At 47.5% G+C, this 57,671-nt stretch carries 34 protein-coding genes, 1 pseudogene and 1 riboswitch (1 of these 36 running past the window's edge); of the genes and pseudogenes, 18 read left to right on the top strand and 17 right to left on the bottom strand.

From position 1 onward, the window contains the following. Positions 1-413 precede the first annotated feature (413 nt). On the top strand, positions 414-1,421 hold the full coding sequence (locus ACJJIO_RS00920; protein WP_444890587.1) for a zinc-dependent alcohol dehydrogenase family protein: 1,008 nt from the start codon (positions 414-416) through the stop codon (positions 1,419-1,421). 238 nt (positions 1,422-1,659) lie between these two features. Here the strand turns inward: ACJJIO_RS00920 and ACJJIO_RS00915 are convergent, their stop codons facing one another. Both ACJJIO_RS00915 and ACJJIO_RS00910 read right to left on the bottom strand, forming a co-directional pair. After that, positions 1,660-2,487: a hypothetical protein gene (locus ACJJIO_RS00915; RefSeq protein ID WP_444909855.1), complete on the bottom strand. Its 828-nt coding sequence runs from the start codon at positions 2,485-2,487 to the stop codon at positions 1,660-1,662. A gap of 2 nt (positions 2,488-2,489) precedes the next feature. Beyond that, positions 2,490-3,620 (bottom strand): hypothetical protein, encoded by a 1,131-nt coding sequence (locus ACJJIO_RS00910; protein WP_444909854.1) that lies wholly within the window; start codon positions 3,618-3,620, stop codon positions 2,490-2,492. Between the two features lie 938 nt (positions 3,621-4,558). Between ACJJIO_RS00910 and ACJJIO_RS00905 the strand changes: the two genes are divergently transcribed. Next, positions 4,559-5,851, top strand: coding sequence for a phosphoinositide-specific phospholipase C-related protein (locus ACJJIO_RS00905; RefSeq protein ID WP_444909853.1), 1,293 nt, complete (start codon positions 4,559-4,561; stop codon positions 5,849-5,851). A gap of 102 nt (positions 5,852-5,953) precedes the next feature. On the opposite strand, the gene ACJJIO_RS00900 is transcribed toward ACJJIO_RS00905, so the two are convergent. The 7 genes from ACJJIO_RS00900 to ACJJIO_RS00870 all read right to left on the bottom strand — a co-directional run bounded on the left by ACJJIO_RS00900 (position 5,954) and on the right by ACJJIO_RS00870 (position 12,442). Further along, entirely contained in the window at positions 5,954-6,616 is a 663-nt protein-coding gene (locus tag ACJJIO_RS00900; RefSeq protein WP_444909852.1) for a class I SAM-dependent methyltransferase, read from the bottom strand. Positions 6,617-7,009: 393 nt separating this feature from the next. Next, positions 7,010-7,453 (bottom strand): YtoQ family protein, encoded by a 444-nt coding sequence (locus ACJJIO_RS00895; protein ID WP_444909851.1) that lies wholly within the window; start codon positions 7,451-7,453, stop codon positions 7,010-7,012. A gap of 158 nt (positions 7,454-7,611) precedes the next feature. Continuing rightward, on the bottom strand, positions 7,612-8,073 hold the full coding sequence (locus ACJJIO_RS00890) for a nuclear transport factor 2 family protein (RefSeq protein ID WP_444888773.1): 462 nt from the start codon (positions 8,071-8,073) through the stop codon (positions 7,612-7,614). Positions 8,074-8,306: 233 nt separating this feature from the next. After that, on the bottom strand, positions 8,307-9,179 hold the full coding sequence (locus ACJJIO_RS00885; protein WP_444909850.1) for a phosphotransferase: 873 nt from the start codon (positions 9,177-9,179) through the stop codon (positions 8,307-8,309). A 22-nt stretch (positions 9,180-9,201) separates the two neighbouring features. Further along, positions 9,202-9,864 (bottom strand): nicotinamide riboside transporter PnuC, encoded by a 663-nt coding sequence (gene pnuC / locus ACJJIO_RS00880; RefSeq protein ID WP_444909849.1) that lies wholly within the window; start codon positions 9,862-9,864, stop codon positions 9,202-9,204. Beyond that, complete coding sequence (locus ACJJIO_RS00875) at positions 9,857-10,120, bottom strand: hypothetical protein (protein ID WP_444888776.1); 264 nt, start codon at positions 10,118-10,120, stop codon at positions 9,857-9,859. The genes pnuC and ACJJIO_RS00875 overlap by 8 nt, the downstream gene beginning before the upstream one ends. A gap of 153 nt (positions 10,121-10,273) precedes the next feature. Next, positions 10,274-12,442 carry a TonB-dependent receptor gene (locus tag ACJJIO_RS00870; RefSeq protein WP_444909848.1) on the bottom strand — a complete coding sequence of 723 codons (2,169 nt, stop codon included), beginning with the start codon at positions 12,440-12,442 and terminating at the stop codon, positions 10,274-10,276. 57 nt (positions 12,443-12,499) lie between these two features. Beyond that, positions 12,500-12,616: riboswitch (TPP riboswitch) on the bottom strand. A 617-nt stretch (positions 12,617-13,233) separates the two neighbouring features. On the opposite strand from ACJJIO_RS00870, the gene ACJJIO_RS00865 reads away from it, so the two are divergent. Further along, on the top strand, positions 13,234-14,034 hold the full coding sequence (locus tag ACJJIO_RS00865) for a nucleotidyltransferase domain-containing protein (protein WP_444909847.1): 801 nt from the start codon (positions 13,234-13,236) through the stop codon (positions 14,032-14,034). 545 nt (positions 14,035-14,579) lie between these two features. After that, complete coding sequence (locus ACJJIO_RS00860) at positions 14,580-15,188, top strand: IQM protein middle domain-containing protein (RefSeq protein ID WP_252085585.1); 609 nt, start codon at positions 14,580-14,582, stop codon at positions 15,186-15,188. Positions 15,189-15,377: 189 nt separating this feature from the next. On the opposite strand, the gene ACJJIO_RS00855 is transcribed toward ACJJIO_RS00860, so the two are convergent. Continuing rightward, the gene (locus ACJJIO_RS00855; protein WP_444888780.1) at positions 15,378-15,926 is read right to left on the bottom strand and encodes a DUF934 domain-containing protein; all 549 of its coding nucleotides are present in this window, start codon (positions 15,924-15,926) and stop codon (positions 15,378-15,380) included. Then, positions 15,910-17,571 carry a nitrite/sulfite reductase gene (locus ACJJIO_RS00850; protein WP_444909846.1) on the bottom strand — a complete coding sequence of 554 codons (1,662 nt, stop codon included), beginning with the start codon at positions 17,569-17,571 and terminating at the stop codon, positions 15,910-15,912. Before ACJJIO_RS00850 ends, ACJJIO_RS00855 begins: the two co-directional genes overlap by 17 nt. 1,886 nt (positions 17,572-19,457) lie before the next feature. Here ACJJIO_RS00850 and ACJJIO_RS00845 point away from each other — a divergent pair. Together ACJJIO_RS00845 and ACJJIO_RS00840 are read left to right on the top strand one after the other, a co-directional pair. Continuing rightward, positions 19,458-26,894: an RHS repeat-associated core domain-containing protein gene (locus ACJJIO_RS00845; RefSeq protein WP_444909845.1), complete on the top strand. Its 7,437-nt coding sequence runs from the start codon at positions 19,458-19,460 to the stop codon at positions 26,892-26,894. Between the two features lie 20 nt (positions 26,895-26,914). Then, positions 26,915-27,349: a hypothetical protein gene (locus ACJJIO_RS00840; RefSeq protein ID WP_444909844.1), complete on the top strand. Its 435-nt coding sequence runs from the start codon at positions 26,915-26,917 to the stop codon at positions 27,347-27,349. A gap of 729 nt (positions 27,350-28,078) precedes the next feature. On the opposite strand, the gene ACJJIO_RS00835 is transcribed toward ACJJIO_RS00840, so the two are convergent. After that, positions 28,079-28,237, bottom strand: coding sequence for a hypothetical protein (locus tag ACJJIO_RS00835; protein ID WP_444909843.1), 159 nt, complete (start codon positions 28,235-28,237; stop codon positions 28,079-28,081). Positions 28,238-28,922: 685 nt separating this feature from the next. Between ACJJIO_RS00835 and ACJJIO_RS00830 the strand changes: the two genes are divergently transcribed. The 4 genes and pseudogenes from ACJJIO_RS00830 to tnpA all read left to right on the top strand — a co-directional run bounded on the left by ACJJIO_RS00830 (position 28,923) and on the right by tnpA (position 40,081). Beyond that, positions 28,923-29,423, top strand: a complete 501-nt coding sequence (locus ACJJIO_RS00830) for a hypothetical protein (protein WP_444888788.1) — start codon at positions 28,923-28,925, stop codon at positions 29,421-29,423. A gap of 2,780 nt (positions 29,424-32,203) precedes the next feature. After that, the gene (locus ACJJIO_RS00825) at positions 32,204-39,139 is read left to right on the top strand and encodes an RHS repeat-associated core domain-containing protein (protein ID WP_444909842.1); all 6,936 of its coding nucleotides are present in this window, start codon (positions 32,204-32,206) and stop codon (positions 39,137-39,139) included. A 12-nt stretch (positions 39,140-39,151) separates the two neighbouring features. After that, positions 39,152-39,472 (top strand): hypothetical protein, encoded by a 321-nt coding sequence (locus ACJJIO_RS00820; RefSeq protein WP_444909841.1) that lies wholly within the window; start codon positions 39,152-39,154, stop codon positions 39,470-39,472. A 280-nt stretch (positions 39,473-39,752) separates the two neighbouring features. Further along, positions 39,753-40,081 (top strand): annotated as a pseudogene (gene tnpA / locus ACJJIO_RS00815) (IS200/IS605 family transposase). A gap of 992 nt (positions 40,082-41,073) precedes the next feature. Here tnpA and ACJJIO_RS00810 read toward each other — a convergent pair. Both ACJJIO_RS00810 and metH read right to left on the bottom strand, forming a co-directional pair. Next, a complete protein-coding gene (locus ACJJIO_RS00810) occupies positions 41,074-41,295 on the bottom strand; it encodes a DUF2970 domain-containing protein (RefSeq protein ID WP_252085595.1) in 222 nt (73 codons plus the stop codon). 10 nt (positions 41,296-41,305) lie between these two features. Further along, positions 41,306-45,001 (bottom strand): methionine synthase, encoded by a 3,696-nt coding sequence (gene metH, locus ACJJIO_RS00805; RefSeq protein ID WP_444909840.1) that lies wholly within the window; start codon positions 44,999-45,001, stop codon positions 41,306-41,308. Between the two features lie 257 nt (positions 45,002-45,258). Here metH and curA point away from each other — a divergent pair, with 257 nt between their 5' ends. The 8 genes from curA (at position 45,259) to ACJJIO_RS00765 (ending at position 52,324) form a co-directional block, all read left to right on the top strand. Then, positions 45,259-46,281, top strand: a complete 1,023-nt coding sequence (gene curA, locus ACJJIO_RS00800) for an NADPH-dependent curcumin/dihydrocurcumin reductase (protein ID WP_252085986.1) — start codon at positions 45,259-45,261, stop codon at positions 46,279-46,281. A 41-nt stretch (positions 46,282-46,322) separates the two neighbouring features. After that, complete coding sequence (locus ACJJIO_RS00795) at positions 46,323-47,003, top strand: type 1 glutamine amidotransferase domain-containing protein (RefSeq protein WP_444888791.1); 681 nt, start codon at positions 46,323-46,325, stop codon at positions 47,001-47,003. A 117-nt stretch (positions 47,004-47,120) separates the two neighbouring features. Next, positions 47,121-47,711, top strand: a complete 591-nt coding sequence (gene nfuA / locus ACJJIO_RS00790) for a Fe-S biogenesis protein NfuA (protein ID WP_252085598.1) — start codon at positions 47,121-47,123, stop codon at positions 47,709-47,711. 304 nt (positions 47,712-48,015) lie between these two features. Continuing rightward, positions 48,016-48,876 (top strand): patatin-like phospholipase family protein, encoded by an 861-nt coding sequence (locus ACJJIO_RS00785; RefSeq protein ID WP_444890567.1) that lies wholly within the window; start codon positions 48,016-48,018, stop codon positions 48,874-48,876. Between the two features lie 35 nt (positions 48,877-48,911). Beyond that, positions 48,912-49,790: a patatin-like phospholipase family protein gene (locus ACJJIO_RS00780; RefSeq protein ID WP_252085600.1), complete on the top strand. Its 879-nt coding sequence runs from the start codon at positions 48,912-48,914 to the stop codon at positions 49,788-49,790. 127 nt (positions 49,791-49,917) lie between these two features. Then, positions 49,918-50,796: a patatin-like phospholipase family protein gene (locus ACJJIO_RS00775; RefSeq protein ID WP_444909839.1), complete on the top strand. Its 879-nt coding sequence runs from the start codon at positions 49,918-49,920 to the stop codon at positions 50,794-50,796. Between the two features lie 234 nt (positions 50,797-51,030). Then, a complete protein-coding gene (locus tag ACJJIO_RS00770; RefSeq protein ID WP_444909838.1) occupies positions 51,031-51,906 on the top strand; it encodes a patatin-like phospholipase family protein in 876 nt (291 codons plus the stop codon). Continuing rightward, positions 51,890-52,324 carry a nuclear transport factor 2 family protein gene (locus ACJJIO_RS00765; protein ID WP_252085603.1) on the top strand — a complete coding sequence of 145 codons (435 nt, stop codon included), beginning with the start codon at positions 51,890-51,892 and terminating at the stop codon, positions 52,322-52,324. The genes ACJJIO_RS00770 and ACJJIO_RS00765 overlap by 17 nt, the downstream gene beginning before the upstream one ends. A 68-nt stretch (positions 52,325-52,392) precedes the next feature. Here ACJJIO_RS00765 and ACJJIO_RS00760 read toward each other — a convergent pair whose 3' ends face one another. The 3 genes from ACJJIO_RS00760 to ACJJIO_RS00750 all read right to left on the bottom strand — a co-directional run. Then, positions 52,393-53,394, bottom strand: coding sequence for an endo alpha-1,4 polygalactosaminidase (locus tag ACJJIO_RS00760; protein WP_444909837.1), 1,002 nt, complete (start codon positions 53,392-53,394; stop codon positions 52,393-52,395). A 177-nt stretch (positions 53,395-53,571) separates the two neighbouring features. After that, positions 53,572-56,148 (bottom strand): ATP-dependent helicase HrpB, encoded by a 2,577-nt coding sequence (gene hrpB, locus ACJJIO_RS00755; RefSeq protein WP_444909836.1) that lies wholly within the window; start codon positions 56,146-56,148, stop codon positions 53,572-53,574. Positions 56,149-56,263: 115 nt separating this feature from the next. Next, positions 56,264-57,671, bottom strand: partial view of an MFS transporter gene (locus ACJJIO_RS00750; protein WP_444909835.1) — the 3' portion only. The gene runs 146 nt beyond the window's last position; only the last 1,408 of its 1,554 coding nucleotides appear in the window; its start codon lies beyond the right edge, outside the window; the stop codon is at positions 56,264-56,266.

Below are 57,671 nucleotides of genomic sequence, written 5' to 3'. Positions count from 1 at the left end.
CTCTAAGGCTTACCTCTATTTCTTTTTAATCTTGGAGTGTTTGTTGCGTTGCTGATGCAGGATAGTGTGAGAGTCTGAGGAGATAAGGAGTAAAGAGGTAACAGGCTTTTATTAAGTTTGAAAAAAATCAACCGAGTAGATGCTGGGTGTCAAAGATATTTGTTTGAGTGACCAGTGAGCTTTTGTAAAGCAACTTGCTTTCAATAGATACTTTGACTTTACGATTCAGTCCTGTTTCTATCGCACGATTACAGTTAGCCTACATCTGTTTGGTGGATATTCTTGAACTCTCTCTCATGGTGAGTAGACTGAACAATTCGAAATGGCCGGTAAATACGAGTTTTACTCGAGAGGCAGTGAGAGAAATTGTTTACGGCTTAGTGAAAGCTATTTTTCTTAAAGGATATGTCGATATGCTAAAGGCAGAGTATCGTGAGCGCGGCCCTGTGCCGCAGGATGTGATTGAGGCGGTTCCGTTTAATGAGCCGGAACTGGAAGAGGGGCAGGTATTACTGGAAATGCTGGCTACACCTATCAACCCCTCAGATGTACTCACGCTGACCGGTGAATATGGCATGTTACCGCCTCTGCCTGCCATTGGCGGGAACGAAGGTGTTGCCAAGGTAGTTAAGCAGGGTCCGAATGTGTCAGGCCTTGATATTGGCCAAACTGTTCTGTTGCCCGTTGGCAGTGGCACCTGGGCCACGCACATGGTGGCAAATGCTAAGGGACTTATTCCTCTGCCAAATGAGGTAGATCCCATACAGCTATCCATGATTACCATTAATCCCCCAACGGCCTACCTCCTGCTCAGTGAGTTCGTCGATCTGAAAGAGGGAGACTGGGTGATTCAAAACGCAGCAAACTCTGCGGTAGGAACTTATCTGACAAGTTTGGCAAAAATTCGTGGTCTGAAGGTAGTCAATGTAGTTCGCAGATCCTCGCTGATTGAGCCAATGCTAGAAGCCGGTGCCGATGTGGTGCTGGTAGATGGTGATCAGGAAGGGGAGAGCCTAGCCAAGAGGGTTAAAGCTGCAACCGCAGGTGCTGAGATTCGCTTGGGTATAGATGCCGTTGGGGGAATGGCTACTGCTAGACTGGGTGAAGCCCTTAGCGAGGGTGCCACACTAGTCAACTATGGTGCCCTGAGCGGTGAGCCATGTCTGCTCGCTCCAGGGGTGATTATCTTTAAGGATATTACTGTACGCGGATTCTGGCTGGCCAAGTGGTTTGCTAATGCTTCACCTGAGCGGCAGCAGGAAGTTTTTGGAACCATTACGAGCCTCGTTGCCCAGGGTAAGCTTTCTGCACCGATTCATGCAACTTATCCCCTTAGCGAAGTGAAGGAAGCCGTTAAAGTTGCTGCGGCAGGTGAGCGTAACGGTAAGGTTCTTCTAATTGGTGAGTCGCTACACGTTTAACTTACAAGACATCTTCTGGTAAGAATAACGTCACACTGACTTATAGGTGCCCTTTTAGGGCACTCTATAGTAGGAGTTGCGGGGTAGCTTATTAACTTCAGGCTATCCTTATTTTACACTCTAATCAGCTAGTTAATTTTTTTACCGGAGAAAATAAGAATCTGTATTTTATAGTTTTCGCAAATAATAATGTGTAAATATGTAATCTGTTCTAGGTAAGCCCGCTAATTAAAATACTTTACCAGCCGCTCAGATCTTCTGTATCTTCTCCCCAGGAGCTTGTAGTCACTCGCTCTACAGTGCCGGTAACAACCTGGCTGCCTTCTTCCATTTTGGTAAGCTCCAGGTTATCCATAAAGTCCCACAAAGGAGATTTGCTAATGCGCAAGGCTTTTTCACTGGGAATATGATGTGGAGGCCAGAATTGGCTAGGGGTGTATGCAATATGTAGAAGATGCTTGTCTGATATGTGGGTATATAGGTTGAAACACCAATTTAGACTTTGGTTACCGTCAATAATTTCGTACCAGTTTCTGCCCTTGAATTTGTATTCTTTAATTTCTTCTATGCTCCAGGCGCTAAAAGCGTAATTGAATCCAGAATCAAGGAAATGGCCCAGATTATCTTTATGCTTATTAAATATAAATTGCTTTAACTGGTTGTGATCAGAGAGGTCGAAGACTCCAGATTTGGATGGTTCCCGTATCTGGATCACTCGAATCTCAAAGCAAGCAGTGCCAATAATCCAGGCATCTTCTGATCCCACATCTACACTGCAGCCGACATTGATTGAATGCAATTCAAACCAAATGTAGGGGCTCTTATTGCCCCAAAGTGGCTGTCCACCATAAAATCTTGGATAGCTATCTTCTTTGTTGATTGGCGTAGTGTATGGGGCATAATGATTGCCTCCATAAATATGCTTTACTAACTTTCCTGTAAAAGACAGGTGCCAGCCGCCTAAGTCGTAGTGGTGTACGGGTAGCGCATTGAAGGGCAACCAGTAAATATCATTGAGTTGCTCAATAATAGGGTGGCCTAGATCCAGTGAGTCTACCTTAGCCATACTTAACCCCATCCATCTTTGAAGTTTCTTACAAATCTTATAGCCGCGTCTGAGAAAGTACGATTATTGTCAATGCTATTCATATATTTATTTTGATAATAATTGCTGCCCCCCTGTATCATTTTGTCGAACTCAGACCAGGGCGCATCCATTTTCTGGAGGCCAATCACCGCGTTATCTCCATCCTTTACTTGGTGCACCTTACTGGCTATATCATCCAGGCTATGCCTGTAACTGGTCTTTTTCGTTTGTGCACCTACGGCTTCAACTTCCCGCATCAAAAGCCCAATATTTTCTCGTGGGTTAACAAAATAAAAACAATGCTGTTGTAGCTTTTTCCCTCCGGCTATCTGGATAAACTCCTTCAAAGTACGGTGAAGCATCTTGGCACCCTCTCCGAAAACATACCAATGATGCTTTAAAGTTTGATCTCTCTCATCCCAAGGTAGCGATTTATATAACAGGCGGGCAAGCTCTCGAGGTCCGGCGTCTGGCCCAGAGAGTTTCTGAGTCGCCGTTTTCCAGACTCCAAGCTCATCGACGAGATAGCTTGGAGCATAGTAGAGTGAAAAACAGTCGTTTAGTTGCTTTTGGTTTGCATTTCCTGTGGTCTTTAAGTAGGCACCATATTCTTTTGCGGTAGATAACGCATCATATTTAGTACCATCAAAGAAAGCGCCAATTGCGCCAATTACGGTGGGAATAGTGTCATCTTCAATGGATTCAACTCCCCATCCTCCCCTTCCTAATTTCGAGAGATAAAATCCTGCTGGCAGAGACTCCCCTCCGGAAATTCCGTTGGCTCGCTTGAGCTCTGTGATATAAACACCAGGACCTCTATTATGACTATTGCCCTCTTGATACACGGTATAGCTAACCTGTACAGCCCCTATATTTTCGCGGTGTTGAAAGCCATTAGTTTGGTTACTTTCGGAGGTGATTCCAGCAGCGGTACTGCTGAGCTGATTCATTTGGTTTGCTGTTTTTCTGCCCGCCTCCGAGTTGATATCGATCAAATCAATAAACCGAGGAAGCAGTTTTGGATCAATAAAGACAGGCTTTCCATTTTGCCCTTTAGTGGTTTCGTGGAAAAAGATAAAGCCTGTGTAGTCAATATTGTGAGGGTTAGTCATATACTCTCATCCCTGATAATCATTCACCATAGCGCTAAGGCGCTAAATCCATTGCGCGATCATATCATGGAGTGACTTGAAATCTGCCAGTCTTGACTACTGCCGATAAGGGTTTTTGTGTGATTTATTTCACATAGAGAAAATGTGGTACGTGTGTAATATTTTGGGGTTGTGGGTGATGAGTTGAGAGCCTTGCTTAGGTGTAATTGGCTGTAATTTTTTGTGCTGAGAATAACCTTGACACAGTCGCCTGAGACGAGGCTGGGCGTGTCCTTTTTGGTTATGGCTGTTGTTGGATCACTTGATTTTCTGCTGTCTTAGCGATTTTTTTGTGTTTTGCTATACGTATTATTGCGATCCATAAATGATTTTCTAGTGTTTTCTTTCAGAGAAAATTTTCTGTAAGTCCTATTCTTTTCTCGCTTTATAGCGGTTGGGAGGGAGCAACTGAGGCGATGCTCTTCAGTGAAGTTGTTGATCTGAATTTTGTGGTTGGCTCTTAAATCCAATTGTTTGAGTTCATTCTTGGGGTAAGAAATATAGCCCTCTTTTGTATGGTTTTATTTCGCCTTTTGGTTGGTGGTTTCAGTAAAAAAATATAAATTATTTTAGCTGTGTTGAGTGAGGGGCTTGGCCTGCTTTCCAGATGCGATTATAAGTATGGGTTTATATTCGGGTCAGTTGTATGCTGTATATGGGTTGGCACTATTAGCATGAACGTGGCGTATTTAAAGTCTAATTAATTTTCTTTTGAGGGGCTTTCCTGTCAGGTAAAAATAGAAGCTTTTGTCCCTTATATGCCTATCCAGTCAATCAGATTTGGTTTCATTCTATGATTTGATTATTTGTTTGATTAATATCTAGAGGTTCCGACTTGGAATGTATGCCTTTCGCAAGGCAAGATAACAATAAAGTTACTATAGTGACACAGGTATATCATGACAATAAAAAAACAAATGATCAAATTATCCCTTTATGGGCGGCTAGTAATTCTTATGGTGGGCCTTTTTCTGGTTCCGGGCGTCAAGTCGACAACAGCTCAGGGTGTTATACAACTGTCCCTGCAAGAACAGTTAGATAAAGATGTGCCTTTCAACCATTCGCAATGGGTGGGTACTCACAACTCTTATAATGCGCGGGAGTGGGACAGTGCCTACTGGGCGGATCCCAATCAGGATATTTCAATCTATGATCAGTTAAACTCTGGTGTGCGTGAGCTTACTTTAGATGTCGGCAATTACGGAACATTTTTTGGGGAGAATCAGCTGCGGTTATGTCATGGTGTCTGCTTTGGTGGTGAAAAAAAGTTTCGCCGTGGGCTGGAAAGTATTGTTCGTTGGTTGGAAGAGGGGAATGTTCAGTCAGTCATATTGTTGAAACTTGAAATAAATTCTGATCATTATGGCCAGATAGCCAGTCAGTTACGTGCTGAGTTAGGAAGCTATCTTTATGAGGCGAGTTTATCTGGAGGGGGATCTAATCGTTGTGCCGGTCTGCCGGTGGATTCCTTGAGTAAGCAGAATGTGTTGGATTCTGGAAAAAATATAGTCGTTGTAAATACGGATTTAATCTGTCCACAATCAGGGAGCTTTAGGTCTGTGGTACATCTCGGTCTGCAATATCAGGGGTTCTACAAAGACAAATTTAGTAAACCTACAGATCCCAATACTTGTGAGTTAATGACAACCTCGGCAAGTAAGAAAATGACGCGGTTACACGATCCAAGCACTCTTTATGGCATTGGTAGTGGTGGTAAAGGGCCGCAAGACAAGGAAATCACTGAGTCTAATGTAAAAAGCTATCTTTCCTGTGGGCTCAATATATTTGAAATGTTCTGGTTCAATGGTGATGGTAGTGCGGGGCATCTTGAGCCCGAAGACCTACTCTGGTCTTGGGAAAGTACGGAGCCGAACAACTGGAATGGCAATGAGCATTGCGCTATTTCAAAGGCGAACGGTCGTTTTAATGATGTAGCGTGCTCCAAAAGCTATCGCTTTGCTTGCCGTGATGAAGGTGACTGGAAGATTACTGCTGCTGATGCGGACTGGTCTCAAGGAGAAGTGGCTTGTAAATATGAGTATCCGGGGTCAGTTTTTGATGTTCCATTCAATGGCTATGACAATGCACGCCTTATGAGTGCCAAGATCGGAGCTGGGGCTTCCACAGTTTGGCTAGCGTATCACGATCTAAATCAGGAAGGCCTTTGGCAAAAGGGTGTGAACAAACAATAGAATAATACTGCTGCTTCACATAGGAGGAAATCAAGGAGAGAGGTGGCCTTAATGATGAAGTAATATTTACCAAGTATTCTCGCAATTGTTGGGGGGCTGGGTTTATCGCTTGTTCTTTGCTGAGAAAAGTGCAACACAGCCCCGAATTTCTATTGAATATTCTGAGAATCTACTTTGCAGGAAATTCTCCAGATCTTTCTGGCTGTCTAGGGTGTTAGAAAATATTCCTTTCTTGTTGTAGAAGGTCATTAATCGTTTGGCGATTGCACTTTTGTAAACACCTTCATGTAAAATTGTAGAGCCAAAGATAGTGCCATGATCTGAGAGTAGTTTATTAAGATAATCTATGGCAATAAGCTTTTCTGATAGTCTCCCCGGTAAGCAATGGAATAAATAATTAACAGAAATGGAATCAAATGGCTCTATATCATTAGTCATTTCACCCAGTACGTTTGTGTGAAATAGAATAGGTTTGTATCTTGCAACACGCTTTGCTGAGATATTCAAGCAGTTCTGGTTTAAATCCATAAGTGCCAATCTGATATGAGGTGAGGGAAAATGACATTTATCCATAAAATAGCCAGTGCCGACACCCACGTCCAAGTGGTTGACGCTTACATTTTCATCAAATTGCTGAAGAATTATTGGTGTAGGGCAGCGCCAAATAAAGCGATTTGATAAAAATAACACCCAAAAATCATATAGCCATAACAGTGTCTTGGAATATGCGGCTTGGCCCTTCCAGACTTCTTTACTTATTCTCATGATACTCTCCAAGCTACTGGGGTGGCCGATAGCTGATAAGGTTGCTCCTGATTGAGGATGTAAGCGTTTATCGTGGGAAACCCGCCAGAACCTTTTGATTGATCTCCTGAGTTTAATTATATGAATCGTACATTTGTGGCCTTTAAGGTCAGTATCCTTGCCTCGGTTTATGTCTGCGCCATCTATTGATGGATTGGTTGAACACAGTGGGATATAGCAAAACATGAAGATGTTGGTATGAAATGCTAATGGATTAATAGGTCATATCAAGGGAAAACCGATCAGTTACTCCAGGCGTAAGTGGCTACAGATTAAAAAGAGTAGGGAAAATGAAGGTGAGCGATTATATGACAAACCACGCCGGTTATTGGCCGGCGGTGGTGACATATGGCGTTAAGCCTGGGTAGTGAGGTATTTTAGAATATCGATAACTTGTGCAGGGCTCTGGGCCCAGGCTTGGGCTGAACCATCGACTTCTTTCAAGGCGTGAACCAGGGATTCATCGTGTAGGGTGATATAAGGCTTTCCCAGAGCTGCGCAGTAACCGGCATCGAATGCGGCGTTCCACTGCTTATATTTTTCTCCAAAGCGAATGATGGCCAGGTCGCAGTTCTCAATAGAGTGTTTGATTCGGATGGCATTGACCTTGGCCGATTTATGATCACGCCAAAAAGAGTTGGACTCTTCACCAAGGCCATCACCCGCCGCATCACTGGCATCGTGATCAGTCACTGCGGATGAAAAGCTGATATCTAACCCTAGATTTTTGCAACCCTCTATAATTTGGGTTCTCCAGTTAGAATGAATTTCACCGGAAAGGTACACTTTTAGCTTCATGGGGCCGCCTCTTGGGATAATAAGCACTATGTATCGTATAGTTGTGGCTTATTTTACATGATGCTGCAGTGGATAGGAAAAGACACGGTATGGGCTGCAGCCTCTACAGTGAATGTAGGGCTGGCCCTAAGGCCAGCACATTGAGCTTAACTTTAAAGTTAGAGTTTTTGCTTGATAAAGGTTACTTTATCTGGCGTTTTACCAGCTGGTAGCCGGGTAGAATGCATTTGGCGGAGTAACCAGTTCCCATCTACCTTGGCTAGGACGGCACTCTCCAGCCAGATAACATCCTCGCTTTTGTTTTTCTGGGTAAAGTTGGCTTTGTTCCAATAATTGACAGTCAGTAATTCGCCTTGCTGCTCGTAGTTGATGATGCTGAAGTAATTCGTTCGGGTGTAACCAGCGGGCTTAACTACATTAACAAGATCCTCTATGGTCCAGATCTCCCCATGTTCTAAAAGGATGAATGAATCAGTAACCGTACTTCTCATTGCCTGATGATCAAAATTTGACATGGCGGCAAAAAGTTTGTCGATGGTGTTAAAAGCTTCAGGCCTCTTGTCGGCATAGCAGCTGGCGGTGACGAAGAGGAGTAGCAAGCCGAAGAAAGTTCTGGTCATAATGTGTATCTCCCTATACTCGTGCATTTTGATGTAAACCTGTGCAGGTCTGCAGTGATTATATCTTTGCAAAGCAATGGCCGGTCAATACTGATCTTATGTGGTTGGTATCTTGAGCTGTATTGTTTAGGAAGGCTTCACCCATATAGGATCCCCTTTAATTCCTGTTATGTTCATTTGGGGGCTCGGCAGGGCTTTCGTCGGGTTGATGAGGTGGGTTTACTAAGGGGCTACTAAGCCGGCCGGGATACCGCTAACTCCAATATCGCCTGGCATTGAGATTCGATGGTACTTGAGTCACCGGGGATTTTTTTTGCACTCCATTGCAGTGCATGCCAAAGTACACATAGATATTTATAGATTAGCCGCCAATGGTAAAGGCGCTGTCTGTCATCTCCATTTGGTGGGCGATGGAGATAATTGACCAGTAGCTGTTGTTGCTCAGAAGGGGAAAATTGGTGCTCCTCAACCAAAGCGGCAAGGTCATAAAACTGATCTCCCATGGAAGCATATTCCCAGTCGATTGCGATTAGCTCCCCGCTGGTACTTTCGATCAGGTTTTCTTTGGTTAGGTCATTATGACAGAGACCGGGAGTATCACTTACAGCCTTTAAAGCGCTAATACTGCTGGATAGTTCACGGTGTAATTGTTTAAGAAGTGGGTAGAAATCAGCTTGAGTATTAATCGATGACCAATAGCGGTCTATTTTCTGATCAATATCCAGGTGGTTCTTAACCGGCGGGAGAGAGTGAATGCTATTAAGTCGTTTGGCAAGCCGCTTCAAAGCGCTGGGGCCCTCTTTGTGCCAGGGCTGGCCTTGAATAAACCTTGTTACCAAATAGTGATATTGAGGGTCACAATAGACAAGGGGAGCACAGAGCCCGGCGCGAGTGGCCTGGTTGAGGACTTGGGCCTCTGTTGCCCGGTCGAGATCCAGCGCTTGGCTAAGTGGGGAGTTATGGCGAATAACCAGGAGCTCTTCCCCTGATGAAACTAAATAGGTTCGATTGGTCTGCCCACCTGCCAAGGTCTGTATAAACCTAGGTCTGGACTGGCTCCACTGATGCCAGTCGCAGGGAATGATGTCGCTTGGGCTTTGGCGCATAGGTATAGATAGGGCGATATTGCTACTGCAAAGCGGCGGAAGCTTGTCTTCCCGTTAAAGAGGTTAGTCCGGGCTGATTTTGCTTATTGTAGATGGATTTCCACTGGAAAAAGCCAATAACAACCAATACCACGTAGAGCAAAAAGAGGAGCGCAGTCAGGTACAACCCTCTATCCAGGTAAAGGTAGATGGAGGCCCCATCCACTACAATCCAGTAGATCCAGTTCTCCAAAACTTTGCGGGTCACCATATAGGTGGTGACCACAGCTCCCAAAGTGGTGAAAGAATCGAGATAGGGTAGGGCGGCACTGGTAAAGTTATCTAGCAGATAACCGAATACTAGGGTTAGCAGGAAAACACCACTAATCACCATCAAGTGGGTTTGCAGTGGCCAGCGATGAATTCTTAAATCTTTGTTTTTATCCTCGTGATGACGCCATTGCCACCAGCCAAAAATCGCCATGCCCAGGTAGAACACTTGCAGTGCTGATTCCATTAGCAGGCTGACATCCCAAAATAAAACTAAATAGATTGCCGTGCTGATAAAGGCAGCATACCAGCAGCTGATTTTCTCGCGCATCGCCAATAACAGGTAAGCAAGGGCGAGAACAACAGCTGCCACTTCCCAAAGAGACATGGCTGCAATTGAGGTGCGCAGAATTTCTAGGAACTCTGAGTTAAGCATGGGGTTTTGCCGGGGCTAGGTCGCCATCAATAAATTTACAAACAAAAATAGCGCGTCCAAACTGCTCATAGGATTTGCGCATTTCTATTTTGAGAACATCCATTAGCAAATCATATTCGCCAAATACCTGAGTGCTCATAGTGTTAGTGATTACTCTCAGGCCTGAATGGCTATTCAGGCGTTCAATAAAGGCTCGAATACTGGGTATGTACTCATCTTTGAGAGGGTACATGCTGATTTCTGCGGAGAGCTGCATAGCTTTTCTCATTATTCGCCGAGAGCCAGGGGGTAACTATCCTTGGCTCCTATCTATCCAACCCGATTAAGTTCGTGAATTATCAGATAGCTATGTATCTGATGATTCACGGGCGTTAACCATTGGCTATTTGCTAAATTACAAGGTGTCCTATTAGAAAGTATAAGTACCGGTTATCCCGGCAATACGTGGTTCACCCTGTTGATAATAAGCTTCTGAGGTATAGCCATTAACTGGGTTATTTCCGAAATAAAAGCCTCTGGTATAGTAATCCTCACCTGTCAGGTTTCTACCCCATAGAGAGACTTCCCAGTTATCAAGCCGATAGGTGAGGCGGGCGTTAACCAATTCGTAGGCCGTGGATTTTTCATTGTGGCTATTAGAGAAGTAAAACTCATCCTTGCCTTCCAATTCAAGACGCAGTACCCAGTGGGTAGTGAGATCAATCTCGGTGCCAGTGAAGAACTGATAGCTTGGCGCATGAGCGACATCACGTCCATCCAGATTTACCGGAGATAGTACCGTACCGGTTTCTTCATCCTTCTCTGTATCTACGTGGGTACTGCTTATAAAGTTTTCAAACTCGGCGTTTAGCCAGCCTGCAGAAGCGAAGAGGCGCACAGTATCCGTGGCTTGGAAATTTATTTCCGCCTCAAAGCCGTAAGTTTCACCACCTGCTGCATTACCCAGGTATTCCCTAAACTTTTTACTTTCTGGATTAAAGAGTGATTGTTTGGCTTGAACATCGCTGCGGTCTTGGTAGAAAGCTGCTAGCTGCGCCTGTAGGCGGTTATCCAGCCAGTTGCCTTTGGCGCCGAGTTCGTAGTTAAGCAAATGCTCTGTATCAAACTCGAACATCTCCCTGTAAGTTTCTTCATTACCCGCGAACTCTGCGATGATCGCACCGTTCACACCCCCTGCCTTATAGCCGCGTGAAACGGTGGCGTACAGTAGCGTGTCTTCAGAATAATGATATTCCAGGGTTATATTTCCACCCCACAAATCCTCATTGCTATCTGCCTTAGTGGAATAGGAATCAGAATAATCCGCGCTGCGTTTTTCCAGGCGAAGCCCGGTAATCAGGTTGAGAGCGTCGGTTAGTGTGGTGCTCAGCTGTCCGTAAACAGCGCTGTTTTTGGTATCAAACTCACTGCTAAAAAAACTGTATTCCGTGATTGTGCCTTTAGTTTTTCCTGAAGTCTGCAGGAGGTCTTCTTGCTCATTACGATGATAAACCCCCAGTACCCAGCTAGTGCGCCCCGCAAAGAGTTTGGAGCTTTCAGTGGAGAGCAGGCGTAAATCCAAGCTGGTGTTGTCTTTGTCCCGCTGGTAATTGTCAGTTTGGCTGTATTCCCAAGGGTGAAATCCGATATAGCTCCAGTCCTCATCGTATCCGTATTCGGTATCGGAATTGGCATGGCTTAGGGTGGCTTCAAGAGTGAAATTCTCGTTACCAGACCACTGCCCAGTTAAAGCGCCAGCCCAGCTTTCCTGCTGGTCCCGACCGGGCTTGTCGGAGAGGGTCTTGCGGGTATTGTATAGAGAAAAGGCATCGTAGCCGTTATCGGCGTCAAGGTAGAAAAGGGTGAGGCCGAGTTTTAAATCGTCACTGGGAGAATAGGCCAGCTTACCGCGCAGTACGGATTCATCAATATTGTTGGTGTCATCACGGCCCAGGTACTGATTTTCCATATAGCCGTCGGACTTTCGCTCGCTGGCGGCTATACGGTAGCCAAGCTGCTCAGTCAGGCTGCCGCTGCCAATGGCGGTAAGGCTACGACCACCGTATTCACTCAACTCGGCGGAGACTTTGCCCGTTGTTTCTGAAGTGGGCGCGGCACTGCGCATATTGACCAGGCCTGCTAGGGCATTGGCGCCATACAAGGTGCCTTGCGGGCCTCGTAGAATCTCGACTTGTTCTATGTCCAGGGTGTTGGCGGCCAGGCCAAGGCCTGTGAAGTCGATACCATCAATAACCAAGCCGACTGAAGGGTTTACTGGGTCGATAAATTGGCTGCGTTCACCGATACCGCGAACCTGGATAAAGCGCCCCCGTGAGGCGCCCGTAGAAAAATTGACATTAGGTGCCATGTTCAGGAGTTGGTCCAGGTTGCCAGCTCCGCGCGCCTCAATACTGCTGGTGCTGATTACACTGACACTGCCGGGTAGATCTAGCAGGTTGGTATCACGTAATTGAGCTGTCACTACCACTTCCTCAAGCCCGCCCTCCATGGGCTTAGCGGCCATTGCTAGCCCAGCGGACAGGCCAGCCACAAGGCCGATAGATTGAGCAATCGGGCGGATTGTGAACAGTTTTTTCATGGTTCTCTCTCGAATCAACACTAATGAAAGAGACCCGGAGAGCGACGAGGGGAGGGCTTTGGCACGCCTACCTATTCCTACGCCGGTATTAACCGGATCAGGTTCAAGGGTTTGCTTAAGGTGATCTTCTTGATCCCTTTGCATCTCAGGCCTTGGCCACCCCTTAGGTTTTTGCGGGCGCGATGATAGCAGATGTTTCGCCTTTTATGGGCAGGAAGGCGTTTTTGATTGAGATTAGGCCGCCTGGCTATGGGGGGCAGAAGTATTGGTATTAAAGAATATCCAATATAATTTTAGTTTTCGGTTGCCAGGCTGTGGCTAGATTTAGGGTTGGAGTAACAGTGAAAAATTGTCCAGGTTGTAATGAGAAGCCTATCTCTCTGATTGGCTGGTGTAGTGGTCTCAACTCGATAAAATGTGTCTGTAAAAGCTGCGGTTTGAATTTGTCAGCAAATTTTGTCACTTGGCTTGTACTGTTTGTCATTGTTGTAATGATGGGTGCAGTTGCTTATACCGCATTAGTTCACTTCGATGTACATTTTAAGCAGGACCGGTGGTTGCTGATTGGTTTGATCTCTATCCCTGTGCTTATCGGATCGTTGCTGGGGTATTTGGTTGGTGGCTACAAGGTGCAGAAAAGGGGCGGTAGGTAGAGTAGGGTATATGCAAGTATTCATCGTGTGGTGACTTCCTACGTTGAAGGGGCTAATAGTGGCATTTCAAAGGCAGTGTCACTCTCTTGAATAGTAACTTTTGTCCATTGCCCATGGTAGATTGGTAGAGAGAAATTGATGGAATTGGTAGTACAAGAAAAATTAAAAGCACTTGAAGCTAAGAAAGGTATAGAAATTTTATATGCCTGTGAGTCTGGTAGTCGGGCGTGGGGCTTTGAGTCGCCGGATAGTGATTGGGATGTACGTTTTATTTACAAGCGAGATCTTAACCACTATTTGACACTTGGGACTCCTAGAGATGTTGTAGAAGTGCCTTTCGATAAGACCTTGGGGGATGAGCTTGACCTTGTTGGCTGGGATATCAATAAAACCCTAGGACTGTTAAGGGGCAGCAATCCGACATTAATCGAGTGGCTGTTTTCACCAAAAGTGTATTTCAAACGGCAAGAGGTTTTGGATGAACTTCGGAGCCTGGCGCTCAAGTGTTGGCGGCCGCGGGCCTTAGCGCATCACTATATCAGCATGGGGTTTAACTGTTATACAAAATTTGTGCAAGAAAAGGACGCTGGTGTTAAGGAAATTAAGGTTAAAAAGCTGTTATATGTAATACGCTCAATTCTGAATGCGCTTTATATAAAAAGATTTCTATCGATCCCTCCAGTCAACTTTATGCAAATGTGCGAAGAATTACTAGAGGATGATCAAGAGGAATGGCTATTCAAGCTGATAGTCAGTTTGATTGAGCAGAAAAAGGGGTTGGATGAAGGCAGTTTTGTGATTCTAGATGGTCAACTTGATGATTGGATTAATGCCAAGCTGGATCGCGGAGTGGCTAACTCAATTGAAGAACGACCTAAATTAGATTTACAAAGTTTTGATAAGGTTTTTCATTGGGTGCTTGGTGTAAATCTTAAGTAATATTTCTTTAAAGCTTGGGGCCTGGCTGATTCAGCTTGGGTAGTGGATATTTTATTCTCGGCTTCTCAATTTTATTTTTTGCGAGCTTAAGTTAGTTCATTTTTCAAAAAATCAACAAAGACTTTTGTTTTGGCTGGCATAGCTCTACCGCTTGGAATTAGGGCGCTTACCGGTGGTCCTGGCACTACTTTTTCAGGGAGCAGTTGAACAATTTTACCATTCCGGATGGATGTAAATGGATTGGTTAAACCTCCTGTAGTTTTCTCAGTAGATATTGCTTGTATTGTAAATGCAACTCAAGCATCAAGTTTTCTTCTTTCTATTTCACGGGAGGCGAGCTTTTATCATGACTCTCTTTTAAATAATGGTTTAGAAATTTCTGGGTACCATTACATGGTCTTACAGGTGAAGGGTAATTTTCACCTTGAGGCATTTTTAAAGCCATAGTATTCATTAGATGTTCATGCTGCTTTCGATATTCTTTCAGTGAACTTTAGGGAGATCCCCTGTTTCAACTTTATTCACCGGATGGAAGGAAGCATCTTATGACTGAGGCAGAGAAAAGGCAGAGAGCAAGAAGTCGCTGGAGACATTTGCGTTCTACATTGAAAACGCTGGGGCTTTTAGGTCGCTCAAGGGGGGCAAAAATGGTAGCCACTCCTTATTGGCCGGAAGTTCATCATCCCAACCACCAGGCGACCCATGGCCGTAATGGCAATGTCCGCTATCTCTCCGACCGGGATAGGCAGAAACATCTGGCCACATTTACAGGAAACATGCTGGTTATTCCTCCGCAAAGAAGGTTTGAGCTGGGTATCCTGCAAAACACTGCGGGCAACATAATTTATGTTGTGGATTCACAGCGTAATTTCTATGTCGGAAGAAAAAACTTAGGTCATTTCCATCATTCCTCATTTCTGGCTGGTGGGTCGGTGTTGGGTGCAGGAACCATTGTGCTGGGTGCTGGTTATCAAATACTTGAGGTCAATAACCACAGTGGTCACTACAGGCCAGGTGCCCGGGAATTGAAGCGGGTGGCGCTTGCTATTAGTACGCTCGGTGGGGATTTGAATCAGATACCATTTCGTGTATCGGGGGCTGGGCCCGATGTTGTTTATGGTAATGGGTTAGCACTTCTCGACGCGGCGATCTAGTTGGTTTGGTTGGTGCTTAATAGGGGGAAGCTGGAAAGGGCTTGGGTCGCCCTCGGTTTTCTGTATATGAGATTTGTGAGGGGGTTCAGGCAAGGTATAAAATTGGGGAAATAGAAGAGGACAATGCCGGGGTAGAAGCAGTGTGCCCTTGCCAATGTGGACAGGGGCACACTCAGTCGAGTATCGACCTTAGAAGCGTCTGCGGAACATTGGCAGAGGTTGATCTACACCGGACTGATAGCTGTCCCCAAAATCCTGTAGGGATTCTTTCAGGCTGGTGAGGGATTGGTTGCCTTCAAAGGCGTAGGCGTTAAAGCCACAGCGCTGCAGGTAAGTGAGCTGGTCGCGCATAAAGCCACCCACCGCACGCAGCTCCCCTTTAAAGCCAAAGCGCTCGCGCAGCATGCGGCCGGCGGTAAAGCCGCGGCCATCGGCAAATGCCGGGAAGTTAACTGCGATCAACGGAAAATTATTCGCCTCGTTGCCGATAAGCTCAGCACCTTCGTCGCTGTCTATCCAGACCCCCACTTCTGCACTGCGTTCTGCCAGGGCCTCCCGATGGGCTAACCACTGGCGCAGCGGTAGGATCAGCTTGCCGGAGGGCAGGGTATTTGGATCAATGGTTTCCTCTTCCTCCAGTTGAGGTAGTAGCTGCCAATCATTGGCGCTGACCTCACCATTGAGAATTAGCTCGGAGGGGTTGCCCGGCTGTGGGCCCAGCTTAACTGGCTTTGGCATAGACTCTCTCCTTGAAGGGCTGCAGGCCGATGCGGTTATAGGTGTCGATAAAGGGCTCTTCTGTCTGGCGCTGTTCGATGTAGAGATCGAGGATCTTGCCGATCACCCCGGTAACTTCTGCGCGAGAGAAGCTGGGGCCCAGTACCTTGGCCAGACTGGCTTCGTTGGAAGCACTGCCGCCTAGTTGTATCTGGTAGAACTCCTCGCCTTTCTTGTCCACACCGAGGATGCCGATATGGCCCACATGGTGGTGACCACAGGCATTCATGCAGCCGGAAATGTTCAGATTCAGATCGCCCAGGTCGTAGAGGTAATCCATATCGTCGAATTGGCGCTGAATGGCTTCGGCGACTGGGATCGACTTGGCGTTGGCCAGGGAGCAGTAGTCGCCGCCGGGACAGCAAATCATATCGGTGAGAGTGCCAATATTGGGTGTGGCAAAGCCGTGTTTGCGCGCCTGTTGCCACAGCTCGTACAGTTGGTCCTGTTCCACATCGGCCAATACCACGTTTTGGTCGTGGGTGGCACGGGCTTCGCCGAAACTGTAAGCATCGGCCAGATCGGCGATGGCCTCAAGCTGGCGGTCGGTGACATCACCAGGGGGCACACCCGTTGGCTTGGTGGAGAGCTTGATAGCGCGGTAACCCGGTACTCGGTGAGGGTAAGTATTGCGCTCCAGCCAGCGCGCAAAAGCCTTGTCGCTATCAGCCTGCTGCTGCAGGGTCGCCTCGCTGGCTGCACCATCAAAGCTCTTGTAGTCAGGCTCGGTAAAGAAGGACTTGGCCCACTGCAGAGCTTCTGGGGTCAATTTCTCTACCCCGTCTTTAATGTGCTGCCACTCTTCTTCCACACGGCGGCCAAATTCTTCGGGGCCTAGGGCTTTCACCAGAATCTTGATGCGCGCCTTGTATTTGTTATCGCGACGGCCCAGCTGGTTGTATACCCGTACAATCGCTTCCAGGTAGGAGAGCAGATCTTCCTCCGGCAGGAAATCGCGGATGGTTTCGGCGATAACTGGTGTGCGGCCCTGGCCGCCACCGACAAGCACCTGGAAGCCAATCTCTTCGCCGCGCTTCACAATCTGCACACCGATATCGTGTACACGAATCGCAGCGCGGTCCTGCTCGGAACCGCTAACCGCGATTTTGAACTTGCGCGGCAGGAAGGCGAATTCCGGGTGGAAGGTGGACCATTGGCGGATCAGCTCGCAGTAGGGGCGGGGGTCGGCAATCTCGTCGAGAGCGATGCCCGCATAGGGGTCAGAAGTCGTGTTGCGGATACAGTTACCGCTGGTCTGTACAGCGTGCATCTCCACTTCAGCCAATTCGGCCAGAATAGCTGGGACATCTTCCAGCTGGGGCCAGTTATACTGCAGGTTCTGGCGCGTGGTGAAGTGAGCGTACCCTTTATCGTAGTCTCGGCTGACGCGGGCGAGACGGCGCAGCTGGTTGCTGTTGAGCAGGCCGTAGGGCACGGCGATGCGCAACATGGGGGCCAGTCGCTGAATATAGAGGCCATTTTGCAGGCGCAGTGGCAGGAATTGTTCCTCACTCAACTCGCCGGCGAGGTAACGTTCCGTCTGGCCGCGGAACTGGGCAACGCGATCATTGATGATGGCGCGATCCCGGTCGTCGTATCGATACATAACAGCTTGATTCCATTGCCTTTGTGCGCGGATGGTGGAGAGAGGGGCAAGCCCCGGATGGTTCTCCGCTGGCGCCTAACATACCAGTACGCTTATGCAATAAATAACAATATTTTCCGCTATGTCTGTAACCAACAGTTATAAGAGGGTACCGCTGGCTTAGGAGAGCCGGCAAGTAAGCGTTTTCTGTTCCCGTTGATCATATTTGATTGCGGGTATCACTGTAGATTATAGCGACAACGCTTTTCTGAGGGGTAGCTTGGATAACTCGTGTGAAGCCAAGGAGTATCACAGGGGAGGACAACTTTGATGCTCACCTCTACGATCTTTGATAATGGTCATGAGCTTGTTATGGAGGTTGCTGGCCAAAGGATCTATGGGGGAGCAAGTTCAGTTATACCGGTTCGGGATTGCTGTAAGTCTAATTTTTTTGGCCGGGTGGCTATAGCGGCTCTCGCAGGATTACATTACTGGGAGTCTCCTCGTGTATTCTCAGCGAGAATGAATCCATCATCGTTCATAGCAAGAGGCTCGTTTTGAAGTTGATGCAGCTGTACTGCGCTTATAATGAGCGTAGATTGTGGGTGTAGCTTCGACTCTGATGATGGAGTTCTTGCAAGATGGTAAAGAAATGGTGTTAGTTCTTCATTATTGAGGCCCCGTTAATGCTCTCAATTCACTTGCCACCTTCGGATCACGTTTGATTAACATTTGGTGAAGGCAGGGCGGGAAGGATTCAATTGGTTGGCACTGATGTCGGTTAGGGGTAGCCTCTGCAGGCTCACCGGCGTTAGAAAAAGCCCCTTTCAGTTTACAGAAGGTTTTTTGGCCGGCATTGAGGCTTCCTCAGGCATCCGGTCAGATAGAAAAGGTGGGGAGACTGCCGCCCCTTATTGGCCTGGCTTCCCCGCGATACGTTTCCTTTTACTTCCTTCAATACTTCTTTTCTGAAGACGTATTTATTTGATTGATACCTTCGTCTTAATTATCGCTCCTGACAATTTTGTAAAAGGGAGGGGCTTTTGTAAATTCAGCCTGATAAATCCTTCGTGCTAGTATTTTTTTGCTGAAGGGTTATTTCATTTTGTGAGGCCTGCAAAAAATTAGAGCTGTTTGTGCTGCGGGGTTTCACTGAAAAATTATTCTTCAGTTCTCCAAGGGAATGCAAATCTGGCACACGTAGGAAGGCACACTCAAGATTCTCTGTTTGGGGGCAAGTTTTGGGGGTAAAAAGTGTGGAAGCGGTTTATTTTTTGCATGATGTGTCTTGTTGAGGGCATGAGATGTTTGCCTTAAAAATTACACGGCCAACAAAGCTCGCGTAAATCATAGCGAATAGGTGATGAAGGTGAGGCTTAAGCTTGCTCCTGAGCTTAGGATAATTCCAGGTTAAGAAATCAGATAACAGAAAAATCAACCTGACAATACGATATATTTATTCTGCATACCTGACTTAATTGACAGCGGATGCCCTATTGTTAATTTTTTTTGAAGTTGATTTATATGTCAGTATACTCGCGCGCATTATCCCCGCCTCAATGATCGGGTGTGGTTTTTTCCAGTAAAAAGTAAAGAGCATCTCCGCTGTGTCAAAGGATTGTATTGCGCTAACTCGTGCCTGGTTGTCTGGGCTTATTTTTCTTTGTTTATCTTCTGTGGCTTTGGCGAACATATCGGGCCCCACATCCAGTTCTACAGGAAAATTTACAATATCCGGAATTGCACGTGCCCAGTTTCTTACTGAGTACAGAAATGGTCTTGCAATAAGAGATATTCCCGTCAGCGAGGGTTCGATATCAATTGCTGTTTCATCCTCAGGAACCTATAAATATGAGGGTTGGTGGCGGTTCTGTTTACTTGATAAGCCAGGGCCGGGTCCACTTGCGTTGAGTCTCCCCAATCCCGGTCCCGGCTTGCCTGACCCTGGCCTACCTGATCCCGGTCAGCCCGATCCCGAACCCGATCAGCCTGAAGACAGTTGTGAAGCATGGGATAGCAGGAAGAACTCCATCGGCAGCCATACAGTTGAAGTTACTTTAGAGCCTGATGCCACGCCCCCGGGCCCTATTTATTTTCCAGCTATCAGTACTTTGCCTGATGTTAGCGAAGACATTAAGTTGGGCTATCCTACGAGCCTCTTCAGAGTGGCCTGGGGCGAAGCTTCTGAAAAGCCGAAAAGATATGAGCTTTGGCGAAAAAGTGGGGAAAGTACCAGCTGGCAAATGGAGTACTCTGGTCCAGATCTTTATAAGGATTTTACTAATCTGTTAACCGACACCTATCAATTTCGGGCTCGAGCCTGCAATTCTGGTTGTAGCAGCTATACAGATATAAAAAGTATCACCTTAGTTGAAACCCCATTTGAAATGTCTGCGACAAGTGATGGGGATGGTGGAATATCTGTTAGTTGGTGGCCGGTTAGGGGGGCCGATCATTATATTCTTCAAGAGCAGAAGGATGATGGTCCCTGGGTTGAAGTTTACAGTGGGGCAGAGAATCGCAAAACCCTAACTGGCCGCCGTTACGGTAGGTTTGGATATAAAGTTGCCGCGGTCAAAGATGGTACCACTGGAGGGGCTAAGGCTACTTGGATCACCGTAGAATGGGTTCCTGTTTCTACGCTTCCGAATGTGGGCACGGTACCGTCGCCTACCGATTCCAGTGTATTGGCCTCCGACCGGGTTGGAATATTGCCTGGGGAATTCCGTGTGAGTGAATCTGGTGCGGCTACTTACACAATTCCTCTTCAGGTGGGCCCGTCATCAGGTGGTAGTACTCCGGATCTCAGTGTGACTTACAGTAGTTCCGGCAGCAATGGTTCTCTAGGGGTTGGCTGGGGTATCAATGGGTTGTCCGTTATCACCGCTTGCCGCAAAACTCTTGAAGAAGATGGTGCTAATGGCAGTGCTTTTGACCGATTCTGTCTAGATGGCCAGCGTCTGAAACTGGTGTCGGGACAGTACGGAAGTTTCGGTAGTGAGTATCGCACCAGCATCGATAGCTTCGTACGGGTAAGCTTGGTTTCAAGCTCTACCGGCAACGGTCAGGGCTTTGAGGTGTATCGAAAGGATGGCTCTATCTCTTATTACGGTATGAATGCGGATGCGCAACAGGAAGGTGCTTGGTACTTGAATACCCAAGAAGATAGCGTTGGCAATCGTATTGAGTACACCTACCTGAAAGATACCGCGCTCGGCGAACACCTGATTGAAACGGTAGATTATTCCGCGAATGGTCACTACTCAACACTGAATCGGATTCAGTTCCACTATGATACGAACCGTAACGATAAGATATACGGTTACCGCTTCGGACAGAAGATAGCCGCAACTCGCAGACTCACAGCGATTAGTTCTAGCGCGGACTCTGTGGAGTTGCGCCGTTACAATTTCAGTTATCAGGAGAGTGCTACCGGGCGTTTACTGCTAGAAGAGGTGGAGGAGTGTGTAAATAGTAATTGTCGCAAGCCGACAGTGTTTACTTACGCAAAATCTGACAGTGATGGCTTAGTTAATGGTCTTGCCAATCCTGCTATTTTCCACTCTGGCTTTGAGGGTGGTAAATATGGCGATGTGAATGGTGATGGGCGCACAGATTTTGTATTTATTCGTTACGATGGTAGCAATGGAAAACGCTATATTCGTATTGCGCTTGGAACAGAGCAGGGTTCACTTGCTATCCAACCAGGACAGATGCGCATTCGATCCAACGAGCGGAAAGAATGGCACCTGTTAGATTATAATAATGACGGCATGGATGATTTGCTGCATACGCCAATATCTGACAGCTCTTCCTATTGGGAGGTGAATTATTCGAACGGTTCAGCGTTTAGCGTTACAGATACGCCTACTGCAATTACCTTCCAAAAAGATCAAGTAGGTCAAATGCATGATTTTAATGCAGATGGGTTGCCGGATTACATATATTTTACAGGAGGTAACGCAAACCTTTTCAATAATGGGGAAGCTAAAATAAAAGTTAGAGAGCTGCAGCGTAGCAGTTCAGGGAAGTTGTCTTTTAAAAAAAGTGAGGTGGTAAGGAGCCTATCCCTCCCCAGCTCTACTCCCCCTGGAGGTAAAAATTTCCTTTACTCTGGTCTGACACGAGTGAATGTGCGTGATAAAGACATTGTTGCAGATTTTAATGCTGACGGTGTTGCGGACTTAACCGCAGTTGTATCAACCCACTGGCGTTGTACTGAAGTTTCTATAGATTGTTATGAAGGAATTACGTCGCAAACGGATTATCATTTTGTAGTGCTGATGTCCGATGCCAATGGTAGGCATTCTACTGTTTTTTCACGTAAATTATATAATAGTGGTGGCTCCACTGAGCATATGGTGAGCGATCTCAATGGCGATGGCTTACCTGATTTACTTTTTAGAACTAATAATACAGGTACCTGGGGAATTTATCACTTTACTGGTGAGAAATTTATTTCTGCAGGTTCTCTGCCTGCTATCGTAGATGACAATATTCAGTTGTATGATTGGGATATGGATGGTCTGATCGATATTCTCTACCCTAATGCTAACGATAAAATAAATAATGAATACCAGTATTTATATGCACTCCTCAATAAATCAAACGGCTTTGGTACTGGATTCAAGACTGGGTTAATACTTGGTGTGGATAAGAATGATCACAGTCACTATATTATGGATGTGACTGGGGATGGTCGTCCTGAAATTGTTGAAAATTGCGCTAACCGGGATGAAAAAGAAAACCATTGCGATGATATGCGCAGCCGCTCAGGCTTCTTTAGTAGTTCTGGCTCTACAGATAAATATGTGCGTGTCCTCAAGCCTAAGCATGGCGATAAACCGGTTGATATTCTTGAATCTGTTGAAAATGGTTTCGGCGTTAGAACAGAAATTCAATATTCGCGCCTTAATGATGACAGCTCTAATGTCTACACCCGCAAGAAGGGTTCCTTCAAACTAAATTACGGGCGTGGTTCACCTGTTTTTGATCTGTATTCACCGACGTACGTGGTGAAGAAAGTGACTTCTGATGCGCCGGCGGCCAACGACAATAACAATACTGTAGAGGCGCATTACCACTATGCAGGTGCACGTATGCAGAGTGGTGGGCGTGGCTTCCTTGGATTTGAGTCAGTCACTACCTATGATCCACAGAATAAGGTGAAGACTACAACACACTACCGTCAGGATTATCCCTTTATCGGAATGCCTTCACAGACGGCCAAGGTGATTGAACCGAATGCAAGCAATATCAAAAATCCGGCTACCTGTAGTGAATCCAGCCTGAAGTTAATTAATTGCTCTATTAATACGCTTAAATCGGTTGAGCCGGTATCTGGTAAAACAGTAATGCCTTATATCAGCCAAGCACAAGACAAGTCCTATAGCCTGAATGGTGATTATCTGGGTAAGGTGGTGACTTCCACTAACTATACGGCTGCTAACGATATCAAATATGGTAACGTCAGCTCGGTGGTGGTTAAAAACTACGACGCCTCTAACACCCTAGTGCAAAGCAAAACCACAAGTAACAAGTACAATAATGTAGTCAGTAGTAACCGCTGGCATTTGGCTCGCCTAAGTGAGAGTAGCGTTACTACTCAACGGTATGGGAGCTTGGCTGCACCACAGATCAAGCGCACTGTACATTTTGGTTATGACGACCAGACTGGCTTGTTAACTGATGAGTGGGTAGCCAAGGGTAGTGCACAAGAGTTGCATACCCACTATGAGCACGATCGCTTTGGCAATCGCATTAAATCTATTGTCACGAATGCGCTTGGTGAAAGCCGCACCAGCCGCACTGCTTATGATAACTATGGCCGCTTCCCCATCAGTCAAACCAATGCTCTTGACCAGACGGTAGCCCGGTATCTGGAAATAGATGCCTATGGTCAGCCGCGCGAAGTGTTAGATATTGGTGAGGTGGCTACCATTTATGCTTATTCCGAATTTGGAACTCGCTTCTTTGAGTACCATGAGACAGGCAGTTATAGCACTACCCTGAGCGCGCTTTGTGCTGACAGTGGTGGCTGCCCCACAATAGCTGGGGTGCCAGCCCACTTTAAAGTGACCACTACCGGGATAGAGCAAGCCAAGAGCGTGACATACCACGATCGCTTGGGTCGCGAGATTCGAAAGCAAACCCAGGACTTTCACGGTAATCCGGTATTTGTCGATACTCAGTACGATGCGCAGTCCCGCGTTAAAAGGATCTCTGAACCCTATAGCAGTAGTAACTCCCCAAGCTGGACTACTTACTCTTACGATATTCTAGGGCGTACCACCAAAGTGGACGCTCCTAGTGGCCAGTGTGATAGCACCATTACTTACAATGGCCTGATAGAAACCATCAAGAACTGTGCTCAGCAAACCAAGGTTACCCAGAAAAACGTCCTCGGTGAGTTGGCTCAGGTTACCGATAATATCGGCGGTAAACTGCAATACAGCTACTATGCCGATGGCAATCTCAAACAGGTGCGCACCCTGAACAGCGGCGGCGCTGAAACTTCGGCAACTCGCGTTGATTACGATTATCTTGGTCGCAAGAGTCGCATGGTGGACCCGGATAAGGGCACCTGGACCTACGGTTACACAGGCTTTGGTGAACTGGCATGGCAGAAGGATGCCAAAGGGCAGGGCACCGCCATGAGCTATGATGCCCTCGGCCGCATGGTGACTCGCGCCGACTACACTAGCTTCGATAGCAATAACCAAACGGGTACCCTGCAGAATTTTAGCCGCTGGTTTTTCGACGAGTACCCCGGTTGTAACTCGATCAAGTTTAAGGGTAAGTTGGTGGCTGTGGCCCAAGCTCCCGTTGCTATTAGGCCTGGCTGCAATGTCAATATGGAGGACGTCAGTTACTTAAAGCTGATGTACTACGATAAATACGGCCGTCTAGGCGAGACTGTTACCGGGCTCGGTGTACTCGATGGCGAGGGGGACTTTTATGAAAAGGTCACGTACGATCAATACGGCCGCATTAGTGGCAGTTTCGATGCGAGTAATCAGCAGCTGAGCAAGGGCGAGGGCTACTTGCGTGGTGTAGAAACGGTTTACAACCCATTTGGTTTTAAAGTGGGTGTGCGTGATGTAACCGCCCCTGCAGATAGTGGTTATTATTACCGGGTTAAGCGCATGAACCTGCGCGGCCAGGTGGAAGAAGTATTGCTCGGCAATGGCCTCACCACCACCTATGCCTACGATCCACAACATCACCGCCTCACCAGTATCCTCACGGATATCAATCCCGGTGTCGGTCAGGTGCAGAATCTGCATTACGACTGGAATGCCATCGGCAACCTGCTCTCTAAAACCGACCTCAGTGGCGATGGTAGTTACAGCAAGGACCTGCAGGAACGTTTTGAGTATGACGGCCTCAACCGCCTTCGCTATGCGCGCCTCTATCAAGCCGGCAGTCAAGCTGCCACCCAGGAGGTTCGCTATGATGATGCAGGTAATATCACCTATAAAACGGGCGTTGGTAGTTATGAGTACAATGGCCCACGCCCCCATGCGGTAACCAAAGCCGGTAATACCACCTATCACTACGACGACAACGGCAACATGAGCAGCGACTCGGGCAGCCGTACGCTGGACTACACCATCTTTGATAAACCCAGCCTGATCACTAAGGGCAGCCACGATACACGCTTTACCTACGGCCCGGATCGCAGCCGCTTCAAGCGCGTGGACGATAATGGCAAAGGCACAGTGACCACCTTGCAGATCGGCAGCGTTGAGAAAGTGATTGAGCGCAGCACCTCCGGTGCTTATATCAAGAGCTTCTATCGCCGTAATATCGCAGGCGTTGCTATTGAGCGTGTCGAGCTGAATGCATCTGATGAAATTGCTGGAACCAGCACCCAATATTTGCACAAAAACCTGCAGGGATCTCTGGATGTTATTACCGATAGCACCGGTCAGGTTGCCAAAGATACTGCGGGCAACAAGCTGGTTTATAGCTTTGATGCCTGGGGTAAGCGCCGCAATGCCTTAAGCTGGGAACAGATTGCCGGCGCGCCTGCGAATACGGTTAGCGCCCTCAGTGTGGGAGCCTTTAATCACCTGAGTAGCAACCGCGGTTATACCGGTCATGAAATGCTGGATGAGGTGGGCCTAATCCATATGAATGGACGGGTCTACGACCCAACCCTGGCCCGTTTTGTCTCTGCGGACCCAATGATTGATGGGGTCACCTCGGTTCAGGGCTACAACCGCTACGCTTATGTGCACAATAATCCGCTGACTTACACGGATCCATCTGGGTACAGTTCCTGGAATAAGTTTAGAGATGCTTTCATTAATAGCCGCGATATTCATCGCTATATGGCCGGCAAGCCATTTTTGAATGCAATTGCACAAGTTGCCATTTGTGTAGCTTCTAATGCTGGTTGTCCGGCGGCATTAGCCATGTACAACGCAAATCAAACCTATCAACTAACAGGAGATATAGGGTTAGCTTTCCGCAATGGTGTCTTTGCAGCAGTTTCAGCGGCAGCCTTCTCCGGCATGCCCAGAGGATGGAGTCCGACTAATATTGCAATCCGTGGAGTAACCGGAGGTATATTGGCAAAACTGGGTGGTGGAAAGTTTGCCCACGGTTTTGTCTCGGCGGGAGTCGGTGGTGGATTTGGGGAAAATACGCATGTAGCCGTTAAGATGGTGGTTTCAGGGCTGGTATCTGAGGCTACAGGTGGCAAGTTTATTAATGGGGCGGCGACTGCTGCATTCGCAATAATAGCTAAAGCAGTTTCTGAGGAAGGCTTTGGCCAATTTAAGACGGACTCTCAGCTGTTAGAGGGTTATCGAGAAAGTCTAAATAAATATGGAAGTACCAGTTCTTCATTTGAGGTTTCCGAAGATTTAACCATTGATTACACGATTAGTGGGCCAGACGGGTTTTCAAAAACTGTAAGTAATAACCTTGCTCGTCTGAATAAAACTGAAAAAGGTCGACAGATTTTAGTTGGTATTGCTAAGAGTGATACAAAACTAAGCATTTTCTACAATCCGGGGCAGAATGCGGCAACACAACGTAGGTTTTGGGATTTTTCTTGGGAGGGGACAACAGTTGCCTATGATCCTAACTATGTTCGGGCACCAGCAGGCCTTTTTGTGACAAACTCTGGCAGGCCAATTTCACCACTAATATCGCCAGTACATTCCCTGGCCCATGAGTTGATTCATGTTTGGCAAAATTCTTCCTGGTCTAATGTCGTCCCACAAGTGAGTGGGGTGGTTGTAAGTGAAAATCCATGGGAAAGGCAGGCTTCAAACCATATGAACTTACTGCGTGCAGAGCAGCGCTCAGGATATATTCGAGTTAGATATTAAAAATGATAGAGAATTGCACTATGCCATTTTTCATAAAGTATTTAGGTAAGTTGGTGATTATATTTTTCCTGGCTATTTTGGGGGTGGTGGTTGGTAACTTTGTGGGGCCGGATGCAGCAATCTCTCCCTTTTTGCCTACTAGTGCGGATAGGCAGTTTATGGAGTACACAGGAATCCTTACGAATTTTTCTCTTGGGTTTTTTACGGCTGTTTTTAGCTTCTTGGGTTGCATCTTGCTGAATTTATTGTTGCGGCAAGGTTTTGCCGTTTCCTTAGGGGTGTGGTTTACCTATAATGTAATTTTGCACTTAAGGATGCATGCATTACCGGAGATAGATGCCCCCTTTATTTTTGCATTTCTTGTTGGGCAGTTGGCAGTCTTGGGGGTATTGAAGCTTCTTGAGGGGAGCTGTGGAAACATTGGGGATGGCTACATTGATAGATTAAGGTTTTGAACTTTGGGCGAAAAATTCAGGATAAACCTACATCGAAAGAAGCATGGTTAAAGTCTCAAAAAGACCTAGTTGCAACTCTTTAGCTTTATCGCGTTCCGAGGCCAAGCGCTTCATAAGCCTCGCTGTGCTTGCAGGGTAGCTTCAAGGTTGCAAGCGTCTTTTTGTGAAATTTCCCTATTCATGCTGGTTTTCTGAAGTATCTGAATCTCAGGCTTCTTCTTTGAGAAACCTAATCGAACTGAAGGGCTGAGCTTCGAAGGCATAATTAAGAATATATGGATTTTATTCTTAACTGTTTTTATTTCCCAGGATCTTTAAGTAATATTCTGGACTTTAAAACCTCTGTGATTAGTTGGGATGGTTGAGTATTTCTGTCTAAAGTTAAATTTCCATAGATTGATGTTTCATATCATTGCATGCTGAGATTAATAGATGAAAAATTTTGGTGTGCCTCCAGTTGGGTAGATGTTTTTGCCTGCTGCTGGGAGGTGGCAATGAAATTCTAAGGTTAAGGAGTGTTAAAAGTATTTCTCCGGATACTTTTAGTTGGTTGTGAGCTTATAGGCTCAAGAACGAAAAGAGTAAGTGTTTATCCAGTTTGGTTACACGGCTTTTAGTTTGCAAAGTGTTTGGGTGGAGGAGAAATTAGCTACTCATTTTTATGGCGTTAATATGGTTGAAGGTGGGTAAAGGAAAGCAATAATAGTTTCGCAAGCCTTATGTTCAATATCAATTTAGTGGAATAAAAATCCTAAATGGGGGGTTAAGTATGGCAATTTTAGCCATCTGTGCAATGCAGACTTCCATTAGGTCAGTCAAACCGTCTCCCAGAAAGTCCGCTACGATGATGTCGGCAATATCACCCAAAAAACGGGAGTTGGTAGCCATGAATTCAATGTCCCACGCCCCCATACGGAAACCAAAGCCGGCAAAACTAGTTGTCAGTACAATATCAACGGCAATATGAGCAGTGACTCAGGCAGCATTAGCTGCCCCCTCCGTCTTTGATAAAAAACCAGCCTGGTGATTAAGAACGGCCATGATACACGCTTCTACTACGGTCCACTGCAGCTGATTCAAGCGGCTGGACGACAATGGTAAAGGCACTGTAACCACCTTGCAGATTGACAGCGTAGAGAAATGGTCGAGCGTAGTACCTCCGGTGCAACTATCGAGAGCTTCTCCGCCGTAATATCACAGGGATTGCTATCAAGTGTATCGAGCTGAATGCATCCGATGAAGCCGCCAGTAAACAGGATGAACGCAAAGATCTCCAAGGCTCTTTGAATCTCATCAACGATAGTAATGGACTGGTAGACAAAGATACTGCTGGTAACAAACTAGTTTAAAGATTTGCTGGCCCGAACGGGTACCAGAATACACTGATTAGGAAATTGAAAAGATTTAATTTCTGTGTTTATGAAGATGAAAAGCTTCACTCTGTTTAACAATTCTCTTATCTCCCATATTGAGATTGCTCATGTTTGTTTGAGTAAAGGTTACACATAAGAATCAAGGCTGTGTAATTTGGATTGAGGCGAAAACTTAAATTAACTTCATAAAAGGAAATGTTATGCCATTACCAAAAGATATAAAGGAGATGGGAGCTGCTGTTCACCCTGTTGGTGATTTTGATTTGCACTATCAAAATCCAAAGCCCCATGAAAATGGTAGCCGTTCAATTTTGACGATGAATGTATCGGTATATCTTGAGCTTGGTTATCAGTCTAAGCACGATAAAATAGTGCATGGATATTGCAGTAAAAACGATATACAACAAAGAAATACTGATGGCAGCCAGATTTATTATAAGGATAATCCTAGTGCGGATAAGGTGCTGAGTACCTTTTACAAAGCGCGTGCAGAGACTGCTGCAGTGATAGTAAAAGATTACTTTGTTGGTCAGTGGTTAAATGGAAAGACACTTCAAGAAAATAAGAAGATGTTCCCCTCTGTGCAAAGAGATGAGCAAGACGATGGTTATCACTATGATGTTACATGTTACTACACTCCGGATACTACTTATGTAGTATTTCATTGTCATCCACCGAAAGATATCAGGGTCGCACTCTAACTATCCTTAAGTGAATTGCAGCCTTAAGTAATGAAGTTCTGCCGTTAAAAATTATGAAATAGATAATGTGGCCTTCAAGGGGATGGTTCTCTTGGGGGCTATATTGTGAATATTTCTAAAGTATTGTATAGCATTTTACAGGTGTGCAATTTATAGATGATATTAGTCGTTTTGTGAGTTTTTGCAGATGAAGTTGTAATAGTTGGTATTCGTGAGTGTAGTAAGGGTCGCTCAGCTGATATCTTGAAGTTGTACTTTTAATATGAGCTGTATTTCTGTAAGTCTTGCCCTCTGCATTTTAGGTGTTTATTGGTGCCGCTTTTGGTGTTTAGGTATTCCGCCCAAATGTTGATGGGATGGGACTTATGCCGGTAAAGGCTTTGGCTTGGGGGTGGGGGATAATTACTCTCTTTTAGAGTGGTAATTAATTTTCTGCGTAAGCATGATTTGTATGATCTGAAATTAAATTGATGTGGATCAAGGCGTTTAATTAATGAGTGTTTTTGTTGATTTTTATGAATATTTTTGGTGGCTAAATAGGGTTTCTAAATCTGAACGATGGTTTCAATTGGAATATAAAGACAGTTTGTGCATTTTAGTAAGGCGCAAAATTTCCCTTTGAAAAGCTTATACGATAGACTCCGCGACCTGTTTTTGAGGTGGAAGCCTCGTGGTTAATTACATCGGAGTTCAGAGTGTCCAGGGATTGGAAGGCTATTTTTAGCATTTTTACATTTGTATTTTTTTACTTTTCTTTCTCTGGTCTTGCCTTGGCCGGAGTCATATCCGGAACAACCAATAGTTCCACGGGAACTGTCAAGCTTACTTTCTCTAAGGTTTCTCTTGCCTCAAAGGCTGAGTTTAGAATTTATAAGAGTGGTTCGCTTTATCGAACCTATAGCGTAAGTCCTAGCGGAGGAACAAAGACATATAATTTGGGAACTGGAACTTATCGTTTTGATTTGTGGGCTGGGAATGAATGTCTACAATGGGGTCGCAATGGGCACTGCTATGAACCGGGTTTTTTCTCTAAAAGAGGTAGCCATACGGTCAAGGTAAGTATTGCTGGACCAGGCGCTGTTACTTTACCTAAAACTAGCAAAACTGGGGGGTTTAAGGTTAGTTGGGGTAAAGCATCAAAAACTCCAGATAAGTACATATTGTGGGAGCGAAAGAACGGTGGAGCCTGGAGTGATATTTACTCCGGTGGGGGTCTTTCAAAGACATTGGCTGGTCGATCAACGGGTAAATATGAATATAGAGTGCAAGCATGCTTTACAGCGTGTAGCAGCTATGTGTACTCTCAGGCAATAACCGTTGCTAGAACACCAAGCTCGGTTACTGTCCCCTCTAAAAGTACAAATGGGAGTGTTGCAATCTCGTGGAATGCGGGTTCTGGTGCGTCAAAATATATACTGCAAGAGAAGAAAAACAGCGGCTCATGGGTCGAAGTATATAAGGGAAATCTAACTAAAAAGACGCTAACAGGTAGGGGAACCGGTATCTATAGCTATCGGGTTGCCGTGATTCAAGGGAGTTTGATAAGCTCGTATAAAACTTCATCAAATGTCACTGTTTCCCGGGCTCCAGGTGTTCCTAAGAATCTTGTTGTTCCCGGTAATGATTCTAACGGGGTTTACAAGATCAGCTGGGACTCGGTATCTGGCGCCTCAAGGTATAAAGTTGAACAGACGGGTGATGCTACAGGGAGCTGGAGCCAAACAGGAATAAGTAAAACAATCACTAAAACAAAAAACGGTAGTTATTCCTATCGTGTGAGGGCATGTAAAACATATAATAAGGTTGAGTCCTGTAGTGGATGGACAAGCAAAAAGACAATTAATCTAAAGTTACCCAACATTGCATTGCAATCAGTATCCAAGTCTGGAAAGGTAACTTTAGTTTTTAACACTGATTGGCCAAGGGCCGAGCGTTGTGAGTTAAAGCGAGATAATGTTACTGTAAGTAGTGCTAAATTTAGTTCTGGGTCAATATTTTCTGAGACTTTGAGTGCTAGTGGGACCTACAGCTATCGATATTCATGCCAAACGTGTTTATTAGGTAGCTTTCCTAACTGCCCGGAGCCTGATTTTGCAGGTTATGCATCAGTTTCAGCTACGATAGTCATTGTTCCCAATAAGGCTACTCTCTCGATAAAAAATAATAAATCTTACAATGGTAATGCCAGTTTAAAATCCAATAGTACTGGGCCGATCAGCTCCGTACGTTGGCAGAAGCGAAAAAAAGGCACTGCTTGGCCCTCTGATAGCTCTTACAGCACAGCTGGAGCAGTGGATTTTACTGCTACAGGTTTAACAGATGGAAGCTGGGAGTTCCGTAGTAAAAACTGTAACTCTTCAGGTTGCAGCGCTAGTTGGAGCGCTACAGCAGGCATTACTGTTTGGAATCAGCCTCTTCCGTCTGCCCCCGTTTTGGACTCTATAGCCAATAGCTCTAACGGTAGTATAAGTTTGAATTGGAGTGATCGCTCCAATGAGTTTGTATATCAGTACAAAATTTATGAAGGCGGTAAATTTTTAAAAACTGTTTCTACTAGTTCCACTTCTCCATCCAAGGTTACAGGTACACAATTGAAGCGGAATGATGGTGTTTATAAATATCATCTTGTAGCTTGTAACTTGAGGGGGTGTTCGGGAACGGGTAACTCTAAGTCTGTTATTGTGGCTAAAAAGCCGGGTAAGCCTAGTGGTTTAAATTTATCTCCGCTTTTCTCCCGAACGGGAAGTGTTGACCTGAATTGGGGAAGTAGCAGTGGCAACTTGGTTCGTTATGAAATTTTTTCAGGTACAGCCACTTCCGTGGATGGAACTATTTCTTGGAATAACTCTACAGTAATCAAACATACAAACCTGGATAATCTGTCTAAGTCTTTTAGTCTTGATGGTGGATTCTTTGCTTATAAAATCCGTGCTTGTAATCAGGTTTCTAGTTTTTCTAGTTGCTCTGCTGCAGCAGTAACAGAAGTTGTGCAGGTAGAGCTTTCATCTCCTCCTGTTTCCGTAGATACACCACCACACAAGGCTACTGCCCTAGCGAATACTGATCCTGCGGTATTGGCCTCAGATCGTGTAGGTATTGTGCCTGGAGAGTTTCGTGTCAGTGAGTCTGGTGCGGCCACCTATAGCCTACCGATTCCAGTTGGCCCCTCATCGGGCAGTAGTGTGCCCAGTGTTAGTGTTAGCTATAGTAGTTCTGGGGGGCATGGTCCACTGGGTATTGGTTGGGGCATTAGTGGGCTCTCAGCAATAACCGCTTGTAGAAAATCTTATGAAGAAGATGGAGTGAATGGCAGCCAGTTTGATCGATTCTGTCTCGATGGTCTGCGCCTAAAATTAGTCTCATCTGGCCAATACGGTGGTATTGGCACTCAATATAGAACATCCCTGGATTCTTTTCTTAGGGTCAAGGTGGTATCGACCGGCGTCGGTAGTAAAAAAGGCTTTGAGGTCTATCGTAAGGATGGGTCCATTTCTTACTATGGCCTAACAGATGATTCTCAGAGTACCAATGCTTGGTATATCAACAAGCAAGCAGACAGTGTCGGCAATCGAATTGAATACTCCTATCTTAAAGATAGTAATGTTGGTGAACACCTCATTGAGTACATAGATTATTCGGGTGGAAGTAATGATATTCTCGTTAACCGAATAGAGTTTAACTACGATACTAATCGTTCAGATAAACGCTATGGCTATCGTTTTGGACAAAAGTCCGCTTCGACGAGACGATTGACCTCAATCATCTCTACGGCAGAGTCCGAGGAAATACGGCGCTATAAGTTTTCCTATAAAAAGAGTGGGACAGGTCGATTATTGCTCGAAGAAGTAGAGGAATGTGTAAAGAGTAATTGTCGTAAACCAACGGTATTTACCTATTCAAAGTCTGATGGTGCTGGTCTTGTTAAAGGGCTTGCGAATCCCAATATTTTTCACTCTGGCTTTGAAGGTGGTAAATATGGCGATGTAAATGGTGATGGACTTACAGACTTTGTATTTATTCGCTACGACGGTAGTCATGGAAAACGCTATATTCGAGTTGCTTTAGGCACGAAGCAAGGGTCGCTTGCCATTCAGCCCGGGCAAATGCGAATTCGTTCCAATGAGCGTGAGGAATGGCACCTCTTAGATTACAACAATGATGGTAAAGATGATTTACTGCATGCGCCAATTTCCGACAGTTCTACATATTGGGAAGTCAATTACTCTAATGGATCTGGGTTTAGTGTAACTGATACTCCTACAGCAATTACTTTCCAAAAAGGTCAGTTGGGTAAAATGCATGATTTTAATGCAGATGGTTTGCCCGACTATATCTATTTTACTGGGGGTAACGCTGATCATTTCAGGAGTCAATCACCTAACCTTAAAATCAGGGAGCTGCAGCGCAGCAGCTCGGGTAAGTTATCATTCAAAAATAGTGAAGTAGTAAGAAGTTTGTCTCTTCCCAGTTCTACCCCGCCTGGGGGAAGAACTGGCTTATATATAAATCGAACTAATGTGAATGTGCGCGATAAGGATATCGTGGCTGATTTCAATGGTGACGGAATTGCAGACTTAACTGCGATTGTGTCAACTAACTGGCGTTGTACCGAGCCATCTATCGATTGTTATAATGATATTACTTCAAAGACCGATTATCATTTTGTTGTGTTGATGTCCAATGTTAATGGTGGGCATTCTACTGTCTTTTCAAGGCAAATATTTAATAGTGGTGGGTCCACTGAGCACATGGTGAGTGATCTCAATGGTGATGGCTTACCTGATTTACTCTTTAGGGTCAGCAATAAAAGTGCCTGGAGTGTTTATCACTTTAATGGGGTTAAATTTATAACCGCAAAAGCTCTACCAGCCATCGTAGATGATAATATTCAGTTATATGACTGGGATATGGATGGTCTGGTCGACATTCTTTACCCGAACGCTAACGATAAAATAAATAACGAATACCAGTATTTATATGTGCTCCCCAATAAGTCAAATGGCTTTGGTACAGGAGTCAAGACTGGGTTAATACTTGGCGTAGATAAGAGTGACCACAGTCACTATATTATGGATGTGACTGGGGATGGCCGCCCTGAAATCGTTGAAAATTGCGCCAACCGTGATGAAAAAGAAAACCACTGCGATGATATGCGCACCCGCTCAGGGTTCTTTAGTGGTTCTGGTTTTACAGATAAGTATGTGCGTATCCTCAAACCTAAGCATGGTAATAAACCAGTTGATATTCTTGAATCTGTTGAGAATGGTTTCGGCGTTAGAACAGAAATTCAATATGCACGCCTAAATGACGACAGTGCTAATATTTATAATCGCAAGAAGGGCTCCTTCAAGCTAAATTATGGGCGCGGTTCACCCGTTTTTGACTTGTATTCACCGATGTACGTGGTGAAGAAAGTGATTTCTGATGCGCCGGCGGCGAATGACAATAACAATACTGTAGAGGCTCATTACCACTATGCAGGTGCGCGTATGCAGAGTGGTGGGCGCGGTTTCCTCGGTTTTGAATCGGTTACCACTTATGACCCTCAAAACAAGGTGAAGATAACAACCCGGTATCGCCAAGACTACCCTTACATAGGGATGCCTTCACAAACGGCTAAGGTAATAGAGCCCAATGCCAGCAATATCAAAACTCCGGCTTCCTGTAGTGAATCCAGCCTTAAGCTGATTAGCTGTTCTATTAATACGCTTAAATCGGTTGAGCCGGTATCCGGTAAAACAGTAATGCCCTATATCAGCCAAGCGCAGGATAAGTCCTATAGCTTGGATGGACATTATCTGGGCAAGGTGGTGACTACCACTAATTACACGGCTGATGTTGATATCAAGTATGGCAATGTCAGCTCTGTGGTGGTTAAAAATTATGATGCTTCAAATAACCTTGTTCAGAGCAAAACCACAAGTAACAAATATAATAATGTGGTTAGCAGCAGCCGTTGGCATTTGGCGCGACTGAGTGAGAGCAGCGTCACTACTCAGAGGCAAGGTAGCTTGGCTGCACCACAGATCAAGCGCACTGTACATTTTGGTTATGACGCCCAGACCGGCCTTTTAACTGATGAATGGGTAGCCAAAGGTAGCGCAGAAGAATTGCACACCCGTTACGAACACGATCGCTTTGGTAATCGTATTGCGGCTACTGTGACCGATGCGCTTGGTGAAAGCCGTACTAGCCATACGGGTTATGACAGCTATGGGCGCTTTCCGACCAGTAAGACTAATGCGCTTAGTCAAACGGTAGAGCAGTATTTGGGAATGGATGCCTTTGGCCAACCAGGTAAAGTATTTGATATTAGTGGGGTGGCCACCAATTATGCCTACTCTCAATTTGGTACTCGCTACTTTGAGCATCATGAGACAGGTAGTCATAGCACGACCCTGAGTACACTCTGCGCTGACAGCGGTGGCTGCCCTACGGTCGCTGGTGTACCGGCGCATTTTAAGGTGACTACTACCGGTATTGATAAAACAAAAACGGTAATGTACCACGATCGTCTGGGCCGGGAGATCCGCAAACAAACTCAGGACTTTCATGGTAAATCTGTATTTGTAGATACCCAGTACGATGTGCAGTCCCGTGTTAAAAAGATTTCCGATCCCTATAAAAGCGGTAGCTCTCCGCGTTGGACCTCTTACTCCTACGATATTCTAGGACGCACCACCAAAGTGGATGCACCCAGTGGCCAATGTGATAGCACCATTACCTACAATGGTCTGAGAGAAACTACTAAAAATTGTGCACAGCAAACTAAGGTTACCCAGAAAAATGTGCTCGGTGAGCTGGCCCAAGTCACTGATAACATCGGAGGAAAACTTAAGTATGAATATTTTGCTGATGGCAACCTTCGACATGTTCGTGTATTGAATAGCGGAGGCGGCGAAACTTCAGTAACCAGTATTGAATACGATAATCTGGGTCGTAAGAAACGCTTGGTAGATCCGGATAAGGGCACATGGACCTACGGCTATAACGGTTTTGGCGAGTTGGCTTGGCAGAAGGATGCCAAGGGGCAGGGTACCACCATGACCTATGATGCCCTTGGCCGTATGGTGACTCGAGCCGATTACACTAGTTTCAATTCCAGCAGCCAAACAGGCAAGCTACAGAACTTTAGCCGTTGGTACTACGACCAGGATCCTGGTTGTAATTCCAAATACCGATTCGATGGCAAACTGGTGGCCGTAGCCCAAGCTTCCGTAGTTATTAACGGTAGCTGCAATACAAATATGGAGGACATTAGCTTCCTTAAGCTAATGCACTACGATATTTACGGTCGCCTGGGTGAAACTACGACGGTGCTGGGTGTACTTGATGGCGAAGGGGATTTTTATGAGAAGGTCACCTATGACAAATACAGCCGTGTCAAGCGTAGCTTTGACGCCAGTAATCAGCAGGTAGCTCGCCAACAAAATTACCTATATGGCATGGAAACTGTTTATAACAGCTATGGGTATAAGGTGGGTGTGCGGGATGTGAAGGCTCCTGCCGGGCAGGGTTACTACTACCGTGTGAAGCGCATGAACCTGCGCGGACAGGTAGAAGAAGTATTATTGGGTAATGGCCTCACAACCACTTATGAGTATCACCCACAGCACTATCGCCTCACCAGTATCCTCACAGATATTAATCCTGGGGTAGGTCAAGTGCAGAATCTGCATTACGACTGGAATGCTATCGGCAACCTTTTGTCTAAAACCGATCTCAGTGGAGATGGTAGTTACAGCAAGGATCTACAGGAAAGTTTTGAGTACGATGGCCTGAACCGCCTGCGCTATGCACGGCTCTATAGTGGCGGTAGCGAAGCTAGCGTGCAGGAAGTGCGTTACAACGATGCCGGAAACATCAGATTTAAAAGTGGGGTTGGAAATTATAGTTACGATAGTGCTCGACCTCATGCTGTGACAAAAGCTGGAAGCCTTAGTTATGAATACGATGAAAATGGCAACATGGTACGAGGTTCAAATAACCGCATAAGGGAATATACGGTATTTGATAAGCCAAGTTTACTCACCAAAGATAGTCATAAAACCCGCCTTTATTATGGTCCCGACCGTAGTCGCTTCAAGCGTGTGGACGACAATGGCAAAGGTACTGTGACTACCTTGCAGATCGGCAGCGTCGAGAAAGTGATTGAGCGCAGTACTTCCGGTGCCCATATAAAGAGCTTCTATCGCCGCAATATTGCGGGGGTTGCTGTTGAGCGAGTACAACTAAATGCGTCGGATGAAATTGCCGGCACTAGCACTCAGTATTTGCACAAAGACCTACAGGGCTCCCTGGATGTCATTACTGATAGTAAGGGGCAGGTTGCAGAAGATGCTGCAGGTAACAAGTTGCTATACAGCTTTGATGCCTGGGGCAAACGCCGCAACCCGTTGAGCTGGGAGCGTATTGGTTCTGGCCCCTCGAATACGGTTAAGACTTTAAACGTTGGTGCTTTTAATCATTTAAGTAGTAATCGTGGTTACACAGGTCATGAAATGATGGATGAGGTGGGCCTTATTCATATGAATGGCCGGGTGTACGATCCCAACCTGTCACGCTTCTTAACAGCGGATCCGATCATTGATGGTATTACTTCGGTCCAAGGCTACAATCGTTATGCCTATGTGCACAATAATCCGCTGACTTATACGGATCCTTCTGGGTATAGTTCCTGGAATAAGTGGAGAGACTCTGTAGTAAAGCCGGTGGTCGCGGTAGTGATTGCTATTTACACTGGAGGACAGTCTCTTGCAGCGTTACAGGCTGGTCAGACTGCGGCTGCGGCTGGGTGGGCCGCTGCCGGCGGTGCTGCCGCTGGAGCAGTACAAAGCGGTACAGTTAAAGGTGCCTTTTTTGGTGCTTTCAGTGCAGTGGCATTTATGGGGATTGGTAATGCTTTTCAAGGAGCGAAATGGGCAACTCAGGGCGTTGTTGGGAAAGGAGTAATGGGCACTGGTCTGAACGGCTATGGTTATGCTGCAAAAGTCTTTGCTCACTCAGTGGCAGGCGGCCTTTTGTCTGAAGCTCAGGGAGGAAAGTTTAAGCATGGCTTTGCTGCAGCAGGTGTGGCTCAAGCATTCTCAGGGGCTGTCGACTTGATTGATGCCGGAAATACTGGCTTTAGTACTGCTAGGGTTGTTGTCGCAGCTCTCTTGGGAGGAACCACTTCAGTTGTATCCGGAGGGAAGTTTGCCAATGGAGCTATAACAGCTGCTTTTGCTCGGGCTTTTAATGAGGAGTCTCATAGAAGCGAAGGAAAAGGAGAGGATGGCAGTTGTGCAAGCCCATCTGATGGAAATTTAGTAGCCAGTTGCTATGCCACTGGGGGCGGTAAACGTATTGAGTATAAAGGGGAGACGGTCAAACTGTGTGAATATAGATGTACTGTCACATTTAAGGGTTCAAAAACAACAATAACTGATATTGGGACTTTTTCTGTTGATCAAGCCGAAAGCCTTACTTTACCGAATTTGCGAAACGTGAATGCTTGTGGCGTACCAAACATAGAGGTTGGAAGTGATTCCCTAGGGTGTTTTGGTCAAGTGAAAGGTATTGAAAGGATGCCTGGACAGTCTTTAACGACTACCTCTAAAATTATGACTTCATTCCAGGTTCAACCGATCCATGGTGATCTTTATGAAATCTTGAAGTCCTATCATGACTTAAGAAAGATGGATGTTATGCGTGTAATAGATGAGAGGTCAGAATAGGGTTGTAGAGCCATGAAAATGATATGCGGCATTGTATTTTTTATTTCTTTTGGCTCATTTGCGGCTAGTGCAGGGGATGTCGGTGAAGTTAAATGCGATAATTATCCTGCAGGTGAAAATATATATAAAATTTGCTTTATAAATGTAGATGGAATCAATGTTCCTCATGGAAAGTATGAAATCATTAATGAGAAAGGGGTAGCCGTTCTTGAGCAATATTACGAGAGAGGTGAGGAGGTGGGTTTTTTAATTAATCGTGCAGATGATGGTAAAGTTTTGAAGGTTTGCTATTTTTCTCGCGGTAAAAATGAATCTGAATGCATAGAGTTGTAGTTTCTTTATTTGGCGAAAACCTATTGGAATATACAGGATGGCGTCCTGTTAAATTTTAATAGAGTTGAAATAACGTCGTGATAAAAATTAATTTTTTTACGGCAGAGTAATTATCTCAGAGCTCTTTTATATTAATTAATGCATAGGTAAGGCATTGCCTCTGGCGGTGAGGCTTGACAGGGCTCTGCCGTTTCGGAGCGCAGAATGAAAAATATGGCCTCCATGAAACGGCAAGTTCTATAAAGGAGGTCATGTGCGAGATTGACAATTCAAAGCTCACGTGAAGTATGATTGCAGGTACCACGTGGTATTTGTGCTTAAGTACAGAAAGAAAGTATTATTTGGAACGTTGAGACGGAGGTGGGAGCGATATTTCGAGACTTATGCAAGGGTATTGAGTTGGTCGAGGGGTGCGCAATGAGGGATCACATTCATATATTGTTAATTATTCCTCCGAAATTGAGTGTATTCTAATACGGTTGGGTTTTGAAAGGAAAATCTGCGTTCCAGATATTTCGGAAGTACAAGCATGTACAGAGAAACTTTACAGGAAGACACTTTTGGGTCCGGGGATATTGCGTTAGTACAGTGGGCTTGATGGGCAGATAATTCGAGAGTAAATCAAGAATTAAGATGCTGAAGAGCGTCGTTAAGAGCAGATGCAGCTGGCGGGATTGTAACTAGCCCCCTTTGGGGGCTTTCACCATACCACCCGCTATGTGGGTGGTTGCTGATTTTGAGAGAATTCTTTTATCTATGTTCGATTTTGCTTGAGTCTGATGCCAAGATTATATATGAGGAGGTTGTTTTGCTCATGCCGGCATCTAACTTGCCACCAGGGGGCTAATCGGAAACGTCATCTAAAAACCAGTGCTGGTAGCTATAAGTATTTTAGCTCAGGCTTTAGTTATACTCCCTGGGTGGGTCAAGTTAATCTGCGTGATATATTGATATATATTGGAGGCCTGATATGGGTTCCCAAAATTTTTATTTATAAATAGGGTATGCGTAGCATTTCCGATTTAGATGATTTTCGGTTTAGTATGGAAATTGTCGGTGCGTTGGCGAATATAGTTAGCGCCCTCAGCGTGGGAGCCTGTAATCACCCAAATTGCAATTGCATTAATATCGGTCATTAAATGCTGGGTAAGACAGACCTTGTCCCTATAAATGGACGGATCTACAATCCAACCCCGGCCCACCTTGCAACTGCAGACTCAATTTGCTCTACTTGATATGCCGCTGCCTGCGGCTCACCTACTTTGAATAACAATAATTTGTAATCGGAGAAATTCGATGAAGGAAGAAGTAGCTGTTACCCCGGAAGAAGACAATTTCGCAGATGCTATCGCCGCTGTAGCTCTGGTCGCTATCTTTGTTGCCACCTGTATTTTCTGGGTTGCTACCCGCTGACCCATTTGATGTCCCGACCCGGAGCCGAGCCGTACCGGGTACTTCTTCGTAAATTCCTCTTTATAACCCACAGCAATACCTTCCATTGGGCTATCTGCTAGGGCTGAAATCTATTTATGCAGAAATTTGAGTGATCAAGCGGGCGAGGAGCCCGCTTTTGCTGAGAGATTTCTAGCTGGAAAAGAGCTTTAGCCCATATTGCCCAGTACGGTCTTTACGATCAGTATCAGGGTTAAGACAAACAAAATGGTGAAGACAATTCCGGCGACAACAAAGTGCATCATGCTGCCGCTTTGAAAGTCCTTCTCTCGGTTCTTGTTGCTCTGAACTCCAATGGCCCCTGCCAAAGTGCTTAGTACAATCTGGCCTAGTCCGGGCTTCCTTGCTCGTTTCTTATTATTTTCCTGCATGGGGGGATCCTCACTCTTCGAGATTTGGGCGCAGCCAGCGCTCCAGTTCCTGTTCACTAATTCCTTTGCGCTTGGCCAGGCTTTGCAGCTGATCCCGACCGATTTTACCGACATTAAAGTATTTGGCCTGTGGGTGGGCGAAGTACCAGCCGCTGACTGCGGCCGCTGGCATCATGGCGAAATGCTCGGTCAGGCTGACCCCGGCATTTTCTTCGGCGTTCAATAAACTGAACAAAGTAGCCTTTTCTGAGTGGTCTGGGCAGGCGGGATAGCCGGGCGCCGGGCGGATACCCTGATAGGCTTCTTTGATTAGCTGCTCATTGCTCAACTCTTCGTCTGCCGCATAGCCCCAGTATTCCTTGCGTACTTGGCGGTGCAGGGTTTCAGCAAAAGATTCTGCCAGTCGGTCCGCCAGGGCCTTCACCATAATTGCGTTATAGTCATCGTGCTTGGCTTCGTAGTTCTGTGCCAGTTCGTCGGCGCCAATGCCAGTGGTAACTGCGAAGCCGCCGACATAATCGATATAGCCGGAATCCAGAGGAGCGACAAAATCTGCCAGTGAACGGCACAGACCATCGCCGCCCATCTTTTGTACCTGTTGGCGAATATGATGTAAACGCGCCAGTTCATCACTGCGCGCTTCATCTTTGTACACGATGATATCGTCGCCGATGCTATTGGCGGGCCACAAACCGAACACAGCGCGGGCGCGCAGCTGCTTTTTGGCAATCATCTCTTTCAGCAGGCGCTGGGCATTGTGGTAGAGATCGCTAGCAGCCTCGCCGACCACTTCATCCTTGAGGATAGCCGGATACTTGCCCGCCAGATCCCAGGATAAAAAGAAGGGTGTCCAATCAAGCGTATCGAGGAGGTTCTCCAGGGGAAAATCTTCGATAACGGTAATTCCCAATTTTTGGGGTTTTACGGGTTGGTAATTTTGCCAGTCGAATTCAGGGGCGTTATCTCGGGCTTCCGCATAGGTCAGCCGGGTGTCGTTGCGCTTTCTATTTGCGGTGCGGGTGCGCACCTTTTCATATTCCGCGCGAACCTTTTCAACAAAGGCGGGACGCAGTTCATCGGAAATCAAGCTGCTGGCGACCCCCACAGCGCGCGAGGCATCGGCCACATACACCACCTGATTGCGATTGAATTGGGGATCAATCTTTACTGCGGTGTGGGCCTTGGAAGTGGTGGCACCGCCAATCAGCAAGGGGATATCGAATTTCTGGCGTTCCATTTCTGCGGCGACATGCACCATCTCATCAAGGGAGGGGGTGATTAAACCGGATAGGCCGATAATGTCACAATTCTTTTCCCGGGCGGTTTGCAGAATAGTTTCTGCGGCCACCATCACGCCGAGGTCGATTACCTCGTAATTGTTACAGGCCAGCACCACACCGACGATATTCTTGCCGATATCGTGCACATCGCCTTTTACCGTGGCCATAAGGATACGGCCGTTGGGCCGGCTGTCCTCGGTTTTTTCCGCTTCGATAAACGGTTGTAAATAGGCGACGGCCTGCTTCATCACCCGTGCCGATTTCACCACCTGGGGCAGGAACATCTTGCCCTCGCCAAACAGGTCGCCAACGATATTCATACCGTCCATCAGCGGACCTTCGATCACATCCAGGGGGCGACTGCTATTGGCGCGGGCCTCTTCGGTGTCTGCCTCGATATAGTTGTTGATGCCTTTTACCAGGGAATGGGCCAGACGTTCATTGACTGGCAGCTCACGCCAGCTGAGGTCTTCCTTGCGCGTTGTGCCGCCGCCTTCACCCATATATTTGGGGGCGATATCCAGCAGGGCTTCGGTGGCTTCGTCATTGCGATTGAGGATGACGTCTTCCACCTTTTCCCGCAGTTCTTCAGGCAGCTCGTCATAGACCGCCAGCTGACCGGCGTTGACGATGCCCATATTCAGGCCGGCTTTGATGGCGTGGAATAGGAATACAGAGTGGATCGCCTCGCGCACTGGGTTGTTGCCGCGGAAGGAGAAAGAAACGTTGGAGACGCCCCCACTGATCTGAGCACCCGGTAGATTCTCACGAATCCAACGGCAGGCCTCAATAAAGTCCACCGCGTAGTTGTTGTGCTCCTCGATGCCAGTGGCAACGGCGAAAATATTGGGATCGAAAATAATATCGGTGGGGTCGAAACCGACTTCCCCTACCAATACTTCATAACTGCGCTTACAGATTTCGATTTTGCGCTCAAAGGTATCCGCCTGACCCTGCTCATCAAAGGCCATCACCACTACGGCGGCACCATAGCGCAGGCACAGTTGCGCCTTCTCAATAAACTCCTCTTTGCCTTCCTTGAGGCTGATTGAGTTCACGATGGGTTTACCCTGAATGCACTGCAGCCCGGCCTCGATCACCTCCCATTTGGAGGAGTCCACCATAAAGGGCACCTTAGCGATGTCGGGCTCGGTGGCTGCCAGGTTGAGAAAACGGCGCATGGCGGCGTGTGCATCGAGCATCGCCTCATCCATATTGAAATCAATCACCTGCGCGCCATCTTCCACCTGTGCGGCGGCGACCTGCAGGGCGGTATCGTAATCCTCTTCCAGAATCAGTCGCTTGAAGCGGGCGGAGCCTGTCACATTACAGCGCTCGCCCACATTGACGAAGAGGGCGCTTTCATCGGCGACAAAAGGTTCCAAACCGGAAAGGCGTAAAGCCGGTTTGATTTCGGGCAACTGGCGCGGAGGGATATCGGATACCGCCTCTGCAATGGCGCGGATGTGTTCTGGCGTGGTGCCGCAGCAACCGCCGAGAATATTGATAAAACCACTGCGGGCAAACTCCGCCACAATCGCCGCGGTTTGTTCCGGGGTTTCGTCGTATTCGCCAAACTCATTGGGCAGGCCGGCATTGGGGTGCGCGGAAACATAAGTGGCGCAGGCGCCAGATAAAGCCTCTACATAGGGGCGCAGTTCGGTGGCCCCAAGGGCACAGTTAAGGCCAACGGAGATGGGTTTTGCGTGGGCGATGGAATAGTAAAACGCCTCGGTAGTCTGGCCGGAGAGGGTGCGGCCGGAGGCGTCAGTAATGGTGCCGGAGATCATAATCGGCAACTCGAAGCCCAGCTCCTCAAACAGCTTCTGCATGGCGTAAATGGCCGCCTTGGCATTGAGCGTGTCGAAGATGGTTTCAATCAGGATCAGGTCACTGCCGCCCTCTATTAGGGCGCGGCCGGCTTCCACATAATTGTGTACCAGCTCATTGAAAGTCACATTGCGCGCACCCGGGTCGTTGACATCCGGGGAAATACTGGCGGTACGTGAGGTAGGGCCAATCACCCCGGCCACCCAGCGGGGGCGCTCTGGGGTGGAGAGGGCATCCGCCGCGCGGCGGGCTACTTCTGCTGAGGTTCGATTCAGCTCTACTACAAGATGTTCCATGTCGTAATCCGACTGGGACAGCTCAGTCGCATTAAAAGTATTGGTCTCGATAATGTCGGCGCCAGCTTCCAGGTATTGCCGGTGGATCTGTTCGATCAGGTAGGGACGAGTAATGCTTAATAGATCGTTATTGCCTTTCAGGTCCCGATGGAAATCGGCAAAGCGAGCGCCGCGGTAATCTTCTTCCTGCAACTTTTCCCGCTGGATCATGGTTCCCATAGCGCCGTCGAGAATCAGGATGCGCTGAGCGAGCGCGGCTTTGAGTTGCTCCAGGCGTTGATTGCGGGACAGCGCAGACATTGACCAATCCTTAATTGTCTATGGCGGGAAAGGCATCAATCTTAGCACACGGATACCTGTCAACAGGGGCTAAATTGATGGATAAAAAATACCACGACACAATAACCGGTAAATTTTTACTAATGGCGTGCAATTTCTATCTATAGTTTGGCCTTCAGCAGACATAAAAACTCAGGAGAGGGCCTGGCTCGCCAATGGTACAAAAGGTTGTACCAAGTGAAAGTCTGGCTCAGTGAAGGAGATACATCGTGCAATCAATGGATAAGAACCGCCGGGTTGTATTGGCTTCCCGGCCCGAAGGGGCACCGAGCGAAGACAATTTTAGTATTGAGGAGTTAGGGGTGCCCGAACCCGCTCGGGGTGAGGTGTTGTTACGAACGGTTTTTCTTTCCCTGGACCCCTATATGCGCGGCCGCATGAGTGATGCCAAATCGTACGCAGAGCCGGTACCCCTGGGGGGCGTTATGGTGGGTGGCACAGTAAGCAGGGTGCTTGTGTCACACCTAGATGATTTCGAAGAGGGAGACTGGGTGCTGGGTTATTGCGGATGGCAGGATTATGCAATCTCAGATGGTGAAGGGTTGGTGAATCTTGGTAAAAATCCCAGCCATCCCTCCTATGCACTCGGTGTTTTGGGTATGCCGGGTATTACCGCCTATTACGGGCTGCTGGAAATTGGCCAGCCAAAAGCAGGAGATACTCTGGTTGTCGCTGCAGCTACTGGCCCTGTGGGCTCCACTGTAGGGCAGATTGGTAAAATTCAGGGGTGCCGGGTAGTTGGTATTGCCGGTGGAGCAGAAAAATGCCGCTACGCGGTAGAGGAGTTGGGCTTTGATATCTGTCTCAACCACCGAGCAGAGGAGTTCCCCGAGCAGTTGGAGGAGGCCTGTCCAGACGGTGTGGATGTGTATTTCGAAAATGTGGGCGGAGATGTATTTGATGCGGTTTTACCACTTCTCAATGACTTTGCCCGGGTTCCCGTGTGTGGGCTGGTTGCTCACTACAACGCTACGTCATTGCCTGAGGGTCCGGATCGCCTGAGCTTGTTGATGCGTGAAATCCTTACCAAGCGCCTTAAAATCCAAGGATTTATTATTTTTGATCAATATGAGCGTTTCGGCGATTTTATTATTGGTTTGAGTCACTGGGTTGGCGAGGGTCGCATCAAATACCGTGAGGATCTGGTTGAGGGGTTGGAAAAAGCGCCCCGCGCCCTGATGGGGTTATTACAGGGGGAGAATTTTGGCAAAGTCGTGGTGCGCTTGGGTACCGACGATTAATTGCAGAACTGAATCAATAACAGGCACCAGGGAGGTCGCCGATGAAAATTTTAATGGTTTTGACTTCACACGATAAGCTGGGCAATACCGGTAAGAAGACTGGTTTTTGGCTGGAGGAATTTGCTGCGCCTTACTACGTCTTCAAAGATGCCGGGGCGCAAGTCACACTGGTTTCCCCCAAGGGAGGGCAACCACCGCTAGACCCCAAAAGTGATGAACCAGATTTCCAGACCGATGCCACCCTGCGTTTCCGCCAGGATCCGGCAGCCCAGCAAGCGCTTGCCAATACGGGCAAGCTTGCCAATGTGCAGGAGGCGGATTTCGATGCTGTTTTTTATCCCGGTGGTCACGGCCCCCTTTGGGATCTGGCAGAGGATAAGGATTCCATTTCCCTGATTGAGGCGTTCTATGGGGCTGATAAGCCGGTGGGTGCTGTGTGTCATGCACCGGCCATTTTTCGCCATACCCGGCGCAAAGGCGGCCATCCCCTGGTTTCCGGCAAGAGTGTCACCGGCTTCAGTAACTCTGAGGAGGAGGCGGTGGGATTGGTGGATGTTGTGCCCTTTCTGGTGGAGGATATGCTTAAAGATCGCGGAGGTAACTACTCCAGCGAAGATGATTGGGCACCCTATGTGGTCGTGGATGGCAAGCTGGTCACTGGTCAGAACCCCGCTTCTTCGGAGGATGTGGCACAAACCCTGATGGGAATGATCCCCGTTTGAGCCATTTTTTTGGGGGGTGTCCGGGGCCGCCACCCTCCCGAAAAACACACCGGTTTCACTTGGGCGTTTCTGAGAGTAAAATACCCGACAAAGAAGCTCGGTTATTTGAGAAGGCTTATGTCAGAACTGAATGTCACCATCACTGAATCCGCGCAGGAGTACCTGAAAGAACTGCTGGCCAAGCAGGACTGCGAGGGAATCGCGATTCGTATGTTTGTCTCCAATCCAGGTACTCCCAGTGCCGAAACTTGCATTGCCTACTGTCGCCCCGGCGAGGAGGAGGCAGAAGATGTGGTGATGGAGATGAACGGCCTCAAGGCCTACTTTGAAGGCCGCAGTGTGCCTTACCTGGACGATGCTAGGGTTGACTACTCCTCCGATAAAATGGGTGGCCAGCTCACCATTCGCGCGCCCAACTCGCGAATGCCGAAGATCACCGATGACAGCCCAATAGAAGACCGTATTAACTATGTACTCTTCAATGAGGTAAACCCCGGGCTGGCGGCTCACGGGGGCCAGGTGAGCCTGGTGGAGGTCACAGAGGATAAATTTGCCGTGTTGAAGTTTGGCGGCGGCTGCCAGGGTTGTGGCATGGTGGATATGACCTTGAAAGAAGGGGTTGAGAAAACTCTAAAAGAGAAAATCCCCGAACTGGCCGGTGTTAAAGATATTACCGATCACACTGATAAGTCTCAGGCTTATTATTAATAGTTGGGTCCGTATGCTCTTCCCGGAGAGCTTTAAAAGGCGAAGTAATACTTCGCCTTTTTTCTTGCTTATCTGAACTGGTTAGTTCCTTTCTTATGATTTTGCCTCCCTTCTTACCTGTCGCTGCACCCCTTATTAACTTCTGAAGGCGCCTGGGCCGCCCCGGACTTTGCCTGCCCCGTATATATTTTAAAGACCTCTTGGATTTGTAGCTGGGGTGGTATCCACGCTCAAAAGGGGTGTATGGCGCCTTGTGGGCGCTCTGACTTCAGTGGCTATAGCGGGCAGGCCGGGATAGAGTTCTATGTTCGATCAGGTGGTATTCGCCGGTGGAGGAGTGCGCTGTACCTGGCAGATTGGGTTTTGGCAGTCTGTTGCAGACAGGATTCAACTTAGACCCAAGGTGGTGAGTGCCGTCTCAGCCGGCGCCCTGGTTTCCAGCCTGATATTGATGGGCAAGTCCTTGGATGCAGTAGAGTATTTTGCCGAGGCCTTCGAGGAAAATCCCAGTAATGTTCACTGGGGCAATCTCTTTCGTAAAGACCCGCTATTTCCCCATCACCACATCTACCGTAATGGTATGAACCGACTGTTTGAGGGTGGTTTTGAACGCCTGCGAGAGGCTGCAGAAATGCGAATAGCAGTCAGCCATTCGCCGGGCTGGTTAAATGGCTCTTTAGCACTAATTATCGGAGTTGGTATTGATTACTCCGATACCTTTCTCACTCGTTCTCTGCACCCAAACACCGCCAAGCGCCTTGGTTATCGACAGTCCTTTTACTCGGTAAGAGACTGTAACAATGTGGGAGATCTGCAAAAACTGATCCTCTCCTCCTCTTGCACGCCACCTTTTACGCCCAGACAACAGGACGGGGGTAGAGAGGTTCTGGATGGCGGTATCGTAGATAGCGTGCCGGTAGGTGGGCTTAAGCCGGGGCCAGGCCAGGTACTGATTCTGTTAACCCGCAATTACCCCCAGTACCCAAATCATTTCAGTTGCCAAAAGGGTGAGCAACTCTGGACCTATGTGCAGCCGAGCCGGCCCTTGCCGGTGAGCGTCTGGGATTTTTCCAATCCACAGAGTGTGTGGCAGGCCTTTGATGCGGGTTATGCCGATGGGGAGGCATTCCTGGCGGCATATTCTCCAGAGGGGAGCGCCAAGTGAAGAATTGGGTTATTGCTAGGTGGAGCAATTAAAGGGTGTTTGATCAGGTGGTATTTGCCGGTGGGGGTGGCCGCTGTACCTGGCAAATTGGGTTTTGGGAAGTGATTGCCGACCAGATAAAGCTCAAACCGAGAGTGCTCACAGGGGTTTCTGCGGGGGCCATGATTGCAGGTTTGATATTGATTGGTAGAGCAACTGCTTCGGTGGATTACTTCTCATCGGTATTCAATGCGAATCCTCGCAATGTGTATTGGAGAAACCTTTTGGGCAAGGCGCCAGTGTTTCCCCATTATGAAATCTATAGGGAAGGTATCCAAGAGCTATTTAGCGACCGCTTTAAAGACTTGAAATCCGCCGCGGAACTCAGGGTTGCTGTTTCCCGGCCACCCAATTGGCTGCCAGCATCAGTGGCATTGGCTGTTGGAGGGGCAATTTATTATTCCAACAAATATTTGCACCGCAAAATGCATCCAAAAGTGGCGCGGCGGTTGGGTTACAAACAGGATTTTTTCTGCGCTCAGGAATGTACTGATATCGGAGAATTTACGCAGCTGATCCTGAGTTCATCGTGCACACCACCATTTACGCCAAGGTTGAGTTTGGCGGGGAAAAAAGTTTTGGATGGTGGGGTAGTGGACAATGTACCGGTTGAGGGCATTGACCCTGGTGAAGGGCGAGTGCTTATTTTACTGACCCGTCGCTATCGGGGCTTTCCCGATTGGTTTACCCAGTCTCAAGGCAGGCAATTGTGGACTTATGTGCAGCCATCACAGTCGCCCCCCATTAGTGTTTGGGACTTCACTAATCCTGAAGGCTTGATCAATGCTTATGAAATAGGGCGCCGCGATGGACGTATATTTATGCAGAACATGTTGGCTGAGCGGGGTTTTTATACGGGCTCGCAGAAAAAGTAACCCGGTATTTTAACCGGCATAAACAGTTGCCAAGAGATGATTGCTACAGATTAGATTTATTCAACGGGGGAAGTTCGGTAAGTGCCGGCTCAGGAAGAGCGGTACAGTGGTAACAGGGAGCTTTTCAATGTTTGATCAGGTAGTTTTTGCCGGCGGTGGCGGCCGTTGTATCTGGCAGATTGGTTTTTGGGAATCTGTATCTGGTGAAATCAATCTATCCCCCAGAGTGGTGAGTGCTGTGTCGGCGGGTGGTCTTGTGGCGGGCTTACTGCTGATCGACAGGGGCCCGGAGGCGGTGGACTATGTTCGCTCAGTTTTTAGTACCAATCGCAAAAATATCTATTGGGGTAATTTATTTAGGCAGGAGGCGGTTTTTCCTCAATACGCTATCTGCCGCGATGGGATTCGACAGCTGTTTGAAAACGGGCCTCAGGCCCTGCAGAGTGTGGCTGAGCTGCGTCTGGCGGTTAGCCACCCGCCCGCCTGGATGTACGGCCCTTTGGCGCTAACTTTTGGTGCAGTTATTTATTATGCCGACAAGGGATTTACCCGCAATCTGCACTCCACGGCAGCCACTAAACTTGGCTTCCGCCAGAATTTTTACCGCGCTCAAGATTGTAAGAATATGGATGAACTGGAACATCTAATTCTGAGTTCCTCTTGCACCCCCCCATTTACTCCAAGGCTCCATCTGAATGGCAGGGAAATTCTGGATGGCGGAATCGTGGACAATGTGCCGGTTGGCGGTTTGGATAGCAAAGAGGGCAGGGTGTTAATTCTGCTAACCAGTCGCTTCCGTGATTTCCCTGACTGTTTCACCCAGCGTCAAGGTGAACAGCTATGGACCTATGTGCAGCCCTCTAAAACGTTGCCGATTAAAGTGTGGGATTTCACTAACCCGGAAGCGGTTAACAAGACTTTGGAGATAGGTCGAGCTGATGGTAAGGCCGTATTGAGAAGGCTTAGAGAGGGCTCACCCCTTAGTGATGACCTAATCGCGCTTTAAGTTAATTTTGCTGATTAATTTTAAAAGTTGGGTGGCTCCGCGTGGGAGTAAAGGGGGCTGCTTTCTTGGTGGAAATGCCTGGGATGGCAGTGCTGAGGCCTCTGGTTGCACTAGCCTGCTGAATCCATTAGCTTATGCAATTAGTTGCATATAAGCTTTGTGCGGCGGTGCCCTAAGTGGAGAGCGGCTTTAGGCTTTACAAGGGCAGTTTGCCCATTGAACAGGAAAGGATGCATGTTTGATCAGGTTGTATTTGCAGGTGGCGGCGGTCGCTGTACCTGGCAGATTGGCTTTTGGGAGTCTATTGCCGCAGAAATTGGGCTTTCTCCCAGGCGGGTAACCGCAGTTTCTGCTGGGGGGCTAATGGCAAGCCTGATCCTGATGGGGCGTATTGAGGAGGGTAGGGAGCACTTCTGGTCGGCTTTTGCCGCCAACCGCAAGAACGCTTATTGGGGCAACGTGCTAAAGAAAGAGCGGGTGTTTCCCCAGTACGGAATTTACCGCAATGCCATGCTGGAGTTATTTCGCGATGGCCTTGAGCCCCTGAGTGCGGCCGCAGATCTGCAGATTGGTGTTGTACACCCACCGCGCCTTTTGCCTGCTGGGTTGGCGTTTGGGGTGGGGGCTTTGGCCTATTACACCGATAAGCACTTATTGCGCAGTCTTCATCCAAAAATAGCTCTGGGCCTGGGTTTCAAGCAGAACTTTTACCGCGCACAGGATTGCCAGAGTGTGGAAGAGTTGGTGGAGCTCATTCTTTGCTCATCCTGTACGCCGCCTTTTACACCGCGTTTGCGTCGTGCAGGAGATCCCGTGCTCGATGGTGGGGTCGTGGACAATATCCCCGTGGCTGGGCTGGATAGTGAGGCGGGGCGGGTGCTGATACTGCTCAGCCGCTGCTACCCCCGCTATCCAAACCGCTTTACCAGGCGCCACGGAGAGCAACTTTGGACCTATGTGCAGCCCTCGCGACCGCCTTATCTCAGCGTTTGGGACTACACCAACCCTGAGTTGGCACAAAAGACTTACGAACTCGGCCGTACCGATGGCCGGGAGTTTTTACAAAAACATATGCTTGAACAGGAGATGCTCGATGAGCAATACCAATAACCCAATAGCGGAGTCAATCGCCCTGTGGCACGAGATGGTTGCGGAGCGGGACCTCAGTCGCCTGCCCACTATCGTTGCGGAGGATGCGGTTTTCCGCTCACCGGCGTTCTTTAAGCCTTACCACAGCTCTGCGGCGGTCTGCCTGATCCTCAATACAGTGATGCAGGTATTTGAAAGCTTTGAATACGATCGTAGCTTCACCACCGAGTCAGGTCACGACTTGGCTTTGGAGTTTAAGGCCAGCATCGGTGACAAGAGCCTTAAGGGGCTGGATATCATTCGCTTTGATGAGAATGGCAAGATCGTGGAGTTTGAGGTGATGATACGTCCCCTCAACGCCCTGCAGAAGCTGGCGGAAGAGATGTCCGGCCGACTGTCCCAGTATGTGACTCAGTACAAGGACTCCCAGCCGGCCTGATTCCCAATTTCCACCCATCCAGTTGGTGATGGGTGGAGTTTTAGGCTCCATGAAAGTGAGGTTTACGCTTATTCCTCGGTTTCGAGGGAATCGAAATACTCAAAAACGTCGATGCCATCCATATAAGCACCATCGAAGCCCGCATCTACGATCCTGAAGATATAGGAGCTGTTGTTGCCATAGATAATGTCCTGCCAGCCGGCTTTCCAGTACTCCACGTAATAGTTGCCCGATTCATTGGGGACTTCGTCCAGTAGCCAGGCCGGCGGATTGGTGGACCAAGAGTTTTGCCAGTAGTAGCGGTTACTCTGGGCCATGCCAATATTGACATAGGCCATCAGCAGGCGATCTCCGCCATTGTTCTTCTTTTTTAATTGCTTGATCTGCTCTTCGGTATAGGGCTGGTTATCCTTAAAGAATAAGTCGATGATCAGCAGGTCGTAGTCGGTTTCGGATAACTTGTCCACGAATTCCTGGGGTGTGGAGAAGCCTGTAGTATTGGTGATATTAAGGAAATTTTTGACATCTTCCAGCTTATCAATGTCGTCGTTGTTCACATTGAAAGGTTTTTCCGGGTAGGAAGGAATATTGTTCAGAAGCGTATTGTCGGCGGCGAAGGAGACGTAGCCGGCGTTTTCGTTCTCCTCGTAAGACTCTTTAACCTTGTCTTCGCTATAGGCGTAATCGGTCACCAGGATTTCACGGCCTTTCTCTTTGGCCAGGTTGAGATAGTCCTGCAGGCGCTTGCTTTCAGTTTCGCTGGTGGGTTGGTCTACATTACCGTTCTGCCCAAAGAAGACCGCCTCCTGGGCGATACCATCGGTAGAGTTCACATAGGCGTCATCTACCGGGCCATTGGTTCTGGTATTGGTGGTGATCAGCTCAATACCGTTTTGCGGAACGATAATAAAGTCTCGCTCAAGGCCCTTTGCATACTTGCTGATATCCTCCACAAACAGGCGCATTTCTTCATCGTAATCGATATTTACGGGAATAATGATGTCGGGTAAATCATCACTACAGCCAAGAAAGAGTAGTGGGCTGAAAAATAGCGCTAGCTTCCTATGCAAGGTCGTTCTCCAACTAGATGTAATAGTTAAGCTTAGATGTTTTGTCTGTTAGTAATCTATTGGCAGAAAAGTACAGATATTGTTCCCCATTGGCAAACGCCAACTTAAATTGCTGCAATCTAGTGGGGGATTGCTGAATGCGAACTTAACAGGGCTGAAAAACTTGATTTGGGGCTCTTAGGAGCCCCTGGGGTTATCCATTCTCTTTTTAGTCTTGTTGGTGGCGACCGCTGTACGGGGGTCATCTGGCCAGTAGTGCTTCTGATATTTGATACGCAACTCCTTTTTGACCTCTTCGTAGGTGTTTGCCCAAAAATTAGCCAGATCGCGAGTGATCTGTACCGGGCGACGAGCAGGGGAGAGCAGGTGAATCATTAGCGGGTATCCCCCACGCAAAACTGCGGGGGTTTGTGCCAGGCCGAAGAGTTCCTGTAAGCGCACAGCTAGGATTGGTGGGGATGCTTCGTAATCGATAGCAATGCGTGAGCCGCTGGGTACGGTGTAGTGGCTGGGAGCCAGCTCATCAACTTGCTGAATATGGGCCCAGTCGAGTTGTGCGCGCAGAATATTGAGCAGGTCCAGCTGCTTGAGCTGCTCAAATTTATGGAAGCCATGTAGATGCGGTAATAGCCAGCGCTCAAGGTCCTGCAACAGCGTATCATCACTCCAGTCGGGCAGCGGAGTGCCTTCCAGTGGTGACTTGCCACTTTCCTCCTTTCGCAAAAACGCCACCCGCGCACGAAATTGTAGGGCTTCTTTACTCCAAGGCAGTAGAGAAAGCCCTTTTTGGCGAATGGCATCGAGTAGTGCCCGGCTCAATAACTCTGCTGGAACATCTCTGACGACTTGCTGCTGCAGCACCAGTTTGCCCAGTGTGACCTGCTCCAGGGCTTCGGCACGCCCGGCGGTATCATCCCAGCGAATAGTGGTATTTTGCTCGATTTGGTCGGCAAAACAGCGCTGTAAGGCGTTTTTTGAAATTGGAGCGGCCAGCTGTATTCTCGCATCGCGCCCCAGTCCATCCAGTTCGGCAACCACAAGGAAGTCGCTGAGAGCCAGGGCGTCTTCGTGCGAGAAATGTGCGCCTCGGCCGCTGCAAAGCAGGTAGCGGCGTGCACTATCTTGGCGGCTTTTGGCAATTCTATCCGGATAGGCGAGCCCCAATAGCACCCCGACTCTATCGGCCTGGTCAATGCTATCGCTGTTACGAGGTTCTTGCGGCTTGAAATCCTTTAATTGCCCCTGCCAAGTGTTGGCCTGCTGGCGAATACGTTGCACCGCACCGCGGTCGATATTTTGCCCCTTAGAATGGGCCTGTAGTGCTTCGATACGCTTGCTGATGTCTCTATCCCAGCGTGCTTCTCCCCGGAAGATATCCCTCTCTGACAGTAGGGCCGCGAGTAGGCAAGCCTGTTTTGATAGATACCAGTCGAGGCTGCGAAGCATCATATGGGCGAGGCGTGGATGGCAACCCAGGGTGAGCATGGCGCTGCCATGTGGAGTGATGCGCAAGTCTTGGTCTAGTGCGCCCAGTTGCTTTAAAAGTGCCTGGGCTTGGGCTAGAGGACCTGTGGGGGGAAGGTCCAGCCAGCTCAGGTCGGTGGGATCACTGACTCCCCACTGGGCTAATTCCAGCGCCAGGGGGGCCAAATCGCTGCGTATTATTTCGGGGGTGTTTTTACTGCTGAGGCTGCGTTGGCGGCCCTCGCTCCACAGTCGCAGGCAGAACCCTTCGCTGAGGCGCCCGGCGCGGCCGCTGCGCTGGGTGGCAGAGGCTTGTGAGATTCGGCAGGTCTCCAGCCGATTCATACCGCTGTTAGGATCGAAGCGAGACTCTCGCATTAAGCCGGAATCCACAACGATGCGAATCCCTTCAATGGTTAGGCTGGTCTCTGCCACATTGGTTGCCAGTACCACTTTGCGTTGATCGGGAGCGGCCGGTGAGATGGCCTGATCCTGCTGTTCGCGGGTTAAGTCTCCATAAAGTGGGGTGAGAATAATACTATCTGGTTTGAGATCAGCCGCAGAGGCGAGTTGTTCGCGCAGTAACTCCTCCACCTTGCGAATCTCGGAAACTCCCGGAAGAAATGCGAGCACACTGCCTGACTCTTTGCGAAGTGCTTCGAGAATCTTGCGACTCATGAGCGCGGGCATAGAGCGGTGATCATCGGGCTCCTCCCGCTGGCCAAGGTAATCGATATGTACGGGGAAGCTGCGCCCCTCACTACTGACCACTGGCGCACCGCCGAGCACCCTGGCTACCGCCTCGGTTTCCAGGGTTGCAGACATTACCAATAGTTTTAGGTCTTCTCGCAGATATTCCTGGGATTGCAGGCACAGTGCCAGGGATAAGTCGGCTTGCAGGCTGCGCTCGTGAAACTCATCAAAAATAACCAGCGAGGTTTCTGACAGTTCCGGATCAGACTGCAGCAGCCGGGTAAGAATACCTTCGGTAACAACCAGGATACGGGTTTTCGCACTTCGCCGCCGTTCCCCGCGTACCTGGTAACCCACAGTCTCGCCTAGCTTCTCTCCGAGCTGGGCAGCCATACGTGCCGCAGCCGTGCGCGCAGCCAGGCGACGAGGCTCCAACATAATGATATTGCGTTGCCCTAACCAATCGGTTTCGAGCAGGGCCAAGGGAACAACGGTAGTCTTGCCTGCGCCAGGAGGAGCTTGCAGTACCACATTGTTATGTGTATCCAGTGCTTTGAATAACTCTGGTAGGGCGGAATAAATTGGTAACTCTGGCATAGCAGAGAATTATAGAGAATTATAGAGGATTAAGGGGGGTGAGTGTATGGGGCTATTGTACTTGTACAAAGTAGTAACTATTCGGCACTGAGTACTATTTGTACCTGATAACTACTTAATAGGCCCCATCTTTGCTAAGAAACTGAGTGGTATTTCTGAAAAGTAAACTAGCTAGTAACCCAGTGAGAGATAAGCAGAGAAAAGCGATCATTAACGCATGAAATCCAGAGTGAAATGATGCTTGCCCCCATTCCAAAACCTGAGAATGTACCGAAGAATCTGGGAAAATTCTTGTTATTTTTTTAAGAGGTTGAGCTCCAGTTATAAAGGGGAGAACATCCAGCATACTAACTTGGTGCTCATTGGAGAGAGTTTCTTTTGAGAGCATTGTGAAAGTTCGGACACTGACAGTGCTTACTATTATTCCTGTGAATGATATTCCTGCAGCATACCAGAGGTAGGTGTTAGAGATGAACAGCCCATAAGCTGCTCCCTTTTCATTTTTTGGGGCACTTTGAACTGCTGCAAGATTGGTTGAGGAGTACATTATTCCGGCAGTAATACCCATAAAAACCATGCCGAATATGAGGTAATGCCAGGACAGTTTATCTGGCATCAATATTAGTGATAGAGCAGCTGTTAGACAGGTAAATTGGGCAAAGACGATGGAGGGGATGGGGTTGAATTTATTATTGAATATTCCAGTTGCAATTGAGGAAAAGCATAAGAATATTGTCATTGTGAGAATGATGAGGCCGACCTTGGCAGCTTCATAGCCAAGTATATTCTCTAGGTATAAAGGTAAAATAAATAGGAAAGAGCCAAATATCATTTGAAAGCATGCGCGAGTTATAAGTAATCCTTGGAAAAGTTTGCTTTGGAGTAGGTTCAGGTTTATCAATGGTTGGGGTAGGGTTCTCTGCCAAAGGAAAACAAAAATTAAGATTACTAAAGAGGATATAAGAGGTAGAATAAACTGAAAGCTGGCTATTCCTTTGTGAGGTTCAAGGTTAAGTGAAAGTAATATTAGGAGGTAGGCGGCTAGAATAAGAAATCCTGATTTGTAATGAATATAAATTTTTTTGTTTTGAACGTCTCTTTTTGCGAAAATTTGCAAGATGATGAGACATAGCAAACATACAGGAATGTTGATTAAAAAGGCCCATCTCCACCCCAGATGGGTGACAATAAAGCCGCCTAGAATCGGGCCTATAGACTGAGCTGCAGCGGTAAAGATTACCAGTAGGCCAACGGCTAGGCCTCGTTCAGACTTTTGAAAATGACTTTCCGCTAGCACAAAAATCATGCCGAAAGAGGCTGCCATGCCAGACCCTTGTATAAACCTGCCGGCGATTATGGTCTCAAGGTTGGGGGCTGCACTGGCAATTACTGATCCTAGAAGAAAAATGGTTATGCCCAGCATGAGGGTGTTTTTATGACCAAATCGATCTCCAAACTTACCCGTAGTAATGATTAGCCCGCCCATGGCAATAAGATAAATATTGTTAACCCACTGCAGCTGA

The sequence above is a fragment of the Microbulbifer mixtoriginis (SeqCode) genome (genome assembly GCF_052467235.1).
Note: the sequence above shows the minus strand (reverse complement) of the source record. Positions and strands in the feature narration are given on the sequence as shown.

What these genes read in the sequence shown, in the direction of transcription:
- ACJJIO_RS00865 (WP_444909847.1), top strand. Translation starts at nt 13,234, where the DNA reads ATGGAATTGGTAGTACAAGAAAAATTAAAAGCACTTGAAGCTAAGAAA.
- ACJJIO_RS00785 (WP_444890567.1), top strand. Translation starts at nt 48,016, where the DNA reads ATGTTCGATCAGGTGGTATTCGCCGGTGGAGGAGTGCGCTGTACCTGG.
- nfuA (WP_252085598.1), top strand. Translation starts at nt 47,121, where the DNA reads ATGTCAGAACTGAATGTCACCATCACTGAATCCGCGCAGGAGTACCTG.
- ACJJIO_RS00920 (WP_444890587.1), top strand. Translation starts at nt 414, where the DNA reads ATGCTAAAGGCAGAGTATCGTGAGCGCGGCCCTGTGCCGCAGGATGTG.
- ACJJIO_RS00835 (WP_444909843.1), bottom strand. Translation starts at nt 28,237, where the DNA reads ATGGCTACCAACTCCCGTTTTTTGGGTGATATTGCCGACATCATCGTA.
- ACJJIO_RS00765 (WP_252085603.1), top strand. Translation starts at nt 51,890, where the DNA reads ATGAGCAATACCAATAACCCAATAGCGGAGTCAATCGCCCTGTGGCAC.
- ACJJIO_RS00830 (WP_444888788.1), top strand. Translation starts at nt 28,923, where the DNA reads ATGCCATTACCAAAAGATATAAAGGAGATGGGAGCTGCTGTTCACCCT.
- ACJJIO_RS00915 (WP_444909855.1), bottom strand. Translation starts at nt 2,487, where the DNA reads ATGGCTAAGGTAGACTCACTGGATCTAGGCCACCCTATTATTGAGCAA.
- hrpB (WP_444909836.1), bottom strand. Translation starts at nt 56,148, where the DNA reads ATGCCAGAGTTACCAATTTATTCCGCCCTACCAGAGTTATTCAAAGCA.
- ACJJIO_RS00860 (WP_252085585.1), top strand. Translation starts at nt 14,580, where the DNA reads ATGACTGAGGCAGAGAAAAGGCAGAGAGCAAGAAGTCGCTGGAGACAT.
- ACJJIO_RS00895 (WP_444909851.1), bottom strand. Translation starts at nt 7,453, where the DNA reads ATGAAGCTAAAAGTGTACCTTTCCGGTGAAATTCATTCTAACTGGAGA.
- ACJJIO_RS00810 (WP_252085595.1), bottom strand. Translation starts at nt 41,295, where the DNA reads ATGCAGGAAAATAATAAGAAACGAGCAAGGAAGCCCGGACTAGGCCAG.
- ACJJIO_RS00875 (WP_444888776.1), bottom strand. Translation starts at nt 10,120, where the DNA reads ATGCAGCTCTCCGCAGAAATCAGCATGTACCCTCTCAAAGATGAGTAC.
- ACJJIO_RS00820 (WP_444909841.1), top strand. Translation starts at nt 39,152, where the DNA reads ATGAAAATGATATGCGGCATTGTATTTTTTATTTCTTTTGGCTCATTT.
- ACJJIO_RS00910 (WP_444909854.1), bottom strand. Translation starts at nt 3,620, where the DNA reads ATGACTAACCCTCACAATATTGACTACACAGGCTTTATCTTTTTCCAC.
- ACJJIO_RS00905 (WP_444909853.1), top strand. Translation starts at nt 4,559, where the DNA reads ATGACAATAAAAAAACAAATGATCAAATTATCCCTTTATGGGCGGCTA.
- ACJJIO_RS00855 (WP_444888780.1), bottom strand. Translation starts at nt 15,926, where the DNA reads ATGCCAAAGCCAGTTAAGCTGGGCCCACAGCCGGGCAACCCCTCCGAG.
- curA (WP_252085986.1), top strand. Translation starts at nt 45,259, where the DNA reads ATGGATAAGAACCGCCGGGTTGTATTGGCTTCCCGGCCCGAAGGGGCA.
- pnuC (WP_444909849.1), bottom strand. Translation starts at nt 9,864, where the DNA reads ATGCTTAACTCAGAGTTCCTAGAAATTCTGCGCACCTCAATTGCAGCC.
- metH (WP_444909840.1), bottom strand. Translation starts at nt 45,001, where the DNA reads ATGTCTGCGCTGTCCCGCAATCAACGCCTGGAGCAACTCAAAGCCGCG.
- ACJJIO_RS00850 (WP_444909846.1), bottom strand. Translation starts at nt 17,571, where the DNA reads ATGTATCGATACGACGACCGGGATCGCGCCATCATCAATGATCGCGTT.
- ACJJIO_RS00900 (WP_444909852.1), bottom strand. Translation starts at nt 6,616, where the DNA reads ATGAGAATAAGTAAAGAAGTCTGGAAGGGCCAAGCCGCATATTCCAAG.
- ACJJIO_RS00885 (WP_444909850.1), bottom strand. Translation starts at nt 9,179, where the DNA reads ATGCGCCAAAGCCCAAGCGACATCATTCCCTGCGACTGGCATCAGTGG.
- ACJJIO_RS00870 (WP_444909848.1), bottom strand. Translation starts at nt 12,442, where the DNA reads ATGAAAAAACTGTTCACAATCCGCCCGATTGCTCAATCTATCGGCCTT.
- ACJJIO_RS00795 (WP_444888791.1), top strand. Translation starts at nt 46,323, where the DNA reads ATGAAAATTTTAATGGTTTTGACTTCACACGATAAGCTGGGCAATACC.
- ACJJIO_RS00775 (WP_444909839.1), top strand. Translation starts at nt 49,918, where the DNA reads ATGTTTGATCAGGTAGTTTTTGCCGGCGGTGGCGGCCGTTGTATCTGG.
- ACJJIO_RS00890 (WP_444888773.1), bottom strand. Translation starts at nt 8,073, where the DNA reads ATGACCAGAACTTTCTTCGGCTTGCTACTCCTCTTCGTCACCGCCAGC.
- ACJJIO_RS00770 (WP_444909838.1), top strand. Translation starts at nt 51,031, where the DNA reads ATGTTTGATCAGGTTGTATTTGCAGGTGGCGGCGGTCGCTGTACCTGG.
- ACJJIO_RS00840 (WP_444909844.1), top strand. Translation starts at nt 26,915, where the DNA reads ATGCCATTTTTCATAAAGTATTTAGGTAAGTTGGTGATTATATTTTTC.